Source organism: Streptomyces sp. HUAS MS02, from assembly GCF_055702265.1.
On record NZ_CM146747.1, the window covers coordinates 2850545 to 2908215 of the forward strand.

At 71.3% G+C, this 57671-nt stretch carries 37 protein-coding genes and 3 pseudogenes (1 of these 40 cut by a window edge); 26 read left to right on the forward strand and 14 right to left on the reverse strand.

What is annotated here, in order from left to right:
• Window positions 1–1271 precede the first annotated feature (1271 nt).
• The 11 genes from ACZ9QC_RS12000 (at window position 1272) to ACZ9QC_RS12050 (ending at window position 17208) form a co-directional block, all read left to right on the forward strand.
• Window positions 1272–1661 carry a hypothetical protein gene (locus tag ACZ9QC_RS12000; RefSeq protein ID WP_472920141.1) on the forward strand — a complete coding sequence of 130 codons (390 nt, stop codon included), beginning with the start codon at window positions 1272–1274 and terminating at the stop codon, window positions 1659–1661.
• Window positions 1662–1763: 102 nt separating this feature from the next.
• Window positions 1764–2189, forward strand: coding sequence for a phage tail protein (locus ACZ9QC_RS12005; protein ID WP_037695699.1), 426 nt, complete (start codon window positions 1764–1766; stop codon window positions 2187–2189).
• Window positions 2190–2205: 16 nt separating this feature from the next.
• On the forward strand, window positions 2206–2931 hold the full coding sequence (locus ACZ9QC_RS12010; protein WP_215449105.1) for a CIS tube protein: 726 nt from the start codon (window positions 2206–2208) through the stop codon (window positions 2929–2931).
• Window positions 2931–4835, forward strand: a complete 1905-nt coding sequence (locus ACZ9QC_RS12015) for a VgrG-related protein (protein WP_472920142.1) — start codon at window positions 2931–2933, stop codon at window positions 4833–4835. The genes ACZ9QC_RS12010 and ACZ9QC_RS12015 overlap by 1 nt, the downstream gene beginning before the upstream one ends.
• Before the next feature lie 163 nt (window positions 4836–4998).
• Window positions 4999–5460, forward strand: a complete 462-nt coding sequence (locus tag ACZ9QC_RS12020; RefSeq protein ID WP_472920143.1) for a GPW/gp25 family protein — start codon at window positions 4999–5001, stop codon at window positions 5458–5460.
• Window positions 5460–7418 carry a putative baseplate assembly protein gene (locus tag ACZ9QC_RS12025; protein ID WP_472920144.1) on the forward strand — a complete coding sequence of 653 codons (1959 nt, stop codon included), beginning with the start codon at window positions 5460–5462 and terminating at the stop codon, window positions 7416–7418. The genes ACZ9QC_RS12020 and ACZ9QC_RS12025 overlap by 1 nt, the downstream gene beginning before the upstream one ends.
• Before the next feature lie 148 nt (window positions 7419–7566).
• On the forward strand, window positions 7567–8124 hold the full coding sequence (locus tag ACZ9QC_RS12030) for a phage tail protein (protein WP_472920145.1): 558 nt from the start codon (window positions 7567–7569) through the stop codon (window positions 8122–8124).
• Window positions 8121–9698 (forward strand): NADase-type glycan-binding domain-containing protein, encoded by a 1578-nt coding sequence (locus tag ACZ9QC_RS12035; protein ID WP_472920146.1) that lies wholly within the window; start codon window positions 8121–8123, stop codon window positions 9696–9698. The genes ACZ9QC_RS12030 and ACZ9QC_RS12035 overlap by 4 nt, the downstream gene beginning before the upstream one ends.
• A 99-nt stretch (window positions 9699–9797) precedes the next feature.
• Window positions 9798–11987 carry an McrB family protein gene (locus ACZ9QC_RS12040; protein WP_472920147.1) on the forward strand — a complete coding sequence of 730 codons (2190 nt, stop codon included), beginning with the start codon at window positions 9798–9800 and terminating at the stop codon, window positions 11985–11987.
• Window positions 11984–13264, forward strand: coding sequence for an McrC family protein (locus ACZ9QC_RS12045; protein WP_472920148.1), 1281 nt, complete (start codon window positions 11984–11986; stop codon window positions 13262–13264). The genes ACZ9QC_RS12040 and ACZ9QC_RS12045 overlap by 4 nt, the downstream gene beginning before the upstream one ends.
• Before the next feature lie 56 nt (window positions 13265–13320).
• A complete protein-coding gene (locus ACZ9QC_RS12050) occupies window positions 13321–17208 on the forward strand; it encodes a P-loop NTPase fold protein (RefSeq protein ID WP_472920149.1) in 3888 nt (1295 codons plus the stop codon).
• A gap of 28 nt (window positions 17209–17236) precedes the next feature.
• On the opposite strand, the gene ACZ9QC_RS12055 is transcribed toward ACZ9QC_RS12050, so the two are convergent.
• Together ACZ9QC_RS12055 and ACZ9QC_RS12060 are read right to left on the reverse strand one after the other, a co-directional pair.
• Window positions 17237–17899 (reverse strand): NADPH-dependent F420 reductase, encoded by a 663-nt coding sequence (locus ACZ9QC_RS12055; protein ID WP_472920150.1) that lies wholly within the window; start codon window positions 17897–17899, stop codon window positions 17237–17239.
• Between the two features lie 188 nt (window positions 17900–18087).
• Window positions 18088–18300 (reverse strand): EF-hand domain-containing protein, encoded by a 213-nt coding sequence (locus ACZ9QC_RS12060; RefSeq protein WP_013000557.1) that lies wholly within the window; start codon window positions 18298–18300, stop codon window positions 18088–18090.
• A 249-nt stretch (window positions 18301–18549) separates the two neighbouring features.
• On the opposite strand from ACZ9QC_RS12060, the gene ACZ9QC_RS12065 reads away from it, so the two are divergent.
• Window positions 18550–19179, forward strand: a complete 630-nt coding sequence (locus ACZ9QC_RS12065) for a GNAT family N-acetyltransferase (RefSeq protein ID WP_472920151.1) — start codon at window positions 18550–18552, stop codon at window positions 19177–19179.
• Here the strand turns inward: ACZ9QC_RS12065 and ACZ9QC_RS12070 are convergent.
• The 6 genes and pseudogenes from ACZ9QC_RS12070 to ACZ9QC_RS12095 all read right to left on the reverse strand — a co-directional run.
• Window positions 19175–19393: pseudogene (locus ACZ9QC_RS12070) on the reverse strand (ADP-ribosyltransferase); the annotation flags it as partial. The gene ACZ9QC_RS12065 and the pseudogene ACZ9QC_RS12070 overlap by 5 nt on opposite strands.
• 84 nt (window positions 19394–19477) lie before the next feature.
• On the reverse strand, window positions 19478–20722 hold the full coding sequence (locus ACZ9QC_RS12075) for a YncE family protein (protein WP_472920152.1): 1245 nt from the start codon (window positions 20720–20722) through the stop codon (window positions 19478–19480).
• A gap of 138 nt (window positions 20723–20860) precedes the next feature.
• Window positions 20861–21364, reverse strand: coding sequence for an ATP-binding protein (locus tag ACZ9QC_RS12080; protein WP_472920153.1), 504 nt, complete (start codon window positions 21362–21364; stop codon window positions 20861–20863).
• A gap of 455 nt (window positions 21365–21819) precedes the next feature.
• On the reverse strand, window positions 21820–22587 hold the full coding sequence (locus ACZ9QC_RS12085) for an enoyl-CoA hydratase/isomerase family protein (protein ID WP_472920154.1): 768 nt from the start codon (window positions 22585–22587) through the stop codon (window positions 21820–21822).
• Window positions 22588–22693: 106 nt separating this feature from the next.
• A complete protein-coding gene (locus tag ACZ9QC_RS12090) occupies window positions 22694–23953 on the reverse strand; it encodes a L,D-transpeptidase (protein WP_472920155.1) in 1260 nt (419 codons plus the stop codon).
• Between the two features lie 192 nt (window positions 23954–24145).
• On the reverse strand, window positions 24146–25372 hold the full coding sequence (locus tag ACZ9QC_RS12095; RefSeq protein WP_472920156.1) for a L,D-transpeptidase: 1227 nt from the start codon (window positions 25370–25372) through the stop codon (window positions 24146–24148).
• Between the two features lie 149 nt (window positions 25373–25521).
• Between ACZ9QC_RS12095 and glgX the strand changes: the two genes are divergently transcribed.
• The gene (gene glgX, locus ACZ9QC_RS12100; RefSeq protein ID WP_472920157.1) at window positions 25522–27780 is read left to right on the forward strand and encodes a glycogen debranching protein GlgX; all 2259 of its coding nucleotides are present in this window, start codon (window positions 25522–25524) and stop codon (window positions 27778–27780) included.
• Between the two features lie 234 nt (window positions 27781–28014).
• Here the strand turns inward: glgX and ACZ9QC_RS12105 are convergent, their stop codons facing one another.
• The 4 genes from ACZ9QC_RS12105 to ACZ9QC_RS12120 form a co-directional block, all read right to left on the reverse strand.
• The gene (locus tag ACZ9QC_RS12105; protein WP_472921666.1) at window positions 28015–28587 is read right to left on the reverse strand and encodes a LuxR C-terminal-related transcriptional regulator; all 573 of its coding nucleotides are present in this window, start codon (window positions 28585–28587) and stop codon (window positions 28015–28017) included.
• Between the two features lie 118 nt (window positions 28588–28705).
• Complete coding sequence (locus ACZ9QC_RS12110) at window positions 28706–30058, reverse strand: sensor histidine kinase (RefSeq protein ID WP_472920158.1); 1353 nt, start codon at window positions 30056–30058, stop codon at window positions 28706–28708.
• A 29-nt stretch (window positions 30059–30087) separates the two neighbouring features.
• Window positions 30088–30837, reverse strand: coding sequence for an ABC transporter permease (locus ACZ9QC_RS12115; RefSeq protein ID WP_472920159.1), 750 nt, complete (start codon window positions 30835–30837; stop codon window positions 30088–30090).
• Window positions 30834–31829 (reverse strand): ABC transporter ATP-binding protein, encoded by a 996-nt coding sequence (locus ACZ9QC_RS12120; protein WP_472920160.1) that lies wholly within the window; start codon window positions 31827–31829, stop codon window positions 30834–30836. Before ACZ9QC_RS12120 ends, ACZ9QC_RS12115 begins: the two co-directional genes overlap by 4 nt.
• 227 nt (window positions 31830–32056) lie before the next feature.
• On the opposite strand from ACZ9QC_RS12120, the gene ACZ9QC_RS12125 reads away from it, so the two are divergent.
• The 13 genes and pseudogenes from ACZ9QC_RS12125 (at window position 32057) to ACZ9QC_RS12185 (ending at window position 51748) form a co-directional block, all read left to right on the forward strand.
• Window positions 32057–34048: an ABC transporter ATP-binding protein gene (locus ACZ9QC_RS12125; protein WP_472920161.1), complete on the forward strand. Its 1992-nt coding sequence runs from the start codon at window positions 32057–32059 to the stop codon at window positions 34046–34048.
• Window positions 34045–36117 (forward strand): ABC transporter ATP-binding protein, encoded by a 2073-nt coding sequence (locus ACZ9QC_RS12130; RefSeq protein ID WP_472920162.1) that lies wholly within the window; start codon window positions 34045–34047, stop codon window positions 36115–36117. The genes ACZ9QC_RS12125 and ACZ9QC_RS12130 overlap by 4 nt, the downstream gene beginning before the upstream one ends.
• Window positions 36118–36273: 156 nt before the next feature.
• Complete coding sequence (locus ACZ9QC_RS12135) at window positions 36274–38109, forward strand: ABC transporter ATP-binding protein (protein ID WP_472920163.1); 1836 nt, start codon at window positions 36274–36276, stop codon at window positions 38107–38109.
• 89 nt (window positions 38110–38198) lie between these two features.
• Window positions 38199–39935, forward strand: coding sequence for an ABC transporter ATP-binding protein (locus tag ACZ9QC_RS12140; RefSeq protein ID WP_472921667.1), 1737 nt, complete (start codon window positions 38199–38201; stop codon window positions 39933–39935).
• Window positions 39936–40488: 553 nt separating this feature from the next.
• The gene (locus ACZ9QC_RS12145) at window positions 40489–42555 is read left to right on the forward strand and encodes a M4 family metallopeptidase (RefSeq protein ID WP_472920164.1); all 2067 of its coding nucleotides are present in this window, start codon (window positions 40489–40491) and stop codon (window positions 42553–42555) included.
• A gap of 252 nt (window positions 42556–42807) precedes the next feature.
• Entirely contained in the window at window positions 42808–44478 is a 1671-nt protein-coding gene (locus ACZ9QC_RS12150; RefSeq protein WP_472920165.1) for a M4 family metallopeptidase, read from the forward strand.
• Between the two features lie 80 nt (window positions 44479–44558).
• On the forward strand, window positions 44559–45092 hold the full coding sequence (locus tag ACZ9QC_RS12155; protein ID WP_472920166.1) for a DUF1990 family protein: 534 nt from the start codon (window positions 44559–44561) through the stop codon (window positions 45090–45092).
• Window positions 45093–45172: 80 nt separating this feature from the next.
• Window positions 45173–46442 (forward strand): annotated as a pseudogene (locus tag ACZ9QC_RS12160) (AAA family ATPase); the annotation flags it as partial.
• A gap of 402 nt (window positions 46443–46844) precedes the next feature.
• Entirely contained in the window at window positions 46845–47828 is a 984-nt protein-coding gene (locus tag ACZ9QC_RS12165) for an FtsK/SpoIIIE domain-containing protein (protein ID WP_472920167.1), read from the forward strand.
• Between the two features lie 41 nt (window positions 47829–47869).
• Window positions 47870–48637, forward strand: a complete 768-nt coding sequence (locus tag ACZ9QC_RS12170) for a DUF2637 domain-containing protein (protein WP_472920168.1) — start codon at window positions 47870–47872, stop codon at window positions 48635–48637.
• A 150-nt stretch (window positions 48638–48787) separates the two neighbouring features.
• Window positions 48788–50220: pseudogene (locus ACZ9QC_RS12175) on the forward strand (replication initiator).
• On the forward strand, window positions 50217–50429 hold the full coding sequence (locus ACZ9QC_RS12180; protein WP_472920169.1) for a helix-turn-helix domain-containing protein: 213 nt from the start codon (window positions 50217–50219) through the stop codon (window positions 50427–50429). Before ACZ9QC_RS12175 ends, ACZ9QC_RS12180 begins: the two are co-directional and overlap by 4 nt.
• Window positions 50430–50440: 11 nt before the next feature.
• Entirely contained in the window at window positions 50441–51748 is a 1308-nt protein-coding gene (locus tag ACZ9QC_RS12185) for a tyrosine-type recombinase/integrase (protein ID WP_472920170.1), read from the forward strand.
• 110 nt (window positions 51749–51858) lie between these two features.
• Here ACZ9QC_RS12185 and ACZ9QC_RS12190 read toward each other — a convergent pair whose 3' ends face one another.
• Together ACZ9QC_RS12190 and ACZ9QC_RS12195 are read right to left on the reverse strand one after the other, a co-directional pair.
• Complete coding sequence (locus ACZ9QC_RS12190; RefSeq protein WP_472920171.1) at window positions 51859–52293, reverse strand: barstar family protein; 435 nt, start codon at window positions 52291–52293, stop codon at window positions 51859–51861.
• Window positions 52294–52318: 25 nt separating this feature from the next.
• On the reverse strand, window positions 52319–57671 hold the 3' portion of the coding sequence (locus ACZ9QC_RS12195; protein WP_472920172.1) for a polymorphic toxin-type HINT domain-containing protein. Its footprint extends 1595 nt past the window's final position; the window shows 5353 of its 6948 coding nt (coding positions 1596–6948); its start codon lies beyond the right edge, outside the window — the gene reads right to left on this strand; its stop codon occupies window positions 52319–52321.

A 57671-nucleotide genomic window follows, 5' to 3' on the forward strand; every position in this document is an offset into this window, starting at 1 on the left:
CCCGCAGCCCCGCCACCCGAGCCCCCGTCCCCGGCGCTCCGTCGGCCGACATCCAGCGCTCGGCGACCGCCCCCACCGGCACACCGGCCCCGCCCGGCCCCGAAACCCCTGCCAGCCGTACCAGCCCTGCCGGCCCTGCCAGTCCCCGTACGGCCCCCGGAGGGACGGGGCTCACCTCACGTCCCACCGCGACCAGCCCCGTCGACGTGCAGCGCGCGGCGGCCGGCGCCAGCCCCACGGCAGACGGTCACAGCGCGGCGGCACACCATCGCGGCGGCACGCCAACGAGCCCCGACAGCACGGCAGTCAACCCGAGCGGCACGTCCTCCGGGACCGCCGCCGCCCCGCCCACCCGCAGCGCGGCCGACACCACCCGGCGGACAGCGACCGACCCCCGTGCCACAGCGCCCACCGCCCAACCCACCGCCACGCCCACTCACCCCGTCCAGCGGAGCACCACCCCCAGCGCGCGGCGCGTAGGCCTCGGCACCCCCACCTCCGGCCCCGTGCCGCCCGCCGTGCCCACGCCCACACCCGCGCCCCAGGCGTCTCCGGCACCCCCCACATCCCGGGTATCCCCGGTATCCCCGGCACCCGCAACTCAGCCCACCTCCCCCGCCCCCGTCCCGAGCCCGACCCCCCGTCAGCGCCCCCTCCTCGGCGCCCCCCTCACCGCCCCTCCGGTCGACGCGAAGCCACTGGCCGGACGCCCGGCCCCCGGCGCCCCGAGCCCCGTCGCCCACCCCTCTCCCGTACAGCGAGCAACGGCACCTGCACCTGCACCTGCACCTGCACCTGCACCTGCGGCACCACACCGAGCAGGCCCCAGCCCCGCCCCGGCGGCCCCGCGCGTCCCCCTGACACCCACCGGCCCGGCCCAGGGCCGCCCCCAAGGGGCGCCGGGAACTGCGCGACCGGCCACCCACGGCCCGCAGTCGTCCCACAGCCCCCAGCCGACCCACACCCCGCCCCGGCGAACCCACGAACCAATCAGCACGCCGGCGGCCGCAGCCGAGCCGAAGGCCCAGCCCGTCCGCCCCCTCGCCCCCACCCGCGCCCTCACCTCGGCGCTCCCCACCCCCACCGCACCCCCGGCAGCGCAGCGTCAGGCCCCCCGGCCCGCCGTACCCCTGCGCCGCCCCACGACCACCGGCACCGGCCCCGCCGTACAACGCCTCGCCGGGGACAGGCCCGCACGCCCCGCCGTCCCCCTCGCCGTCGCCGCCCCCACGGCACCCCCGCAGAAGGCGACCCCGCCGCGCGCCCTCCCGGTGGTCCAACGCCAGGCCCTCACCCCGCCCGCACCCCCCACCACCCCACAGGCACCCACCGCACCGACCCCCGAACCGGCCCGCACCCCCGCGCCCCCGGCTCCCGCCGCGCCCGCGCCCGCCCCCACCGCGATCCAGCGAGCCCCCCAGACCCCCGTGGGCCCCACCCCCGCCACCACAACTCACCGCACGGCGTCGGCCAACCCCTCGTCCCCCTCCTCCACCTCCTCCACGGCGGACGCCGCACCCCCGTTCGACCCCCGCGCCCTCACCGACTTCCAGCTCGACGAACTGACCCACAAGCTCATCGGTCGCGTCACCCGCCTCGTCCGCACCGAACTCCGCATGGACCGCGAACGCATCGGCAAGCTCCGCGACCCCCGCCACTGACCCGGACCACCGACCCAGATCCCCCAGACCAGCGCCGCCCACTGCCCCCCGCCCACCGACCTGTACGACCCGGCGGCAGCCGCCCGCAGAAAGGCCCACCCGATGCCCCGCGATCTCGACCCGGGCTCCACCATCTTCTTCACCCTGACGATCGACGGCGAGAGCCTCGGTTACTTCAACGGGTGCGAGGGGCTGTCCTCGACGGTGGAGATCGAGCACCGCCAGGAGGGCGGGAACAACGGGTTCGTCTGGCAGTTCCCGTCGCGCGTGACGTTCTCGAACATCCGGCTGACGCGGCCGCTGACCCCGGACACGGCGAAGGTCGCGGCGTGGATCTCCTCCGTGGCGACGGGCGTGAAGCGCCCGACCGCCCAGATCGCGGCGCTGCGCGCGGACGGTTCGGAGGTGGCGCACTGGGGCCTGATCGACGTCCTGCCGGTGAGCTGGCAGGGGCCGTCCCTGGACCCGGCGAACCCGAGCGTGGCGACCGAGGTCCTGGAGATCACACACCACGGATTCACGGACTGAGGGGCGGGGACAGCACATGGCGAAGGGCAGCAAGGGCGGCGCGGGCAAGAGCCTGGTGCGGGCCACACTGGCCATCCACGAGCCGCCGGTCGGGACGAGCACCACACCCGGCGGTCTGATCAGGACGTTCAGCTTCGAGTTCAACCCGGCGGAGCTGACGCTGCGCCAGGGCGCCCAGTGGAAGACCACGATCAGCGCGGCCGTGCGCGACGGCGCGCTGCCGGAGTTCATGGGGCCCGAGGCCCGGCAGATGAACGTCGAGATCTTCCTCGACTCCTCCGCCAAGCCGAGCGGCACCACGGTGCTGAAAAAGGTCGAGTCGCTGCTGTCGTGCTGCGAGGTGACGTCCAAGAGCCTCGCCGCGAAGCAGCCGTCGCCGCCCTGGGTGGTGTTCCAGTGGGGGTCGTTCTCGACGGCCCGCTTCACGGCGTACGTCAGTTCGGTGGACGTCACGTACTCGCTGTTCGGAACGACCGGCGTGCCGATCCGGGCCACCTGCCGGCTGTCGCTGCACGAGATCCCCAGCACCACCAAGGGGCAGAACCCGACGTCGGGCGCGCTGACCGCGCGGAGTGTGCACCGGGTCGTCGCGGGCGACTCGCTGCAGTCGCTGGCGTGGCGGGAGTACGGCAACGCGTCCGCGTGGCGGGCGATCGCGGAGGCCAACGGCATCGACGATCCCACCCGGCTGCCCACCGGCATCGAACTCGTCCTGCCGGCCGCCGAGGAGGTCGGGTTCTGATGGTGAAGCCGTCCTTCTCCAACGTCATCCACGTCACGCTCGACGGGGCGAAACTGCCCACGGAGTACGCCGATCTGCTGGTCGGCGGCTGGGTCGACCTCGGGGCCGGGGTGCCGGGCGCGTTCCGGCTCACCTTCCGGGACCCGCACGGGCTGCTGCTGGGCAAACTGAACGTCAGGTTCGGCACCAAGGTCGTCATCGCGCCCGTCGCCGACGGGCAGGGCGCGGGCAACCCGCTGCTCACCGGCGAGGTCACCGGCATGGAGACCGACTACGACGGCACGGGCACCTTCACCGTCGTCCGCGGCTACGACCCGGGCCACCGGCTGATGCGGGTGCGCAGGGTGGCCGCGTACCGCAATCAGACGGCCTCCGACATCGCCCGCAAACTGGCCGGGCTGAACGGCATCCCGGTCGGGCAGGTGCAGGGCACCAGGACGGTCTACGACTTCATCTCGCAGTCCAACGTGACGGACTGGGACTTCCTCGCGCGGCTCGCCGACGAGAACGAGATGGTGATGTCGCTGGACTCGAAGGGGAAGTTCCAGTTCGTCAAGCCGAAGCCGGCGTCCGGCGCGCCCCCGACGAGCACCCCCGGCGAGAAGAGCCCGTTCGTGCTCCAGGCCGGGGTGGACATCCTGCGCTGCCGGGCCGCCGTCACGGCCGCCGACCAGGTCGGCAGGGTCGAGGCGCGCGGCTGGAACGTCACGACGAAGAAGAAGCTCACGGCGACCACCCCCGCGAACGACAACCCGGGGATCGCGATCGGCACCACCCCGCAGAAGGCGGCGGGCGCCTTCAAGGCCGCGAAACTGGTGGAGACGGACACGCCGTACGACCTCCAGACCGAGGTCACGCACGCGGCCGCCTCCCTCGCGGACGACATCACCTCCTCCTTCGCCGAGCTCGAGGTCACCGTGCGCGGCAACCCGCAGCTGCGGCCCGGGGTGCCGGTCACGCTCACCGAGGTGGGCGCCCCGTTCGAGGGCAAGTACACCTGCACCTCCGTGCGGCACTCCTTCGGCGACGGCAGCCACTACGAGACCTGGGTGACCGTCAGCGGACGGCAGTGGCGCTCCCTGTTCGGCCTGGCGTCGGGCGGCGGCACCTCCGCCGCGCCCCGGCTGCCCAGTGTGGCCAACGCCCTGGTCACCGACGTACAGGATCCGCTGAAGCAGGGCCGGGTGAAGCTGCAGTTCCCGTGGCTGGACGACACCTATGTCAGCGACTGGACGCGGACGGTGCAGATGGGCGGCAAGGGCGGCGGCGGGATCTTCCCGCTGGACGTCGGCGACGAGGTGCTGGTCGCCTTCGACCGGGGCGCGCTCGACCACCCGTTCGTGATCGGCGGCCTCTACAACGGCGTCGACAAGCCGACGCCCGTGAAGGACGTGTGGCTGCACGACCCGGTGAAGAAGAAGGCGATCCGGCACACCCTGTCGGACCGCGAGGGCAACCGCGTCGACCTGCTCAGCCAGCAGACCGGCCTGCGCAAGCAGGGCGTGCGGATCGCCAGCGGAAACGACAAGCTGATCATCAACCTGGACCGGACGAAGACCGAGATCACCGTGGACAGCAAGGGGGCCGTCAGCATCACGGGCGGCACCTCGGTGTCCGTGAAGGCGGGGACCGATCTCACGCTGAGCGCGCTGCGGTCGGTGACGATCCGCAGCGGCGGGCCCCTCAACCTCCAGGGCCAGGGCATGGTCGGCCTGAGGTCGCTGGGCGGCGCGGTCAACATCAACGCGGTCGGCGCCCTCTCCATGAACGCGGCGGGCGCCGCGACGATCAGCGCGGCCGGGACCGTGCAGATCAACGCGGTCGGGCAGGCGGCGCTGCGCGCGGCCAACGTCGACATCACCGGCATCGTCATGGTCAACAAGAAGCTGTACCCGATCCCGTGACGGCCCCCGTCAGGCCGCCACGTCCCGTCAGGCCGCCATGTCCCGTCGAGCCGCCGTGGCCCGCCAGGTCACCGTGGTCCGCCGCGCCGCCGCGTCCCGTGGCCGTGGTCGTCCGGCGGCCGCTCATGAGAACACGTTCGTCTGAAAGGAGGGTGGCCCGCTGATGGCCGAGCAGTTCGTCGGATCCGGCTGGGCGTTCCCGCTGCGTATCGGGCCCACCGGGGGCATCGCCCTGGTCAGCGGGGAGCGCGAGGTCGAGGAGGCCATCCGGCTGGTGCTGGCCACCGCGCCGGGCGAGCGGCCGATGCGCCCCGAGTTCGGCTGCGCCATCCACGACCTGGTGTTCGCGCCGGTCAACGAGGCCACCGCCGGCCGTATCCAGCACGAGGTGTACGCGAGCCTCGACCGCTGGGAGCCGCGGATCGAGGTGACCGACGTCGAGGTGACGGCGGGCGCCGACCAGGGCGTCCTCTTCATCGACGTCCGCTACTCGATCCGGGGCACCAACAACCCGCGCAGCCTGGTCTTCCCGTTCTACGTCATCCCCTCCCACGACGAGCCGGACCCGGCCTCCGAAGGCTCCGACCGTCCCGAACGTCCCGACCGTCCTGAAAGCGACCGCTGATGGCCCTGCCCTCCCCGAACCTCGACGACCGCCGCTTCCAGCAGTTCGTCGACGACGCCAAGCGCTACATCCAGCAGCGGGCCCCGGAGTGGACCGACCACAACGTCTCCGACCCCGGCGTCACCCTGGTGGAGACGGTCGCCCACATGGCGGACCAGATCGTCTACCGGCTCAACCGGGTGCCGGAGAAGAACCACCTGGCGTTCCTGGACCTGGTGGGCATCACCCTGTTCCCGCCCTCGGCCGCGCGCACGGACGTGACGTTCTGGCTGTCGGCGCCGCAGGAGGAGCCGGTGCCGCTGCCGGTGGGCACCGAGGTCGCGACCGTGCGCACCGAGAGCGAGGAGGCGGTGGTCTTCACCACCGAGCGCGAACTGGACGTCGTGCCCTGCGCGTTGCGGTATCTGGTGACCCAGCGCCCCGGTGAGCCGGTCGCCGACCGGACCTCCGACCTCGCCGAGGGCAAGGACCTGATGTGCTTCGCCGAGTCCCCGCGGCCCGGCGACTGCATGCTGTTCGGGCTGACGGCCGCCGTGCCGCACTGCGCGGTCGTGCTGGAACTGGACAGCGTGGTCGACGGTGTCGGCGTGGACCCCCGGCAGCCGCCGCTGGTCTGGGAGGCGTGGACCGAGGACGGCTGGACGGCGTGCGAGGTCGACCGCGACGGCACGGGCGGCCTGAACCGGCCGGGCGAGGTCGTCCTGCACCTGCCCGGCGGGCACACCCTGTCCCGCACCGGCGGCCAGGAGGCCGGCTGGCTGCGCTGCCGGGTCACCGAGCCCCTGCCCGGCCAGCCCTTCTACACCACCTCGCCGACCGTCCGGGCCGCCGAGGCCTTCACCATCGGCGGCACCACCACCGTCGTCCACGCCGAGACCGTGTACGACGAGGCGCTCGGCGAGTCCACCGGCCTGCCCGGCCAGCGGCTGCGCCTCGCGCACTTCCCCGTGGTCGGCGACACCCCGCCCGTGCTGCTGCAGACCGCCGAGCACGACGGCTGGACCGACTGGGACGTCGTCCCGTCCTTCGCCGCGTCCACCTCGTACGACCGCCACATCACCCTGGACTCCGCCACCGGCGAGATCGCCTTCGGCCCGGCGGTAAGGGAGCCCGACGGGAGCCTGCGCCAGTACGGGGCCGTCGCGCCCAAGGGGTCCGTCATCCGCGCCGTGCGCTACCGCACCGGCGGCGGCCGGGCAGGCAACGTGGCCCGGGGCGCCATCCGGGTGCTGCGCACCTCCGTGCCGTACGTCTCCGAGGTCGTCAACCGGGAGGCCGCTCGCGGCGGTGTCGACGCGGAGACCGTGGAGGAGGCGAAGGTCCGGGCGCCGATCACCCTGCGCGCCCAGGAACGCGCCGTGACCCTGCGCGACTACGAGGAACTCGCCCGCCGCGCGGCCCCCGAGACCGCCCGCATCACCTGCCTGGAGGGCGAGGAGGGCGACCACGGGGCGTACGCGGTACGGGTGTTGGTGGTCCCCCAGGCGGTGCCGGACCCGGGCGGCCGGCTCCGCTTCGAGCAACTCGTGCCCGGGGACGCCCTGTTGCGCCGTATCACCCGCCACCTGGACGAACGCCGGCTGATCGGGACGCGGTTGGCCGTCGGGCCGCCGTTCTACCAGGGCATCACGGTCGTCGCCACGCTGCACGCCTTCCGGGGCGTGGACACCGACCGCGTCCGCCGTCAGGCGCACGACGCGCTCTACCGCCACCTCGACCCGCTGACCGGCGGCGCCGACGGCCGGGGCTGGCCCTTCGGCCGCCCGGTCCAGTCCGGCGAGGTCTTCGCCGTCCTCCAGCGCGTCCCCGGCGTCGAACTGGTCGACGACGTCCAGCTCCACCCCGCCGACCCCCTGACCGGCAAACGAGGCGACCCCACCAACCGCATCGACCTCTCACCCCCGTCCCTGATCTTCTCCTTCGACCACCGGGTCCGCGTGATCGGGGACAAGCAGTGAGGGCGGCCTTTGACGGGACGCAGCCCCCAAAGGGGCGCGGGGCCGTTACCTATGCGGCTCCGCCGCGTGGGCGCGAGCAAGCACGACGGACCCGCGGCCGCCGACACACCGCGCTCCCCGAGCTCCTGGGCGCACCCGGAGGCCAAGAATGAGGGGCTCCATAGACGGCCTCGGCTCCTCCAGCCCCATCGGCACGATGCTCCCGGCCGTGTTCGCCGACGACGACCTCGCCCAACGCTTCATCGGCGGCCTCGACGAGGTCCTCGCCCCGATCCTCTCCGTACTCGACTGCCTGGACTCCTACTTCACGCCGTCGCTGGCCCCCGTGGACTTCACCCAGTGGCTCGCCGGCTGGGTCGGCGCCGAGACGGACGGCACGGAACCGGAGGACCGCCTGCGCGCCGCGGTGGCCGCCGCCGCGTACCTGCACCGGGTACGCGGCACCCGGCGCGGCCTGTCCGAGGCCGTGCGCCTGGTCTTCGGCGTGACCCCGGAGATCACCGAGAGCGGCGCCGCCACCTGGGACGCCCGTCCCCTCGGCCCGGTGCCGGGCGAACCCCGCCCGCGCCTGCACGTGGCCCTGCGCCTGCCCGACCCCACCCCGGCGGACGAACACCGGCTGGACAGCCTCGTCGCCGCCGCCCGCCCCGCCCACATGCCGTACACGGTCCAGGTGACCGCCGCCGAAAGGATCCCCGAGAGATGACCAGCCCGACCCCCGGCACCGGCCAGGCCCAGAGCTGCGCCGAGTGCGGAACCCGCGGGGAGCCCGGCCAGTCCTTCTGCGACGCCTGCGGCGCGGTACTCGGCTGGTCCGGCACCCCGGCCCGGTCCACGACGGGCGCCGCCAGGAGCGAGACCGCCGACCGCGCGGACTCCTCCGGCGCCCGGAGCGACACCCCGGCCGGCACGGACCCCGGACACACGACGAGCGACCCCGGTCCCGCCGCCCCGGCCCCGGCTCCCGCTCCCACTCCCGCCAACGCTGCCCCGGCCCCGGCCGGCGCTAGCTCCAGCTCCAGCCCCAACACCCCCGGCGGCGAGCCCGGTTGGGACGCCTTCGCCCACCCGGGCGCCGGAACCGGTACGGCCCGCACCGCGCACGACACGAACCGGGCGGGAGCCACCCCGGCCGCCGCCACCGGCGTCGCCGTCCCCGACACGGGCACGGCGCCCCGTACGGACGCACCCGCCACCGCCCACCCGGCGACCGCCCCGGCAGCGCCCGTCGCTCCGGAGGCCCACACCCAACCCCAGCCCCAGGCCCACCCCCAGTCCCCGGCAGCCCCCCACCCCGGCGACGAGGCCCCCACCACCCCCCTCCCGACGCACGCGTCCCCCGCACCCCCCGCCTCACCGGCCCCTGCCCCCGAACCCGCTCCCTCGGCCGCCGACCGAGCCCGGTCCCTCCTGGTCCCGGTGGCCGACCCCGAGCCCCGTGCGCCCGCGGAACCGGCCGTCGCCCCCGTGCTGCCGGGCCGCCCGGATGTGCAGCGTCCCCAGGTCCGTGCCCCGCAGCCGGAGTTCGGCACCGAGGGCGGTGTGCCCTGCCCGTGGTGCGGGACCCCGACCCGGCCGGACCGTCACTTCTGCGCGCGCTGCGCGATGCCGATGGCCGGCCGTGCGGAGGCACCGGCGCGGCTGCCGTGGTGGCGCCGGGTGCTCACGGGCCGCAACACGGAGACCCCGTGGGCGGGTGACCGCCCCCGGCTGCGCCGAGGCTTCGGCCAGATCCTCAGCTGGCTGGTCGGCGCCCTGGTCCTGACCCTGATCGTCACCCTCGCCTTCCAGGCCGACGACGCCTACCAGGCGACCCGCGACCACTTCGCCAAGCGCGCCTCGGTCGTCCCGGACAGCTTCAAGGCGTCCCGCTCCTTCCCCGGCCACAAACCGCAGCTGGCCTTCGACACGTACAGCAACACGTGGTGGGGGCCGGGTGTCACCCAGTCCGGTGAGGGCGAGTGGATCGAGGCCCGCTTCGAGGAGCCGACCCGTCTGCTCGACGTGGTGATCACCCCGGGGGTCTCCAAGAACGCGGACCAGCGCGCGGAGTCGGCCCGCCCGCACCGCATCGAGGCGAAGATCACCGCCGCCGACGGCTCGGTCTCCACCAAGACCCTCACCCTCGACCAGAGCGCCGGCGGCCAGCGCCGCAAGTTCCGCGTCGGCGACGCGGAGACCGTCCGGTTCACCATCCGCTCCGCCTACGGTGCCGACTCGGAGAAGCAGGTCGCGATAGCCGAGATCGAGTTCTTCGGCCGCGCCAACGGCAACAGCTAGCCCCGGCCCGCCGCATCCGGCCGTCCCTCGCCGTGACGAGTCGCCGAACGCCCTTCTAGGGTGGGCGTTCGGAACGTACGAGGGACGGGTGGGACTGTGGTGAGAAGGCCGTACCGCACCGAGGTCGTGGCGGTGATGCAGCGGATCTTCCAAAACGGGCTGCTCACCGGAGAGTCCGCGTTCACGCCGGAGCTGGCGGCCTGGGCCGGGCGGACCGCCTCCGATCTGCGCGCCCGCTTCGTCGACCGGCCCGACGAGTCGTCGGACACCTTCCTGACCAAGCTGAAGCGCCAGCTCGCCGGAGCCCCCGACGAGACGGTCGCCCTCGCGGCCGAGCTGCTCTTCCTGAACCTGGCACCGCTGGTACCGGAGCAGATCGGCCTCGCGAAGAAGCTCGAGATCCTGCGCGAGGTGCTGTCCTGGGCCCACCGTCCCATCGTCGTGCCGGAGGCCCTGGAGCCCGGTCTGAAGGGCTTCCTCAACGGCGGCCAGGGCTTCCTCAACTACCGGTGGGCACAGTTCCAGATCCTGGTCCTCCTGGTCGAGCGTCTGACCGAGCTGGACCGGGCGGCGCGGGCCGCGCTGCTGGACGACCCCTGGGAGTTCCGCGAGCTCTGCCTCGCCATCCAGGAGTCCGTCGGCCACAAGAAGGGCCGCGCCCAGATCCACGTACTTCTGCACGCGCTCTTCCCGGACACCTACCAGCCCATCGCCAGCGTCCACCACAAGCGCGAGATCGTCGAGGCGTTCGCGGACGAACTGAGCAGCCCCGCCGGTGACGACGACAGGGACCTGCTGGCCCTGAGCCGCATCCTCCAGGCACGGTCCGGCGAGCCCGTCGACTTCTACGACGAACCGTGGGTCGGCCGCTGGCGGCACGACACCGTCGAGCACGACCAGCGCGGCTGGCTGGTGCGGGGCTTCAACGTCGACGGACGCAACTTCGTACCGGACTGGCTGGAGCGGGGCTACTGCTCCGTGTCGTGGAAGGAACTCCCGGACATCCCGGCGGGCACGACCAAGCCGGAGATCCAACGGACCGTGCTGGAAGGACTCCCCGACGACAGCACCCAGTCGCGCGGACAGTCCGTGTACCAACTGCACGCCTTCCTCACGCTCATCCAGCCCGGCGACCTGGTGGCCACGGTCACCGCGGACGAGGTCCACGTCGGCACGGTCCGGGGCCCGGCGGTGTACGACACCTCGGCCGGCCTCGACAACGCCCGTCGGCTGCCGGTGAACTGGGCCACCGCCGAGCGGCCGCTGAAACGCGCTGAACTGCCCCAGACCGTGCAGAGCCGGCTGACCCGGCCGCCCACGGTGTACGACATCAGCAGTGTGGCCGCCGAACTCGCGGAACGCGCCGGTCTGGAGGCCAGCGTCGCCGAACCGCTGATCGAGGCCGATGTCACCAAGCCACTCGAACTACCGCCCGTGACCCCCGAGTTGGCCGAACAGCTGCTCATGCCCCTGCCCTGGCTGGCGGAGACCGCCCAGCAGCTCCAGGAGCAGCGCCAGCTCGTGTTCCACGGTCCGCCCGGCACCGGGAAGACCTATCTGGCCCGCGCCCTGGCCAAGCACCTGGCGGGCCCGGACCGGGTGGAGCTCGTCCAGTTCCACCCCTCCTACACCTACGAGGACTTCTTCGAGGGGTACCGCCCCGTACCCGGCGAGAACGCCGCGGGCGGCTCCGGCTCGGTGGTGTTCGACGTCGTCCCGGGCCCGTTCAAACTGCTGGCCGAACGAGCGAGGAAGGACCCGGCCAACCCGTACGTCCTGGTCATCGACGAGCTCAACCGGGCCAACCTGGCGAAGGTGTTCGGCGAGCTGTACTTCCTGCTGGAGTACCGCGAGGAGCCGGTCACCACCCAGTACAGGCCACACGAGCCGTTCCATCTGCCGGCCAATCTGTTCCTCATCGGCACGATGAACACGGCCGACCGTTCCATCGCGCTCATCGACGCGGCGATGCGCCGCCGCTTCGCCTTCCGCCGGCTCTCCCCCGAGCGGCAGCCGGTGCACGGCCTCCTCGACCGCTGGCTGCACCGCCACGGTCTGCCGGAGCTGCCCGCCCGCCTCCTGGACGAGCTCAACCGCCGCCTCGGCGACGCGGACCGCGCCATCGGCCCGTCGTATCTGATGAAGCCCGGCGCGACCCGCCCGGAGGGTCTCGATCTGATCTGGCGCACACAGATCCTGCCCCTGCTGGAGGACCAGTCGTACGGCACGGGGGTGGATGTCGAGGAGGAGTACGGCCTGGCCTCCCTGCGCGCGGCGCTGGGCTCATGACGCCCGCGCCCGGCGCGCGCCCCGGACGCCGCCCGCACGCGGCGCCACCGCTCCGGCTCACCGTCGACGAGACCGGCCCCGGCACCATACGGGAGCTGACGGCCGACCAGGTCGCGGGGCTGCTCTCCGTCCCCGGTGCCGTACGGCTGGCCCCGGCTCCCGGTGGTCGCTGGCGGGTGACCGGGAAGCAGAAGGTGGGCCTGGTCCGGCTGCGCACGCCGGCGGGAGACGCGATCGAACTGCTCCTGCGGCCCAAACTCCCCGTCCGGGACCTGCTGTTCCTGCTCTCCCACTCCCCCAGCGACCCCTGGCACGCCGAGCCCGAGCAGGTCACCGCCGCCACGGCGGACGAGCTGCTGCCCGCCCTCGCGGACCTCCTCGCCCGCACCACGCGCCGCACCCTGGAGGCCGGCGTCCTGCACGGCTATCGCACGGTCGAGGAGGACCTGCCGCTGATCAGGGGTCGTGTCCGGACGGCGGACCAGCTCCGCCGTGTGGGCCTGCCCCTCCCGGTGGCCGTCCGCTACGACGACCACACCCCGGACATCGCGGAGAACCGCGTCCTGCTGGCCGCCCTCCACCTGGCCGCCCGGCTGCCGGGCGTGCCCGTCCGCACCCACGTGGCCCTGCGCCACCACATCGACCACCTGCGCGGAGTCCGTCTCCTCCCCCCGGGCGCACCGCTGCCCGTCTGGACCCTGACCCGGCTGAACGCCCGCTACGCCCCGGTCCTCCGCCTCGCGGAACTGCTCCTCGGCCACCGCTCGGTCCAGCCGGAGGGCGGGCCCCCGGTCCCCACCGACGGCTTCCTGCTCGACATGCCGGCGGTCTTCGAACGGTTCCTGACCGTCACCGTCACGGCGGCCCTCACCCGCCACGGCGTGCGCTGCGCCGCCCAGGAGACCCACCACCGTCTGGACGAGGCCGCCCGCGTCCCGTTCCGCCCGGACCTGGTCCTCTACCGCGGCGGGCGGCCCGCCTCGGTGGCGGACGCGAAGTACACGGACGTCACCCCCACCGCCCCACCCACGTCCCACCTCTACCAACTGCTCGCCTACTGCACCGCCCTCGGCCTCCCCCACGGCCACCTGGTCTACGCGGCCACCCCCTCCGGCGCCGCCCCCGGCCCCACGCCCCACGTCGTCCGCCGGTCCGGCGTCACGGTCACCGCCCATGTCCTCGACCTCGCCGTGCCACCGCCCGAGCTCCTCACCGGCGTCAGGACCCTGGCCGAACGCATGGCGACCACGCCCACCACCGCCCCCACCCCCGGCTGACTCCCGGGAGTGGGCCGCAGGCGACTGGACGATCACCACGGACGAGAATGGCCGGCATGAGCGTGTGGGACGAAGAGCCGGACTGTGTACGGGAGTTCTACGGCAGGGTGGTCGAGCGAGCGCTCCGGCACGAGGACATCCAAGCCTATCTGTCCCTGAAACGACCGGAGATCGACGCCCCAGCGTTGCGCGCCGCCCTGCACACGGACGCGGTCGTGGACGCGACCCTGGACGGGGACGAGCTGTACGACAAGCTGTGGAGACGCGGGGAGCGTCTGGACCGGAGCCGCAGCGAATTCCGTACGGCGGCGGCCCGTTGCTCCCTGAGGGGGTTCGCCTTTCCGGGCGCGCTCCTCCTCGCCGCACTGCTGCACCGTCTGCTGTCCCGCACGGTGGGGATGGCCTGGTGGGGTGACGCGCTCGTGCTGGCCCTCGTCTCGTTCGCCGCGTTCGCGGAATTCCGTCGGCGGGCGGGCAGGGACAACTTCACGCGTCAGCTGTGGGCGGCGTACCTGTACGTCCGATGGTGCCTGCGGGCGGTAGGGACATATCCGTATCTGCGCCTGTGGAGTCGCTCCGGACTGAGCAGTCGCATGGTGCCGCATCTGAGGCGGGAGATCACCAACATCCTGGGCCCGGAACACGACAGTCTTCTGGTCACCCGGCACCACAGGGGTCTGCTGCACGCCCACGACCCCGGTTTTTGGGTGTCGGACCGGGCCGAGAGGTCGCTGCGTCACAAACTGGACCAGATGGACGGCGGGGCCATAGCACTCTGCGGCCCCCGGGGTGTGGGCAAGACGACGCTGTTGCGGAAGGCCTGCGAGGGCAGTCTCGAAGGCGCTTCGCCACGGCGCCACTTCCACGTGATCGTGCAGACTCCGGCCAGCTACCGTCCGGAGGAATTCCTGCTGAGTCTGTTCCAGCAGGTCTGCCGCGGCTTCCTCGATCACTTCGGCCACGGCGCCCACGAGCCCTTTCTGCTGCGCGTACGCCCCACCGGTCTCGGTCGGCGGCTCCTGCGGTGGAGTTCGCGACTGGTCAGGCTCGCCGCGGGACTGTTCCTGATCTCCCTGGGACTGGAGAACTGGGCGAGGGGCACCTATCGCTGGGCCGAGTCCGAGGGGCGGGCAGCGACCGTCCACTGGCTGGGCAGGATCCAGGACGCCTACCACTCCGCCTGGCAGGACCATCCGGAGGCGGCCCGCGCGGTCTTCGTCGTCCTGGGCGTGCTGATCATCGTCCGGGCCCTGCCGCGGCCGCTGTTCGCGAGCCCGGGACGGAAGCATCTGATCCGCGCCTGCCACAACCACCTGCACGCGCTGCGGCACCTGCAGTCGTCCGGCACGACCCACAACGCCGGGCTCACCGCCGCGAGCGCCCTCAGCCTCGGCCTGGCCCGCACCAGGGGTGCGTCGTCCCGCGCCCTGACCTATCCGGAACTCGTCATGGAGTTCCGTGAACTGCTCACCCAGATCAGCCTGTTCGTCCGCCAGGAAAACGATCACAAGGTCTTCATCGGCATCGACGAACTGGACCGACTCGGCTCTACGGAGCAGGCCCGGGCCTTCCTCGCCGAGATCAAGGCGATCTTCGCGATACCCGATGTGTACTTCCTGCTGTCGGTCTCGGAGGACGTCGGAGCGGCGTTCATCCGTCGGGGTCTACCGGTCCGGGACGTCACCGACAGCTCCCTGGAGGACATCCTCCACCTGGAGCCGCGCACCCTCGAAGAGGCGAAGGAACTGCTCCAGACGCGGGTCCCCGGGTTCACCGACCCCTTTGTCGCCCTCGTGCACGTCCTTTCCGGCGGCATCCCCCGCGACCTGATCCGCTTCACGCGGAAGGTCGTCGAGATTCGGCACCGTACGGACAGGACCGATCTTCGCAGCATCGCCGGAAGTCTGCTCCTCGAAGAGGTCACCGAGACCCTCTCCAGTTTCCGTGTCCTCCTGGGGGCCCAGCCCCACGACGCCGCGTGGGGCGTCCTCCTGCACGATCTGCACGGCTCGGTGGACCGACTGCGTCTCGTTCCCCCGGACGCGGACGTCCGCCGGACGCTCCACCGGGAACTGCACCGCCTGACGGCGGCGGACGCTCCGGCCGACGACGGACTGCGGACGCAGTGGACGGAACTCTCGGCGTACATGCTCTTCGCCATGACCGTCGTCGACGTGTTCGTCCCCCGCCGCTCGGACGACGAGACCGGGCCCAACCGGCTGCTGACCGACACCGAACGGTTGAAGCAACTCGGCGCCGCCCGCCTGGAGCTGGGCGTCTCGGCCGACAGCGCGCGGCTCGCCCTGCAACGGCTGCGGACCTCGTGGCAGCTCCATCGCGTCAGGCCCCACGGAACGGGCGCGGAGGGCCCGTCCGACCGGGCCGACCGCTTCCAGGCACTTCCTCCCGTGGACGGTGGGACATCGCCCTCCCAGCCAGCTCCCCCGTCCTTGAGCGGCCGGCAGTACCGCAGGCGGCAGGACGCGGAGAAGCTGCGCCGCACCGACATCCGTCGGCTGCTCGGCCATGAGGGGTTCGTCGTCGGCAGACTCGCACGGCGGTACGGGGACTTCCCCGGCCCGACTGCGGAGTCAGCGCCCGGCATCCCCCTGTGGAATGCCTCATCGATCTACACCTGGGCGGCGGAGACCCCGGCCTTCACTCACCGGGGAGCTCTGCTCCGCAGACCCCTGCCCGCCGATGTCCAGCCCGGTCGCTGGCACGGCAGCACCCAGACCCCCTACGGGCCGGCCATCGACTGGGCGACCGATCTCGGAATCATCCGTGTCGTGCACACGTCCACGAGGAGAGCCGCCTCGGCGGTGGCCGCCTCCCTGGCCAAGACACGGGACACCCACGGGATCGTCACCGTCTGCTCCCTGTACGGGGACCTCGGCCTCACCGGCCCCGCCCTCTGGGCCGCGGACACGGCGCACCCCTATATCGGGTACGAGGCGTTCTGGGGAGACGTCAGCACGCTGGCGGGACATCCACTTCCCTGGTGGCCCGCCCCCCTGCGGCTGCCCGAACTGGTCACCGCGTGGCGACCGGGCTCGGAGCCGGCATTCGTCCCCGTACCGGCGGAGGACGACGAGACGGCGCTGCGGCGAGCCGCCGGGAACACCTCGCTTCCCGCGGAGGCCCGTGCGGCGCTCGAAGACATGGCGAACGCCATGCGCAACCAACGGGTCAGCGGTGTCGAGGGGTCCGTCGGCATCTACGGCCGGAGCAGCGACACCGAGCGTACGGTCGTCGCCGCGCGCCCCGACGTCACCGGGCACCCCCTCCCCGAGTCAGAGGACCGAGCACTCCTCTCAGCAGGCTGGAAGGCCGTCGGCGACAGCTACGAGCCCGACGCGGTCACCGCTCTGGAGGCAGCCCGTGCCTACGATGCGGAGCAACTGCCGTACGGCGCCGTCATCGAGGTCGAACGGCCCGACGCGACGGTCGAGCGCTGGATCGAGCACCTGGTCGCATGCGACCCGACCGCGGCACACGTCGTGCTCGCCCGCGCGCGGAGCGGGGAAGCGGAGGCATTCTTCGTCGACCCCCTGACCGGCATGCCCGCCCTGCGTACCGGCGGCGACGCCTCCGAGCGGGGCAGGTGGCGCTTCCACGCCCCGCTGTCGTTGCCTGCGAACGGACAGCTGTCCTCCGTCGTCCTTCAGGACACCCTGTGGATCACGACCGACGAGGGACTCGTCCTGCCGGCGCCCTGCACCGCGAACGAACACTTCTGGTGGGGAGACGGCTGGGGCGATCTGCCCACCGAGGCCGCCTACGTGGTGTCCCTGCTCCTCGACGACCTGCGGGCCGTCCCGGACTTCGCCGAGCAGTGGTCGTCGGCCCCACGCGGCCTCGTCGCCCTCTTCAACGAGGAGCACTCCCCGGGCACCGAGGTCAGGCGGGCGACCCTGCTGCACGCCCGGCTGACCTCGGAGTGACGGGGCCGCGCGGTCCCGTGGAGCCGGACTAGCCGCGGAAGTCCGCCGTGCGTTCCGGGGACGCCTCGGTCAGGGCCTTGGCCACCGCTTCGGCTCCGGCCCGGAGGCCGTAGACGGGGGTGTCGGGCTGCTGGCGCCAGGAGTCGTCGAGGCCGCCCGCGTCGACGGTGTCGAAGCCGAGTTCGTCGATGAGGGAGCGGACCTTCTCCTTGGCCGCCTCGTCGTCGCCGGCGACGGGGAGGGCCATGCGGTCGGGGGCGCCGGCGGGAAGGGGGCGGTCGAGGATGTCCTGGGCGTAGGTGCCGTTGAAGGCCTTGATGACGGGGTGGCCCAGGTGCCGCTCGGTCCAGCGGCTCTCGGTGAGACCGTCGTCCTCGATGGCGTCGATCCTGCCGTCGCGCTGCCGGGGGTAGTAGTTGCCGGTGTCGATGACGGCGACACCGTCCGCCGCCTCGCCGAAGAGGCCGGACGGCAGGTCCGGGACCGCCTTCAGGGGGACCGTGACCACCACGACCTCGGCGCCGCGTGCCGCCTCGGCCACCGGCACCGGGGTCGCGCCGGTCTCCTCGGCCAGTGCGGTGAGGGTGTGCGGCCCTCGGGAGTTGGCGACGGAGACGTCGTGACCGAGGGCGGTGAGCCGTCGGGTGAGGTTGCCGCCGATGTTGCCCGCGCCGATGATGCCGATCTTCATGTCAGGCCGCCCTTGTGATCGTGGGGAGGGAGAGGTCCCGGGGTGGGGTCTCCCCCTGTTTTGCATGCATGCGCATGCATTACACGGTGCAACCCTGTCCCGCCCCGCTCCATTCCCTCCCCACCCCGGAACGACGAAGGGGCGCCGTCCGTCGCACACGACGGAGGGCACCCCTTCGGCCGCTCGGCTCACTTGTCCAGGTGGGCCCAGAACTCGTCGAACGACAGGAGCTTGTCGCCGTTGAGGTCGCGGGTGCGGATGATGACCTCCGCCACCGACTCGGTGACGTTCCAGTCGCCTTCCTGGGCCAGGGCGGTCTTGAACTCGGCGGCGGTGATGAACCCGTCACCGTCCGCGTCGATCCGCTGGAACTCCTTGCGCGCTGCCTCGATGTCCGCCACCGATCCGCCCCTTCTTGGTGCTCTGCCTCTTCCGGGCAGTCCTGCCGACAGTCCTACTGACGCAGGTCAGATTAACCGGACACCCGCGCACGCCGTACGGCGACCACCCAGGCTTCGCCCAGCGGCCGGGCGCCGGAGCCACGGGCGAGCTGCCCGATGGTGAGAAGCCCGGTGCCGTTCTCGATCACGTCTGCGAGTGTGGGGGTTTCCAGCGGGTGGAAGCTCAGGGGCAGGGCGGGGAGTACGAAGATGGAGAGTCTGCGGGACATTCTGGACGCGGCGGCCGAGGGAGTCTTCCCGCCGGCGGACGGCGGCACGACCGTCGTCCCCCAGGACACCCCTCGGGACGCGGGGGTCCTCTGTTTCACGGCGCATTCCGTCGTGTTCACGGACGAGGATCCGGAGTGGGTGCGCGAGACGCTGGCCTCGATGGAGTGCGACGCGCTGTCCGCAAGCATGAACCCCCGGTTCCTGGCGGCCCTCATGGAACGGACGGGCCGTACGGCCGAGACCATCGACGCGATGCTGGTCGCCCCGCCCCTGCCGGGCGAACCGCCGCTCCCGCTGCGCGAGATCCTGGACGCGAGCCACCCGCGCGTCCGGTACGCGCGCCGGCGCCGTGACGACGTGCGGGTGTGGACGGTGGACGGCGGCGTCCTGACGACGGGCCGGGGGATCGCCGGGCGGCTGGAGGTCTCGGTCGAGGTGGACGAGGGCGTACGGCAGCGGGGGCTCGGCCGGACGCTGGTGCGTGCCGCACGCCATCTCGTCGCCGAGCCGCTGTGGGCGCAGATCGCGCCGGGGAACGCCCGCAGCGTGCGGGCGTTCCAGTCGGCGGGCTATCGGCCGGTGGGCTCGGAGATCCTGCTCGGCGGGTGATGCGGGCGACGTCGACGCGGCGGTCGGCGGCGGGGTGCACCGGGTCCTCGAACCGGGGGCAGGCGGGAGCGGCGGCCCTCGCGGAGGGAGCGGCGGCCTTGGCGGGTTGCGAGGCGGGGCTCCGTGCCGGCGCGGTCGCGGCGCAGGTCGCGAGGACGGCGGAGAGGGACAGGACGACGGCGGCGGCCCGGCGCCGCGCACGAGAAGTGATCATGCCCGGCACGATCTCGGCTGCGCGGCGCCGGGCCGGGGACCGTCACGCGTATCGAGGCGTGTCAGCCCGCCCGGTTGTCATGTGTCACCGGAAGATGCCCGTGTGCCCGAGGGAGTAGCGGCCCGGCTGCGGGTAGACCGCGAGGCCGTGCGGGCCGCTGCCGACGGGGATGCGGGCGAGTTGTTCCCCGGTGCGGGTGTCGATGGCGTACACCTCGGAGTCGTAGCGGCCGGAGAGCCACAGGACCTTGCCGTCGGCGGAGACACCGCCCATGTCGGGGCTGCCGCCGTCGGGCAGGTGCCACTTCTTGGTCAGCTCGCCCTTGGTGAAGTCGAAGACCGAGACCGTGCCCTCGCCGCGGTTGGAGACGTACATCTCGCGGGAGTCGCGGCCGACATAGAGGCCGTGGGTGCCCTTGCCGGTGGGCAGCAGCTTCGGCTCCTCGAAGGTGTCGCCGTCCAGGACCCACATGCCGTGGGCCATCATGTCGGCGATGTAGAACCGCTTGCCGTCCGGTGAGATCTTGACGTCCTGCGGCATGGCCCCCTCGAACGGCAGTTTCCGCTGCCCGATCACCTTCATGCTCACGGTGTCGACCTTGAGCAACTCGCCGCTGAACTCGCAGGACACGATGAAGTAGGTGCCGTCGAGGGAGAAGTCGGCGTGGTTGACGCCGTAGCAGCTGACCGGCTCGGTCTTGATCCGCTTCATGGTGTGCGGGTCGCGGAAGACGAGTTCGCGGTCTAGGGAGGCCATGACGACGGCGTACTCGCCGTTGGGGGTGAAGTACAGGTTGTACGGGTCGTGCACCTCGACCGGCTTGCCCGCCTTGCCCGTCCTCGGGTCGATGGGGGTCAGGGTGTGGCCCCGGTTGTTGTTGACCCAGAGGGTCTTCAGGTCCCAGGACGGCACGACGTGCTGGGGCTGGCGGCCCACCGGGATGGTCTCGACGACCTTGTAGGTCTTCGGGTCGATGACGGTGACCGTGTCGGACTCGCTGTTGGGCACGTACACCCGGGACGGGAAGTCCTTGACCACCGGGGAGAGCCGGTTCGGGCGGTCGGCGGCGTAGACGTCCCGGGGGTCCAGCACGGGCGGCATGCCGCGCAGGCCCCGGACCGCCGTCCGCTGCTGCTTCTTCTTCCGCTCGGCGGCCTCGGCTTCGGTGGCGGCCCGGTCGGCCCGGACGCGCCGCTCCTGCTCGGTGGTCCCGGCCTCGGAACCGCACGCGGCGACGGCGGCGAGGACGGCGGCCGCGAGCAGGGCGCGCCGCACGAGGGGGTGCTGCTTCAGGGGGTGCTGCTTGAGGGGGGTGCGGGGGGTGGTCACGCGACCTTTATAAGGAGGTTCACCATGAATGCCGGCGATTCGGCCGATCGACGGAGGTGCGTGGCGGCTGCCGCCGGGTGCGCGGTTCGACGGAGGTGCGCGCGGTGACGGGCCGGCGGGCCCGTGCCCCTGACCTGTCTACCGGTCCGCGACTCTCATCTCGAACCAGGTCGTCTTGCCCCGCGGGAGCAGATCGACCCCCCAGCGGTCCGAGAGTTTGTCCACCAGGAACAGACCCCGGCCGCTGATGTCCGTCTCCTGGACCGGCATCAGACAGGGCAGCCCCCGTGAGGGGTCGCGGACCTCGACGCGGATCCAGCCGGGCCGGCGGCGCATACGGAGTCCGAAGACGCGGGCGCCGGTGTGCCGTACGGCGTTGCCCACGAGTTCGGAGACGAGTAAGACCGCGTCCTCGGTCATCTTCGGCGACAGCCGCCACTGGCGCAGGACGACGACCTGGGCGAGCCGCCGCGCGGCGGCCGCGGACTCGGGACGGGACGGGAGCGGAACCTCTCCCTCGGTGGGGTTGCCGAACAACTCCAGTGCCTGCTGCGCCCGTTCGTCCTCGATCGCAGGTGACCAACGCGCCGCGGTCGCACTCCCGTGCCGCCGCGGCTGTTCGATACCCTCCAGCCCCGCCATGACCCCATCATGGCCGCCCTGAGCCCTCTGCGGGGCCGTTCCACAGGAATACAACCCCCGGAACCAACCATTCCGGGAGTTTCGTTTGACATATGCCAGCGGCAGCAAGCTGTTCGCCAAAGCCTACCTGACCTGCGCGAACGGCCTGAACTTCGGTCAGCGTCGGGCCCCTTGGGCAGGAATCCCTTAAGGCTGCCTTAAGGCTGCGATAAACCGCCCCTTCGGGGGACGCGGGTAATACACCGCGTCAACTGCAAGTCGATCAGCGGAACTTGTACGGCGGATTTCAGGACGGGCCGACCGTCCGCGACGAGCCATACCGGCCACGCTCACGAGCCAGGCCGACCGTGCGCGCCGAGCCAGGCCGACCGTGCGCGCCGAGGCGTGACGGCCACGCTCGCGAGGCGCGACGCGCCGGTCTCGTTCAAGGCGTGGCCGTCGTGCTTCCCCGGCCCTCAGACGAACTTCGCCTTGCCCGGGCCCTCCTCCACGAAGCTCCGCATCCCGCGCTCGCGGTCCTCGGTGGCGAACAGCCCGGCGAACCAGTTCCGCTCGATGGCCAGTCCGGTCTCCAGGTCGGTCTCCAGGCCCGCGTCGATCGACTCCTTGGCGGCCCGCAGCGCGATCGCCGGCCCGCGCGCCAGCCGGGCGGCCCACTCGTGCGCGGCGGAGTACACCTCGTCGGCCGGGACGACCCGGTCCACCAGACCGAGCGTCAGGGCCTCCTCCGCCTTGACCATCCGGCCGGTGAAGATCAGATCCTTGGCCTTGGACGGGCCGACGAGCCGGGACAGCCGCTGGGTGCCGCCCGCGCCCGGGATCACCCCGAGCAGGATCTCCGGCTGGCCGAGCTTCGCGTTCTCCCCGGCGATCCGGTAGTCCGCGCAGAGCGCCAGCTCACAGCCGCCGCCCAGGGCGTACCCGGTGACGGCCGCGACGACCGGCTTGGGGATGCGGGCCACGGCGCTGAAGGAGTCCTGGAGGGCGCGGGACCGGGCGACCATCGCCGCATGGTCCATGGCCTGCATCTCCTTGATGTCCGCGCCCGCCGCGAACACCTTCTCTCCTCCGTAGAGGACGACGGCGCGGACGTCGTCCCGGTCCGCCGCCTCCTCCGCGACTTCCTTGAGGCGGTCCTGGGTCGCGATGTCCAGGGCGTTCATCGGGGGGCGGTCGAGGCGGACGGTGCCCACGCCTTCGGCGACTTCGAGATGGACGGTCATGAAGGCAGGTTAACGGCCACTAACGGCAACGGCCCCGGTGCCGTGCATCACACCGGGGCCGTACGTGCCTACTTCAGACCTGCTTCAGACGCTCAGGCGGTGACGCTCACGCCTTCCACTTGCTCCAGGACATGTTCCAGCCGTTGTAGCCGTTGTCCGGGTCGACGACGCGGTCGTTGGAGTTCTTGACGATCACCACGTCACCGACCATCGAGTTGTCGAAGAACCAGGCGCCCGGTGCCTTGCGGTCCCAGCCGCCGCGGGTGTCGCGCAGGCCGATGCAGCCGTGGCTGGCGTTGTAGTTGCCGAAGGCGCCGCCGCCCCAGTAGTTGCCGTGGATGAAGGTGCCGGAGGTGGTCAGCCGCATGGCGTCCGGCACGTCCTTGATGTCGTACTCGCCGCCGTAGCCGACGGTCTCGCCGTTCATCCGGGTCACGCGCAGGCGCTCGCTGATGACCATCTGGCCGTTCCAGGTCTCCATGCCGGGCTTGCCGGTGGTGACCGGGATGGTCTTGATGACCTTGCCGTCCCGCTCGACCTTCATGGTGAGCTTCTTGACGTCGACCGTGGAGACCTGGCTGCGGCCGATGGTGAAGGAGATCTTCTTGCTCTGCTCGCCGTAGACACCGTCGCGGCCCTCGACGCCGTCGAGGTTGAGGTCGACGGTGACCTTGGTGCCGGCCTTCCAGTACTTCTCCGGGCGGAAGTCGATACGGTCGTTGCCGAACCAGTGGCCCTCGACGTCGACGGGCGGCTCGGTCTTGATGGTGATGGCCTTCTCGACGTCCTCGGGGGCGGTGATGCCCCGGGTGAAGCGGACCGAGAACGGCATGCCGACGCCGACCTTCGAGCCGTCCTCGGGGGTGAAGATGCCGACGAAGGTGTTCTTCGGGGTCAGGGTGGTGAAGGACGAGTCCTCGGCCGCCTCACGCCCCTCGGAGTCCTTCGCGACGGCGTGCACCTTGTACTCGGTGGCCGAGTTGAGGTGGATGGACGGCGTCCAGCTGGAGCCGTCCTTCGCTATCTCGCCGGCGATCTTCTCGCCCTTGTCGTTCTCGACCGTGACCTCGGACAGCTTGCCCTTGGCGGCGGTCACCTTGAGCGCGCCGCTGGTCGCCACGGCGTCGGCGCCGTTCTTCGGGGCGATGGTGACGACCGCCTCCGAGGCCCCGGTGGCCGCCGCCTTGTCGGAGGCGCTCTTGTCGGAGCCCTTCCCCTTCTCGCCGCCGGAGCCGGGGTCCGAGCCCCCGCCTCCGCCGCACGCGGTGACGGCGAGCAGCATCAGGACCGGCAGCATGGCCAGGGCCCCCTTGCGCCGCCGCGTCCGCGCGCCAACCGACGCCCCCGATATCGGTCGCCCGTTCAACTCTCTGTTCTCCCCTCGCACGGCCTGAGCAGGCCCGCACCCCTACGCGCAGCGTGCGCGTACGCACGTACATTAACCAGATGATCGGAATGAATTGGTCTCGGTGAATGTCACCGTTCAGTCCCAACTTGGATGATCACGCGCGCCCCCCTGCCGGTGCCGAGCCGGGTGCCATGTCGCCGCTATGTCGGTCTACTTCACCGCGGCACCCGCTTTCCATTCCTTCCACCCCATGTTCCATCCTCCGAGGCCATTGTCGGGAGCGACCGTTTTGTCATCGCTGCCCACGACCTCGACGACGTCCCCGACGAGGCTGCGGTCGAAGAACCAGCCCGCGGGGGTGCCGGAATCGCCGCCCTTGACATCGCGCAGGCCCACACAGCCGTGACTGACGTTGGCCCGGCCGAAGGCGTCCGGGGCCCAGTAGTTTCCGTGCAGGAAGGTGCCGGAGGTGGTCAGGCGCATGGCGTGCGGAACGTCCGGGATGTCGTACTCGCTCTTGCCGTTCGCCTTCCGGAAGCCCACGGTGGCCCCGTTCATCCGGGTCACCTCCAGCATCTCGGTGACGACCATCTTCCCGTTGTACGTCGTGGTCTTGGGCGCCCCGGCGGTGATGGGGAGGGTGGCGAGCACACCGTCGCCGCGTTCCACGCGCATGGTGTGCCGGGCCGCGTCGACCACGCTGACCTGGTGGCGGCCGACGGTGAACGAGAGCGTCCTGTCCTGCTGGCCGTAGACGCCGGGAGCGCCCTCGACGTCCCGCAGGCGCAGGGCGACGGTGACCCTGGTGCCGGGCCTCCAGTACCGCTCGGGGCGGAAGTCGAGGCGGCCCCCGCCGAACCAGTGCGGGCGGACCTCGACAGCCGGCTCGGCGGTCACCTCGACGGCGCGTTCCACGGCCGCGCGGTCCTCGATCACCCGGTTGAACTCCAGTGAGACGATCATCCCGGTGCCGACGGTGGCCCGGTGCTCGGGTTTGACGTACGCGATGAAGCGCTCGTCGGGGACGTGCGTGGTGAAGGTGACGTGCCGTGCCGAGCGCCGGCCGTGGCCGTCGAGGGCGACGGCGTCGACGGTGTACCGGGCGGCCAACGCGAGCTTCCGTGAGCCGGTGGGGCGCCAGGTCAGTCCGTCGGCGGAGAGCCGTCCGGGGACGGGTGACTCCTGCGCGTCCTGGGACTTCACCACCTTGACGGACTCCAAGCGCCCGCTGGGCACCCGTACTTCGAAGCGCTGCTCCGGGCGCACGCCCTTGCTGCCGTCCTCCGGTGTGACCCGGATCGAGTCGTCGGGTGCCTTTGCGCTGGTGAGCGGCGGTCCGGCGGTGCATCCGGCGACCCCGGCGAGCAGTCCGGCCCAGGTGAGCGCGGCGGCCAGGGCGGCCCCGGCGCGGCGCGCGTGCGTCTGTGCGTGGTTCACGTGCGGCCCAACGACGGCGCACGCCCCCGGGAAACGTGAGTGCGAGGCGTGCTCTGGGCAGAACCCTTGGGAGGACGACGCGATGGGGAGCGGTGACGGGACATCTCGCTCCCCTTCTCCGTCGCCCACCGAGCCGCGGGAGGCCTGAGGTGTCGAGCGCAGCCGAGCAGGACGAAGTACAGGGGACGCGGGGGGTGCCGGCCGCCCGTCCGGCCCCCGCGCTGAACGGCGACCGGCGTGAGGGGGCCGCCGCGCCGGAGCACAGGCCCGTGTGGCCGGGGGCGTCGACACCGCTGGGGGCGCGGTTCCGGGTGGGCCCCGACGGGGTCGCCGGCACCAACTTCGCGCTGTGGGCGGGCGGGGCGGAGTCCGTCGAGCTGTGTCTGTTCTCGGCGACGGGCGAGGAGACCCGGCTGAGGCTGACCGAGCTCACCCATGAGATCTGGCACGGCTTCGTACCGGGCGTCCTGCCGGGGCAGCGGTACGGCTATCGCGTGCACGGCCGCTGGGACCCGTGGACCGGCGCCCGCTGGAACCCCGCGAAGCTCCTCCTGGACCCGTACGCGCGGGCCGTGGACGGCGAGTTCACCCTCCCGCCGGAGGTGTACGCGCACGTCCGGGACTGGCCCGAGCAGCATGTCGCCGACACGGTGCGCGACGAGAGGGACTCGGCACCGCACGTCCCGAAGGGCGTCGTCGTCCATGACGACGACGACTGGGCCGACGACCGCCGCCCGAAGACACCGTGGGCGGACTCGGTCATCTACGAGCTGCACGTCCGCGGCTTCACCATGACCCACCCCGGCATCCCGGAGGAACTGCGCGGCACGTACGCCGGTCTCGCGCACCCCGCCGCGATCGAGCACCTGGTGAAGCTGGGGGTGACGGCGGTGGAGCTGCTGCCCGTGCACCAGTTCGCCCACGAGGACCATCTGCTGCGCCGGGGCATGCGCAACTACTGGGGCTACAACTCGATCGGCTACTTCGCCCCGCACGCGGCGTACGCCTCGTCGGGCACGACCGGGCAGCAGGTCGGCGAGTTCAAGCGGATGGTGCGGGCGCTGCACGCCGCCGGGATCGAGGTCGTCCTCGACGTGGTCTACAACCACACCGCCGAGGCCGACGAACGCGGCCCGAGCCTGTCGCTGCGCGGCATCGACAACCGGGGCTACTACCGCCTGCAGCACGACGCGCGCCGCTACGCGGACTACTCGGGGTGCGGCAACACCCTGCACGTGGTGCAGCCGCACGTGCTCCGTCTGATCACCGACTCCCTGCGCTACTGGGTGACGGAGATGGGCGTCGACGGCTTCCGCTTCGACCTCGCCGCCGCGCTCGCCCGCTCGATGCACGACGTCGACATGCTCTCCCCCTTCCTCGCGGTCATCGCCCAGGACCCGGTGCTGCGCCGGGTGAAGCTGATCGCCGAGCCGTGGGACGTGGGTTCGGGCGGCTACCAGGTCGGCGCCTTCCCGCCCCTGTGGACGGAGTGGAACGACCGGTACCGGGGCGCGGTCCGGGACTTCTGGCGGGGCGCGCTGCCGGACGTACGCGACCTCGGCTACCGGCTGTCGGGCTCCAGCGACCTGTACGCCTGGGGCGGCCGGCGGCCCTACGCCTCCGTCAACTTCGTCACCGCGCACGACGGTTTCACCCTGCGCGACCTGGTGTCGTACGAGCGCAAGCACAACGAGGCGAACGGGGAGGGCAACCGGGACGGCTCGGACGACAACCGGTCCTGGAACTGCGGCGCCGAGGGCGAGACGGACGACGAACGCGTACGGGCGCTGCGGCGGCGCCAGTTGCGCAACCTCCTGACCACCCTGCTGCTCTCCACGGGTGTGCCGATGCTGGTCGCCGGCGACGAACTGGGCCGCACGCAGGGGGGCAACAACAACGCCTACTGCCAGGACAACGAGATCAGCTGGATCGACTGGAGCCTGCTGGAGGACCCCGCCTGGAAGGCCCTCTTCGACCTCACGTCCCGGCTGATCGCGCTGCGCCACGCGCACCCGGTCCTGCGCCGCCGCGCCTTCTTCTCCGGCCGGGCGCACTCGGCGGACGGGCTGCGCGACCTCGCCTGGTTCACCGCCCGCGGCACGGAGATGACCGAACGGGACTGGTACGCGCCGGCCTCGACGCTGGGCATGTATCTCTCGGGCCGGGACATCCCGGGCCGCGACGCGCGGGGGGCGCCCGTCCTGGACGACAGCTTCCTCACGGTCCTGCACGCCGGCGACCGCCCGGTGAGCTTCGTACTGCCGGGAACCCCCTGGGCCAGGCGCTACGAGGTGGTCGTCGACACCTCCCGGGAGGAACAGGTGGAGGGACCGGGGGTGCTGCACCGGGCGGGGGAGACGGTGACGGTACCGGCGCGGTGTGTACTGCTGCTGCGGGTGGCCGACTGACGACTCTCCCCCCGCGTCAAGGATTCGGGGCTCCGCCCCGGACCCCGTTCGCGCAGTTCCCCGCGCCCCCATCAGGGGCGCGGGGAACTGCGCGAGAAGTCCCACCGGCCCGCGGACGACCGACAAGCGAGCGGGGTCGAAGGGGCGACAGCCCCTGCGATGGGACGGGTAGGGGCGGCGGGGGCGAGGAAGAGCGCATCGGGCCAGGTCAGGGTGTCGGCTGCCGTACCCCGGCTAGCCGAGGATGCCGCGTTCGTACGCCTCCGCCACCGCCGCCGCCCGGTCCTTCACGCCCAGTTTGGCGTAGAGGTGGGTGAGGTGGGTCTTGACCGTGGCCTCGCTGATGAAGAGTTCGCGGGCGATCTCGCGGTTGGCGGTGCCCCGGGCGACGAGGGTGAGGACCTCGCGCTCGCGGGCGGACAGGGGCTCGTGGACGGGGGTGCGCGGGGTGCGGACCGCCGCCACCAGGCGGGAGGCGACGGCCGGGGAGAGGACGGTGCGGCCCTCGGCGGCCGCGCGGACCGCCGTGAACAACTCCTCGCGCGGCGCGTCCTTGAGGAGGTAGCCCGTCGCGCCCGCCTCGATCGCCGGGAGGGTGTCGGAGTCGGTGTCGTACGTGGTGAGGACGAGGACCTTCGCGCGGGCGGCCCGGCGAGTCAGCTCACGGATGGCGTCCACGCCTCCCCCGCCCGGCATGCGCAGGTCCATCAGGACCACGTCGGGGTCGAGCGCGGCGACGAGTTCCACCGCCTCGACGCCGCCCGACGCCTCGCCGAGGACGGCGAAGCCGGGCGCGGACTCGAACATGCCGCGCAGACCGTCCCGTACGACGGGATGGTCGTCGACGATCAGCAGGGAGATGGGGCTCTCCGGATGCGGATCAGGATGCGGAAGGGGGTGCGGGTGCGGATGCGGGTGCGCCTCGTCAGTCATGGCGGACCAACGGTACGCGAGCCGACAGGGCCGTGCCCTGGCCCGGCTCGGACTCGACGGTGAGGGTGCCGGCGATGCGCTCGGCGCGGATCCGCATGCCGTCGAGTCCGAAGCCGCCCGTGCCGGTGCGCTCGGAGACGGCGAGGGGGTCGAACCCCCGGCCGTCGTCGCGGATGTCGAGGATGACCTCGTCGCCGAGGAAGGAGAGGGTGACGCCGACGCGGCCGGCGTGGGCGTGCCGGGCCGCGTTCGACAGGGCTTCCTGGGTGATGCGCAGAAGCGTCGCCGAGACCTCGTCGTGCAGCTGCTCCACCCCGCCGGTGACGGTGAACTCGGCGCGTGTGCCAGTCCGTTCGCCCCATTCCGCGACCGTCTTCTTCAGCGCCTCGGGCAGCCCGTCGTGCTCCAGGGCGACCGGCGCGAGATTGTGCACCGAGCGGCGGGCCTCGCCGAGGCTGTGGCGGGCCAGGTCCGAGGCGCGGGCGAGGTGGGTGCGGGCGACGGCGAGGTCGGAGGTGCTCGTTACGACCTGGAGCTGGGCGATGATGCCGATCAGCCCCTGGGCGATGGTGTCGTGGATCTCGGCGGCCAGCCGCCGGCGTTCGTCGGCGACCCCGGCCTCCCGTGCCTGCACGAGGAGTTGGGCGTGCAGCGCGGCGTTCTCGTCGAGGGCCTGCTGGAGGGCGGCGTTGGTGCGTTCGAGCTCGGCGATGGTCGCGGTGCGCTCGCGGCCCCGCTGCTCCTCCTGCTCGGTGAGATGGGCGATCACCATCTGCAGGCCGGAGTTGGCGGCCAGCAGGGCGGCGAAGGCGGTCCAGCGGACCGCCCCGTCCGGCGGCAGCCCGCCGGACTGCGCACCCGCCACGGTGACCGCGGCGGCGAACAGCCCGAGCCGTCGCCATCGGCCCGGCAGCAGTTCGTCCGCGTCCATGTAGCCGGTGGCGGCGTAGAACGCGAAGAACGGGTTGATCCAGGTCAGGGCGAAGGCGATGGCCCAGCGGACGACGTAGTAGCCGGTCCCCGCCGGGGACGGGGTCCGGCCGCGGTGACCGGCCGCGCGGGGGCCCGACGGGCCGGGGCCGGTCAAGCCAGGGCCGGTCACGCTGGGGCCGGTCGGGTCGGGGCCGGTCGGTCGGTGTCCGCGGCGGGTGAGGTGCCACCACAACTGGAGCGCGACGGCGGCGACGACCAGGGCCCCGGCGACGTACCACTCGGCGGCATCCGCCATCAGGCCGGTGGCGCCGGCGAGGACGGCGAGGACAACGCTCACGCCGAGCAGGCTGTAGGGCCCCCAGGTGTGGAACTGGTCCCAGCGCCGCTCGATCATCCGGTCCGCCGCGGTCATCTCCCCAGTCTGCACGGCCGGTCCCCCGCCTACTCCCATCGGAACCAGCGTGCGGCGGCGGCCGTGAGCAGCACCGTCCACGCCACCAGGACACCGAGGTGGTCCCAGCCGGGCCAGGCGCCCGCCGCCGCCTCGTTCAGCGCCTGCGCGGCCGCGCCGAACGGGGTGAGGCCGACGGACCGGGCCAGGACGTCCGGCATGGTCTGCACCGGCATCCACACGCCCGCGCAGAACATCGCCGGGAAGAAGACGGCGGAGCCGATCGCCGCCGAGATCTTCGTGGTGCGGGACAGCGCGCAGATCACGGCGCCGAGGGCGAGGGCGACCAGGACGGCCAGGACGAGGGCCACCGCGTAGCCGAAGGGCTGCTCGGGCAGCCGTACGTCGAAGGCGAGCCGGCCGACCGCCAGGGCGAGCAGCGCCGACACCAGGGAGGCACCTCCGTACAGGACCATCTGTGCGGAGAGCAGGGCGGCGGGGCGCACCGGGGTCGTGGACATCCGGCGCAGGACGCCGCGTTCGCGGTAGCCGGTGAGGATCTGGGGCATCGCCTGGATCCCGCCGACGATCAGACCGAGCAGCACGCTCACGGGGACGTAGCCGTCGACCGGGCGCAGCCCGCCGAAGTCCGGGTCGGCCTCGCGGAAGGAGGGGATCGAGCCGAGGACCGCCAGCAGGACGGTCGGGAAGCCCAGGATCCAGAAGAGGCTGCCGGGTTCCCGGCGGAAGAGCCGGATCTCGCTCTTCAGTACGGCGGTGTCGACGAGTGCGGTGCTCATGCCGCCGCTCCCTTCCTCGGCTCGGTCCGGTGCGTGCCCTCGGTCCGGTGCGTGCCCTCGGTGTCGCGCGGGCGCGTCGTCTCGTCGGTGAGGTCGAGGAATGCCTCGTCCAACGTGGCTTCGGTGACCCGGAGTTGGTGGGCGGTGGTGTGGGTACGGGCGAGGAGGGTGAGGACGGCGTTCACGGTCTCGTCGGTGCCGGAGAGGGTGACCCGGCCGTCCTTGTGCTCGACCGCCGCGAGCGCGGGCAGCGCGTTCAGGTCACGGTCGTCCAGCGGGGCGGAGGGCGTGAAGCTGATGACCGTGGCGCCCGCCGAGCGCCGGATGAGCCCGGCCGGGGTGTCCAGGGCGGCGACGCGGCCCTGGTCGATCACGGCGATCCGGTCGCACAACCGCTGGGCCTCCTCCATGAAGTGGGTCACGAGCAGCACGGTCACCCCGCCCGCGCGGATGTCCTCGATCAGCTGCCAGGTGTCCCGGCGGGCGCGCGGATCGAGGCCGGTGGTCAGCTCGTCCAGGACGACGATCCGGGGATCGCCGACGAGGGCGAGCGCGATGAACAGCCGCTGCTTCTGGCCGCCGGAGAGCTTGGCGAAGCGGGTGCCGAGCCTGGCCGTGAGGCCGAGGCGTTCGGCGAGCGGCCGCCAGTCCAGCGGGGCCGGGTAGAAGGCGGAGTACAGCTCCAGTGCCTCGCGCACGGTGAGTTTGGGCTGCAGCTCGCTCTCCTGGAGTTGCGCGCCGAGCACCAGACGGGTGGCCCGGTGCTCGGCGACCGGGTCGAGGCCGGCGACCCGGACCCGGCCCGCGTCGGGCACGCGCAGGCCCTCGACACATTCGACGGTGGTGGTCTTGCCGGCGCCGTTCGGGCCGAGGATCCCGAAGATCTCGCCCTCCTCGACGGTGAAGGAGACCCCGTCGACGACGGCGCGGCCGCCGTAGGTCTTGCGGAGGTCGGTGACCTCAATAACGGGTGTGGACGACTTGTGTGGCATGTGTCGAGAATCCCGGCGGGACGCGGGCGGGCACATCGGCCATCGCGCTCGAACGGGCATCAGCCGATCGGTCGATGCGCCGGTACGACCCCTGTGAGCTGCCCGTACGCCTCCGTGGCCGGGCGGGTCGCGGGACGGTCGTCGGATCGTCGTAGGACTCACGACCGATCGAGGTCCGGCCAAAACTCGGTGGGCGTTGTCAGTGGCGATCCGTAGGCTCGCTGCTGATGCCCACGACACGTGCCACCGCAGAGGAACCCGACCGGACCGAGGAACCAGGGGCGGCCTCCCGGCATGCGGACGCCGAGCCCGCGCACGCCGAACCCGCGCACGCCGGGCCGGCCGAGCCCGGGCCCGCGGAACCCGAGTGGGCCGAGCCGCCCGCGAAGGCCCCGGGACGCTCCGCCGTACGTACGCTGCTGCGGCTGTGGCCGTATGTGCGGCCCGTACGGGTGCGGTTGTCCGTCGCCGCGGTGGTCGCGATCGTCGCCTCCCTCGTGGGCCTGTTCATCCCGCTCGTCCTGAAGTGGATGGTGGACGGCCCGATCGCCGACCGGGACCCGGCGGGCGTGTGGCTCAGCGCTCTGTACCTGCTGCTGCTCGGGCTCGCCGAGGCACTGCTGTTCGGCCTGCGGCGCTGGCTCGTGGCGCGGCCCCTCGCGGGGGTCGAGGCGTCGATGCGCGCGGATCTCTACCGCCATCTGCAGCGCCTCCCGGTCGCCTTCCACGACCGCTGGGCCTCCGGTCAGCTCCTCTCGCGCGGGACGACCGATCTGATGCTGCTGCGGATGTTCCTCGCCTTCCCGCTGACGTTCCTGCTGGTCAACGCGGTGACCATCGTGGTCGGCGTGATCATCATGCTCGCCCAGGACTGGACCCTGGGGCTCGTCATCCTCGGGCCCGTGGTGCCGGTGATCGTGACCTGCGTCGTCTTCGAGAGGAAGTACAACGCCGTCGCGCGCCTCGCTCAGGACCAGGTCGGCGACCTGACGACGGTCGTCGAGGAGAGCGTCCTCGGGATCCGCATCATCAAGGGGTTCGGGCGGCACCGCAGCCAGGCGCGCGCGTTCCGCGAGCTCTCCCGGACCCTGCGCGGCACGGAACTGCGCAAGGCCCGCCTGCTGTCGGTGATCTGGGGCGTCATCATCACGCTCCCCGAGATCGCGATCGGCGCGGCCCTCGTCCTCGGCGTCGTCCAGGTCGCCGACGGCGTGCTGTCGGCGGGCACCCTGGTCGCCTTCCTGTCCACCGCGCTCGCGCTGCGCTGGCCCGTCGACTCCATCGGCTTCCTGCTGGCGATGAGCCAGGAGGCGGCGACGGCGACGGAGCGGTACTTCGAGGTGATGGACGAGGAGCCGGAGTCCGGCGACCCCAAGGGGGCCGGCGACCCGCCGTTCCTGGCCCCGGCCGGGGCCAGGAACGGCGGGAAGTGGGACGGCGGGGACGGGGACGGCGGGGGCAGGAAGGGCGAGGACGGCGGGCTCCGGTTCCACGGCGTCACCTTCCGCTACCCCGACGCCGCTCCCGGCAGCGCCCCCACTCTCGACCGCATCGACCTGCACATCCGGCCGGGCGAGTCGATGGCGCTGGTCGGCGCCACCGGCTCCGGCAAGACCACCCTCACCGCCCTCGTCCCCCGCCTGCACGAGGTCACCTCCGGCCGCATCACCCTGGACGGCGAGGACATCGCCACGATGCCGAGGGACGCGCTGCGCGGCCTGGTCGCCGTGGCCTTCGAGGAACCCACCCTGTTCTCCGCCACCGTCGGCGAGAACGTGCTGATGGGCGCCCCGCCGGACGCGGGCGGGACCGAGCTGGACCGCGCCCTGGCCATCGCCCAGGCGGAGTTCGCGCACGCGCTCCCGCAGGGCACCGCCACCCAGGTGGGCGAGCAGGGCCTCAGCCTCTCCGGCGGCCAGCGGCAGCGCCTGGCGCTCGCGCGGGCGGTGGTCGGCAGACCCCGCTTCCTCGTCCTCGACGACCCGCTGTCGGCGCTGGACGTGCACACGGAGGCCGCGGTGGAGGCCGCGCTGCGCCGGGTGCTCGCGGAGACGACCGCGCTGATCGTGGCGCACCGCCCGTCGACCGTGCTCCTCGCCGACCGGGTCGCCCTGCTCTCCGGCGGCCGGGTCACGGCCGTGGGCACCCACCAGGAACTGCTGCGCACGAACACCGAGTACGCCCATCTGATGTCCGGCACCGAGGAGGACGAGCGATGACGGCGCCCCTGACCACCGCGCCGAACAAGGAACCGAACGAGGAGCCGGACGACGTGTCGACCGGGGATCCGAACGGTGATCCGAGCGCGGTGTCGAGCGGAGAGCCGCGCGCAGTGTCGAGCGGAGAGCCGGGCGGAGAGTCGAGCAGCGCGGCGAACGAGGGTCCGGCGGGGCGTTCGGGCACGGTGACGTCCCTGGAGAAGTCACCCGACGGCGACCTGTCCGCCCCTCCCGAGGGCGCGGCCCCCACCCACCGGGCCCCCACCCCCGCCCCCGCCGAAGACCCGTTCGACCACGACGACCTCCCCACTCCCCCGGGCGCCACCCTCGCCCTGCTGCGCTCCCTGCTCGCGCCGATGCGGGCCCGGGTGATCGTGGCGAGCGTGCTGCTCCTGCTCCAGCAGGCCGCGGTGCAGGCGGGCCCGCTGCTGGTGGCGTACGCCATCGACAGTGCCGTACCGGCGCTGCGGGACGGCCGGCACGGGCCGCTGATCGCGGTGGCGGCCGGATATCTGGCGTGCGCGCTGGCGGCCGGCGGACTGCAGTACCTGTTCATCGGGGCGTCCGCGCGGGTGAACCAGGACGTGCTGCTGGATCTGCGCGGCCGGATCTTCCGGCACGCGCAGGCACTGAGCATCGACTTCCACGAGCGGTACACCTCGGGCCGGCTGATCTCCCGGTCCACCACGGACGTGGAGTCGCTGCGCGAACTGCTCAACGAGGGGCTCCAGGAACTCATCGGGGTGATCCTCGCCTTCTTCTACATCTCGGCGATGCTGCTCTGGCTGGACCTGGGCCTCGGCGCGGCGGCGCTGGCGTCGTTCGTGCCGCTGTACGGGTTCGTGCGGATGTACCAGCGGCGTGCGGCGAGCGTCTACACGGCCCGGTCCAGCGCGATCGCCGCGGTGATCGTGAAGTTCGCGGAGACGATGAACGGGATCCGTCCGGTGCGGGCGTTCCGCCGGGAGGCCGCGAACGACGCCGAGTTCAACGCGCTGAACCGGCACCACGAGCGCAAGAACGGCGACGCGATCCTGGAGATGGCCCGCTATGTGGTCTGCTCCCGGGTGGTCGCCAACATCACGGTCGCGGCGATCGTGCTGTGGAGCGCGTACCGGGTGGCGTCGGACACGCTGGCGCTGGGTGTGCTGGCGGCCGCGGTGCTGTATCTGCGGCGGCTGTACGACCCGATCGACCGGCTCGGCATGTTCCTCAACTCGTACCAGTCGGCCGCGGCCTCGCTGGAGAAGATCGCCGGGCTGCTGGCCCAGGCCCCGTCGGTCCCGGAGCCCGCCGAGCCGAAGGAGCTTCCGGTGACGGATCGTGAACTCCCCGGCCGCGAGGTCGTGTTCGACGACGTCCGGTTCGCGTACCGCACCGGCGGCGAGGTCCTGCCCCGCTTCGACCTCACCCTCGAGGCGGGCAGCACGGTGGCGGTGGTCGGCTCCACCGGCGCCGGGAAGTCGACCCTCGCCAAGCTGGTGGCCCGCTTCTACGACCCCTCGTCCGGGCGGGTCCTGCTGGACGGTGTCGATCTGCGCGACCTCTCGGTGCCCGAGCTGCGGCGCGGGGTGATCATGGTGACGCAGGAGTCGTTCCTGTTCTCCGGCACGGTCGCCGAGAACATCGCCATCGGCCGCCCCGACGCGGGCCGCGAGGAGATCGAGCGCGCCGCGAAGGCCATCGGCGCGCACGACTTCATCACCGCGCTGCCCGACGGCTACGACACCGACGTACGCAAGCGGGGTGGCCGTATCTCGGCCGGTCAGCGTCAACTCGTGGCATTCGCACGGGCGTTGCTGGCCGACCCGGCCGTCCTCATCCTGGACGAGGCGACCAGTTCGCTCGACATCCCCGGCGAACGGGCGGTCCAGCGCGCGATGGCGACGGTGCTGCGCGGGCGTACGGCCGTGGTGATCGCGCACCGTCTCTCCACGGTCGAGATCGCCGACCGGGTCCTGGTGATGGAACACGGCCGGGTCGTGGAGGACGGCACCCCGGCGGACCTGATCGCGGGCACGGGCCGCTTCGCGGACCTGCACCGGGCCTGGCGGGACAGCCTGGCGTAGCCGCGCCCTTGATGAAGGGCGCAGCCCTTCTCTCGAGGGCGCGGGGAACTGCGCGAGAAGCCCCACCGGACCCGCACCCGAATACGCACCCACTCACCCACTCACTCACCCACTCACCCACTCACCCACTCAAGCGCACACAGAAACCGGGGGCCGATGATCAACGCGTACGAGGACCCCGGCACCCCCGACCGCCGGGGCGGCGCCCGCTACCTGTGGTGGCTGGTCAAGCAGCAGGCCGGCCGCTCCGCCCTCGGCTCCCTCATCTCGTGTGCGTGGATGGTCCTGCTGGCGGCCACCCCGTACCTGCTCTCCCGCGCGATCGACGAGGGACTGGAACCCGGCGACCACCGGGCCCTGGTCGGCTGGACCGCCGCCCTGTTCGGCGTCGGCGCCTTCAACGCCTGGCTGAGCGTCATGCGCCACCGCACGATGACCCGGGTCCGGATGGACGCCAACTTCCGCACGGTGAAGGTGGTGATGGCGCACGCCGTCCGGCTGGGAGCGGCGCTGCCCGGTCGCGCGGGCGCCGGGGAGGTCGTCACGATCGGCGTGGGGGACGTCCAGACGATCGCCGGGTCCCTGACGGTCATCGGGCCGGGGGTCGGCGCACTCGCCGCCTACCTGGTGGTCGCCGGACTGCTCGTGTCGGTCTCTCTCCCCATCGCGGCGGTCGTGCTGCTCGGGATGCCGCTGATCGCGGTGATCGTGGGGCCGTTGATGCGGCGGCTGCAGGGCACGGAGACCGAGTACCGCGAGCGACGGGGCGTGCTGACCGCGCGGATCGCCGACCTCGCGGGCGGGTTGCGGGTCCTCAACGGGCTGGGCGGCAAGGGGCTGGTCGCCGACGCGTTCCACCGGGACTCGCAGCGGCTGCGGGCGCAGGGGTACCGGGTGGGGGCGGTGACCAGCTGGATGCAGGCGCTCGGGGTGGGGCTGCCGACGCTGTTCCTCGCGGTGGTGACCTGGCTCGCGGCCCGGCTGGCCGCGCAGGGGGCCATCACCGTGGGCGAGTTGGTGTCGGTGTACGGGTACGTCACCGTGCTGGTGCGGCCCGTGTCGTACTTCGTCGACTGGGGCTACGAGGTCAGCCGCGGGGTGGTGGCCGCGCGGCGCGTCATCCGGTTCCTGAACCTGGAGCCGCTGCCGGACCACGGCACCACGGACGCCCCCGCCGAGCCGTCGACGCTGCACGACCCCGCGTCGGGGGTGCGGGTGCCGCCCGGTCGGCTGGTCGCGCTGGCCGCCGACCGGCCCGCCGACGCGGCGGCCGTGGTGGACCGGCTCGGACGGTACGCGCCGACCGCGGTGACCTGGGGCGGCATCCCGCTGGACGCGATCCCGTTGGCGCAGGTCCGGGCACGGATCCTGGTCGCCGACCACGAGGCAGACCTGTTCGCGGGCCGGCTGCGCGATCTGCTCGGCGGGCACGGGGACGTCGACGACGAGACGGCCGGGCGGGCGCTGCGGGCGGCGGTGGCCGAGGACATCGTGCAGGGCCTCGCGGACGGCCTCGACTCGGCGATCGACGCCCAGGGCCGCAATCTCTCCGGCGGTCAGCGGCAGCGGGTACGGCTCGCGCGGGCGCTGGTGGCCGACCCCGAGGTGCTGCTCGCCGTGGAGCCGACCTCGGCGCTGGACGCGCACACCGAGGCCCGGGTGGCCGGACGGCTGCGGGCCGCCCGCGCGGGCCGTACGACTGTCGTCACCACCACGTCGCCCCTCGTCCTCGACCACGCCGACACCGTCCTCCACCTCGTCGACGGGAAAGTCTCGGCCACCGGCACCCACCACGAACTCCTCGCCGCCGAACAGGGTTACCGGAACCTGGTGGCACGGGACACGGGAGAGGCGGAGGGGGCGCGCGGCGGGGAGGACGCGGGCGGCGAGGAGCACAGCGGCGGAACGGACCGCACGGACAGGACGGACCGCTCGGGCGGGGCTGGGCTCACGGACGGCGCGGGGCGCACGGACGCGGAGGTCGTACGGTGACGACAGCGAGGACGGCGAAAACGGCGGCAGTCCCGGCAACGACCGCGGAAGCAGCGGAAGTTGCATCGGACCCCCACCCCACCGGGCGGCTGCCCGTCGCCGACGCGCGGGCCGTGCGGCGGGCGACCGTGCGGCTGGTGCGGGCGGACGGGCGGGCCTTCCTGGCCGTGCTGGGGCTGAACGGGGCGGCTGCCGCCACGGGGCTGGCCGGGCCGTGGCTGGTGGGGCGGATCATCGACGAGGTGCGCGGCGGGGCCGGCGTCGGGGTCGTGGACCGGCTCGCGGCGGCGATCCTGCTGTGCGCGGTGGCGCAGTTGCTGCTGGCGCGCTGGGCCCGGTACGTGGGGCACCGGTTCGGGGAGCGGACGCTGGCGCGGGTGCGTGAGGAGTTCGTGGACCGGACCCTGGCGCTGCCGGCGTCGGTCGTGGAGCGGGCGGGGACCGGCGATCTGACGGCGCGCGGCACGGCCGATGTGGACGCGGTGGGCAAGACCCTGCGTGACGTGGGCCCCGAGTTGCTGATCAGCTCGGTGCAGGCGCTGTTCCTGATCGGCGCGGTGTTCGCGCTGAACCCGCTGCTCGGAGTGTGCGCGCTGGTCGGGCTGAGCGGCATCGGGGTGGTGCTGCGCTGGTATCTGCGCCGGGCGCGCGCTGGCTATCTCGCGGAGGGCGCGGCCGGTTCGGAGGTGGCGGAGATCGTCGCGGCGACCGCGTCGGGGGCCCGTACGATCGAGGCGCTGCGGCTGGAGCGCCGGCGGATCACGGCAAGCCGGGACGCGCTGGAGGAGTCCCGGCGCCGCCGCTTCCACACCCTGTTCCTGCGCACGGTGTTCTTTCCCGGGGTCGAGGTCTCGTACTTCGTGCCCCAGGTCCTCGTGCTCCTCCTCGGCGGTGTGCTGCTCGCGCGCGGCGCGGTCACGCTGGGCGTGGTGGTGTCGGCGGCCCTGTATCTGCAGCAGCTGAGCGGCCCGCTCGACGAGATCCTGATGCGGGTGGAGCTGCTGCAGAGCAGCGGCGCCTCGTTCGCCCGGGTGGAGGGGCTGGCCGGGGCCCCGCGCACCGGCTCCGCGGTCGCCCCGGAGCCCGTGGACGACCGTATCGACGTACGGGGTGTCCGGTACGCGTACGAGCGGGGCGGCGAGGTGCTGCGCGGTGTGGACCTGACGGTCCGCCCGGGAGAGCGGCTCGCGGTGGTGGGCCCGTCCGGCGCCGGGAAGACGACGCTGAGCCGCCTGCTGGCCGGCGTCGACGCGCCGACCGCCGGGACCGTGACGGTGGGCGGGGTGCCCGTCGTTGACCTCGACCCCGAACGGCTGCGCCGCCAGGTGGTCCTGGTCACCCAGGAGCACCATGTCTTCCTGGGTACGGTCCGGGACAACCTCCTCATCGCCGAACCGGCGGCCACGGACGAGGAGTTGTGGGCGGCGCTGTCGGCGGTGGGCGCGGACGGCTGGGTCCGTGACCTCCCCGCCGGGCTGGACACCCGCCTCGGTGAGGGCGGGCGCCGCACGGACGGCCCCCAGGCGCAGCAACTGGCCCTAGCCCGGGTGGTCCTGGCCGACCCGCACACCCTCATCCTCGACGAGGCCACGGCCCTCCTCGACCCCACCACCGCCCGCCACGCCGAACGCGCCCTCGCCGCGGTCCTGCACGGCCGCACGGTCATCGCCATCGCCCACCGCCTCCACACCGCCCACGACGCGGACCGCGTGGCGGTGATGGAGGACGGCCGCCTCACCGAACTCGGCACCCACGACGACCTGGTGACGGCGGACGGCGCGTACGCGGCACTGTGGCGGCGGTGGCACGGGGAGGAGGCCGCCTGACGGGGGGCGGGGTCCCGCGGTCCGACGAACGTGCACGTCACCTGTGCGACGATTGCCGAACAGCCTTACGACGATGGGAAGAACGCCTCCCGTGATGCCGCCGATGTGTGTCGTCTGCCCTCGCAGGCCGCACGACGACAAGTGAACGGATCAGGTAGGGCGTCTCCTTGGGTCCTTGGGTCCTTGGGCGCCTCCGCCCTCCGCGCTCGGCCCTCCGCCCTCCGCGCTCGGCCCTCCGCCCTCCGCGCTCGGCCCCCCACCCTCCACCCTCGGCCCCGCCAGGTGAACGCCCCGTTTATCGAACATGATCAACCGGGCAACGGACGATTTCCGGCCAAGTTATTGACGCGCCCCTGACAGGAAGCGCAATCTCCTGCCACTCTGCCCACAACCGCGGCACAGCAACCTCACAGGCAGCGCTCTCACGTGCCGCGCGGCACCCCCCACGCATGTGGTTATCGCGTTCGTCAGTGCACATCTTGTTCTGCCCGGACGGCCACCAGTCGTCCGGTCTCCCCTGGCCGTGCGAACCGCGGCCACGCAGAAGGAGTCAGTGTTGAGACGCCAGTCCCACAGACGCACCTCCCACACCGGTAACACCTTCGGCCGCACCGCCCGCCGGCGCACGGCCGCCGGCGCGCTCGTCGCCGTCACCGCCCTGTTGGCCGCGGCCGTCCAGTCGGGCGCCGCCACCGCCGCCCCGGAGAAGGCACCGTCGGCTGCGAGCAAGGCCACCGGCGCGGCCTCGGTCAAGCTCACCCCCGCCCAGCGGGCCGAGCTGATACGCGAGGCCACCGCGACGAGGGCGGAGACGGCCGAGGAGCTGAACCTCGGCGCCAAGGAGAAGCTCGTCGTCCGTGACGTGGTCAAGGACCGCGACGGCACCGTGCACACCCGCTACGAGCGGACCTACGACGGCCTCCCGGTCCTCGGCGGCGACCTGGTCGTCGAGACCTCGAAGGCGGGCGCGACCGAGGGCATCGTCAAGGCCACCAAGGCGAAGATCGCCGTCCCGTCGCTGACCCCGACCGTCAGCAAGGGCAAGGCCGAGAAGCAGGCCCTCGGCGCCGCGAAGGCGGAGGACGCCAAGAGCCCGGACATCAACCGCGCGCCCCGCAAGGTCGTCTGGGCCGCGAGCGGCAAGCCGGTCCTCGCCTACGAGACGGTCGTCGGCGGCTTCCAGCACGACGGCACCCCGCAGGAACTGCACGTCATCACGGACGCCACCAGCGGCGCCAAGCTGTACGAGTGGGAAGCGGTCGAGACCGGCACCGGCAACACCGTCTACAGCGGCCAGGTGACCCTCGGCACCACCCAGTCCGGTTCGACGTACAACCTCACCGACGGCGCGCGCGGCAACCACCGCACGAACAACCTCAACCGGGGTACGTCCGGCACCGGGACCCTGTTCTCAGGCCCCGACGACGTGTGGGGCAACGGCGCCCCGTCGAACCTGGAGTCGGCCGCCGCCGACGCCCACTACGGCGCGGCGCTGACCTGGGACTATTACAAGAACGTGCACGGCCGCAGCGGCATCCGCGGTGACGGCGTCGGCGCCTACTCGCGCGTGCACTACGGCAACAACTACGTCAACGCGTTCTGGCAGGACTCCTGCTTCTGCATGACGTACGGCGACGGCTCCGGCAACGCCAACCCGCTCACCTCGATCGACGTGGCCGCGCACGAGATGACCCACGGCCTCACGTCCAACACGGCCGGCCTGAACTACAGCGGCGAGTCCGGCGGTCTGAACGAGGCCACCTCGGACATCTTCGGCGCGACGGTCGAGTTCTTCGCGGCGAACACCTCCGACGTCGGTGACTACCTCATCGGCGAGGAGATCAACATCAACGGCGACGGCACGCCGCTGCGTTACATGGACCGGCCGAGCAAGGACGGCTCGTCCAGGGACGCCTGGTACTCCGGCATCGGCTCGATCGACGTGCACTACTCCTCGGGCCCCGCGAACCACTTCTTCTACCTGCTCTCCGAGGGCAGCGGCGCCAAGACCATCAACGGCGTCAGCTACAACTCGCCCACCTCGGACAACCTGCCGGTGACCGGCATCGGCCGGGACAAGGCGGAGAAGATCTGGTTCCGCGCGCTGACCACCAAGTTCACCTCGACCACCAACTACGCGGGCGCCCGCACCGGCACCCTGGCGGCGGCCGGTGAGCTGTACGGCACCACGTCCGCCGAGTACACGGCCGTGGCCAACGCCTGGGCGGGCGTGAACGTGGGCACCCGACCCGGCGGTGGCGGGGGCGGCGGTACGTCGTTCGAGAGCACGACCGACGTATCGATTCCGGACAACGGGGCGGCGGTCACCTCGCCGATCACGGTGTCCGGCCGGACCGGAAACGCACCCTCGAACCTCGCGGTCGCCGTGGACATCGTCCACACCTACATCGGTGACCTCCAGGTCCAGCTGGTCGCCCCCGACGGCACGGCGTACACGCTGAAGGCGTACGGCACCGGCGGCAGCTCGGACAACATCAACACCACGTACACCGTGAACGCGTCCTCCGAAGTCGCCAACGGCGTATGGCAGTTGAGGGTCCAGGACAACGCGGCCCGGGACACCGGGTACATCAACAGCTGGAAGCTGACCTTCCCGTAGGACACCAGCGCGTACCCGCGCGTGCAGACGCGCACGCAGCAGCGCACACGCGCTTCCCGTTCCCGACAGGCGTCGCCCCGGTGGGTCACTTCCCGCCGGGGCGGCGCCCGTTCATGTTTCCGCAACATTCACCGGACAGTTGACTTTCGGCCAACATCATCACCCCCTCCTGACATGGACACGACTCAAGTGTCACTCTTCCTCCACCCGCCGCACCAGCACCCCTGCACTTCCCCCACATAAGGAGCTCGTGTGACTCCCCGACGTCCTCTCTACGCGCGTCACAAGCGCACCACGCTCGCCATCGCGACCGCCGTCGCCGCCGGCGCGCTGCTCACCACCGGACTGACCTCCGGTGCCACCGCCCAGCCCGCGCCCGTCGCGTACAAGGCCCGGCCGGCCGGGGCCCCGGTCCTGCTGACCCCCGCCGCGCGCACCGCCCTGATCAAGGAGGCGGACGCGGCCACGACCGAGACCGCCGACGAGATAGGCCTCGGCGCCAAGGAGGAACTGGTCGTCCGTGACGTCCTCAAGGACGCGGACGGCACGGTCCACACGCGCTACGAGCGCACCTACGGCGGCCTCCCGGTCCTCGGCGGCGACCTGGTCGTCCACGAGTCCAAGGCCGGCGACATCAAGAGCGTCACCAAGGCGACCACCGCCACCGTCAAGGTCCCCGACCTGACCGCGGCCGTCACCAAGGCCACCGCCGAGAAGCAGGCGCTGAAGGCCGCCAAGGCCGAGGGCTCCACCAAGACGGCGGCCGACAAGGCCCCGCGCAAGGTCGTCTGGGCCGCGAGTGGCAAGCCCGCCCTCGCCTACGAGACGGTCGTCGGCGGCTTCCAGCACGACGGCACCCCGCAGGAGCTGCACGTCGTCACCGACGCGGAGACCGGCAAGAAGCTGTACGAGTGGGAGGCGATCCAGACCGGCAGCGGCAACAGCCAGTACAACGGCCAGGTCACCATCGGCACCTCGCTGTCCGGCTCGACGTACCAGCTCAACGACGCCTCGCGCGGTGCGCACAAGACGTACAACAAGGCGCGTGCCACGTCCTCCTCGGCCGGCACTCTCTTCACCGACGCGGACGACGTCTGGGGCACCGGCACCGTCACCAGCTCCTCCACCGACCAGAACGCCGCCGTGGACGCCCACTACGGCGCCCAGGTCACCTGGGACTTCTACAAGAACGTCCTCGGCCGCAACGGCATCAGGAACAACGGCGTCGCCGCGTACTCCCGGGTCCACTACGGCAACGCGTACGTCAACGCCTTCTGGTCCGACAGCTGCTTCTGCATGACGTACGGCGACGGCGCGGGCAACACCAAGCCGCTCACCTCGCTGGACGTGGCCGGCCACGAGATGACCCACGGCCTGACGTCCAACACCGCCGGCCTGAACTACAGCGGCGAGTCCGGCGGCCTGAACGAGGCCACCTCGGACATCCTCGGCACGGCGGTCGAGTTCTACGCCGCCAACGCCAAGGACCCGGGCGACTACCTGATCGGCGAGAAGGTCGACATCCGCGGCAACGGCACCCCGCTGCGCTACATGGACCAGCCGAGCAAGGACGGCTCGTCGGCCAACTACTGGTCGTCGTCGCTCGGCAGCCTGGACGTCCACTACTCCTCGGGCCCGGCGAACCACTTCTTCTACCTCCTGTCCGAGGGCAGCGGCGCGAAGACGATCAACGGGGTCTCGTACAACTCCCCCACCTCCAACGGCGCCACGATCACGGGCATCGGCCGGGACAAGGCCGTCCAGATCTGGTACAAGGCGCTGACGACGTACATGACGTCGACCACGAACTACAAGGGCGCCCGCACGGCGACCCTGAACGCTGCGTCCTCGCTCTACGGCGCGAGCAGCGCGGAGTACGCCGCGGTGAACGCGACGTGGGCGGCGGTCAACGTCACGGCGTGACATCACGGCCTGGTTCCCAGGCCGCTCGGGGCGGTACCCGGAGAGAAGGCGACTCCGGGTGCCGCCCTAGTCTGTGCGCCATGCCCGAAACCACCGGCCCGCTCCCCGAGGGCCCCTTCACCTACGAGGCCGTCGGCGCGACCCGCGAGGGTCACTGCCCGCCGGACTTCAACCCCCTCCACGTCCGCTCCCGCATAGGCGAGGGCACGGACGTGTTCGAGCGGGCCGCGCACGCCGTCAGCACCTGGGAGATGCACCGCGCGCTGGGCGTCGGCATACGCGCCTCCGCCCCCGAGGCGGCCCCAGGCGTGGACGTGACGGTCACCCTCGGCGGCGTGATCAAGGCCCCCTGCCGCGTGGTCTGGACGGTCGACGAACCCCGCCGCAAGGGCTGGGCCTACGGCACGCTCCCGGGCCACCCGGAATGCGGCGAGGAGTCCTTCGTGGTGGACCGCACGGGCGACGGCACGGTCTGGCTCACGGTCACGGCCTTCAGCCGAGGAGCGAAGTGGTACGCCCGCGCGGGCGGGGCGGCCACGCGGGGATTGCAGCATGCGTACGCACGACGGTGCGGGGTGGTGTTGCGGAGGTTGTGCGATCACCCGAAGGAGTGAGTCCTGTCGAAGTCGATGCCGACAGATTCCGTCTACCTAGACTTAGACGGACTCGACGGTATCGACCACGGAAGTGCCCCATGGGACGACGTACGACTCAGCATCCACCGGTCCCGGACAATCCCCAAGACGTGGTCGACCGCGAACGGGAGTGGGCACTACTGACCGACTTCATCGGCGACCCCTCACCGGCCATGCGACTCGGCATCGTGTCCGGGCGACGAGGCCACGGCAAGTCGTACCTTCTCCAGGCACTGTCGGAATCGCTCGACGGCCTCTACGTCACCGCCATCCGAGAGGAAGGCCGCCTTCCGGCGCTGCAGCGCTTAAGCGACGTGATCGCCTCGCACGCCGGACTGCACTCCGGCGCTCTGAGCCTGCCGGACTGACCGGCAGTGCTCAACAGCGCGATCAACGTCGCGGCGCGTCGTTCGAAAGTGCCGCTCCTGATCATCGACGAGTTGCCGTACCTGCTGCAGCACTCACCTGAACTACCGGGATTCCTCCAGCAGTTGTACGACGGCCATCAGCGCGGTGAGGGTATCGGTGCCCGTGTCCTCCTGTGCGGATCAGCCATGAGCGTCATGCACGAGCTGCTCTCGGGCACGAAGCCCCTACGCGGACGCGCGGTCGTCGACCTTCGCCTGGGCGCTTTCGACTACCGGGCCAGCCGCCGCTTCTGGCAGATCGAGGACTTGCCCACCGCACTCCGCGTCCACGCCGTGCTCGGCGGCGCCCCTGGTTACCAGCCCATCGCAGGGAACCCGACACCGAACGACGGTTTCGACTCCTGGGTGTCCCGTACGCTTCTGGACCCCGGCCGAGCGGTCTACTCACGCATGGAGACCGAGTACCTGCTTCGTGAGGACCCTCGCATCACCCAGCACACCCTCTATTACGACATCCTCTCGGCCATCGCCGAGGGCGCGACCACGCCCACCACGATCGGCGCCGCCCTCGGCCGCCCCTAACGCGATCGCGCACCCGCTGGACGTCCTGGAGTCCACGAGCTACATCCACCGGGAACAGGACATCCTTCGCCCCCGCCACCCGGTCATCACCCTGGTGGATCCCGTGATCCGCTTCAACCAGCTGATCACACTCCCCCAGGCATCAGCCGTGGAGCAGGGTTTCGCGGAGGAGGCATGGAAGGCATCCACTCCCACCTTCAACTCCAAGATCCTGGGCCCCCACTTCGAAGAACTCGCCCGCACCTGGACCCGCCGCTACGCCCACACGGTCCTCCCGGGCGGCCTCCCGGGCCCGGTCTGCACCACGGAGGTCCCCGACCCTTCGGCCCGCACCAAACACGAGGTCGACGTCATCGCCCTCGCCCTCGGCGAACGCCCCTTGCTGGTCGTGGCCGTGCTGGCGGGCGTCTGGCTGTGCTGGGGCGTCGGGCGCTACGTGCGGGCCGACCGGGGCACGCGGGTCAGCATGCGGCAGGCCGTGCGGGTGCGCTGGGGGTGGGTGCGGCTGGCGCGGATGGCCGGACTGACGGTCACCGACAAGACGCCGGGTCTGCTCGCGCAGCTCACGGCCCAGAGGGATAGTCCCGCCCCCGCGCCCCGGGTGCTGACTCCCAGGATCAAGGTGAAGCCGGACCGGTTCGGCGTGATCGTCCGGGCCCGAACCTTGCCGCAGGTCGGGCTGGAGGAATACCAGAAGGCGGCACGCTTCCTGGCCGACGCCTAGCGGTGCACGCGGGTCTCCGTCCTGCCGGACGGCCCCGGCAAGGTGGTGATCCGTGGCGTGCGCTCCGACCCATTGACCACGCCGACCAAGCACCGGCCCACCGGCCGCCCTCCGGAGGACGTGGCGCGCTGGGAACTGGGCGTGGACGAGTACGCCGCACCCGTGTGCGTGTCCCTGGCCAACGTGCCCGGGGTGACGGTGGCCGGCACACCCGGCGCGGGCAAGACCTCGGGGATCAACAAGTTCGTCTGTGACCTCGCGCCGTCGGCGGCCGTGCAGTTCGTGGGCTTCGACGGGAAGGTGTCGCGAGCCTCGGAGGGCGACTACGCGGACCTGGTCAAGCGGATGTTCGCGTTCTGCGGAGACGACCTGGACGAAGCCAACGCGCTGTTCAAGCGGCTGGTGGAGCTGCGTCGGCGGCGGTCGTCGGTGATCCGTGACGTGCTGGGCGTGAAGAACATGTGGCACGTCGGCCCCTCGCGGCTGTGGCCGCTCACGGTGGTGCTCATCGATGAGGCGCACACGTTCTTCCGCGAGTACAAGGGCAGCGACGCCGAGACGAAACGTTTGGCCGCGCTGACGGCGGAGAACGCCCGGCTGGTGGAGGACCTGGTCAAGAAGGGCCGCAGCGTCGGCATCCTGACCATCCTGATCAGCCAGAAGACCACCGGGGATGCCATCCCGACCTTCATCCGCGATGTGTGCCCAGTCGGGCTGTCGTTCGCGCAGAAGACGGCGGAAGCCGCGGTGGCCGCACTCGGTGACGACATCCGCAACTGGCCCGATGCCGGCCCGGTGACGTTGCAGGACCCCGCCTATGTCGGGGTCGCGGTGATGGCGATGCAGGGACGCCCCGGCTTCACCCGCATCCGCACCCCGTACGTCTCCGACGCCGACGCCGCCCGTATCGCGGAAGCCACCTCCCACCTGACCGCCGACCCCGCACTGTGCCTGGACGCTCTTCTCGACACCACCGGCCACACGGACTCCGGCGACGACGAAGGACCGGACGGCCCGGCCGTCTCCCTGGCCAAGCCCTGAACACCCCTGACCCGCACGTCCTGAGAGAGGAGGTTCCCCGCATGGCGGAGGAACGGTTCACCCGGCGCACCGTGACCGTTGTCATGGCGGTCATCTCGGCCCTGGCCTTCGTCTTCTCCTTCGGCAACGTCTGGGCGCTGGCCCTGCGGCTCGGCGTCCCTCGCCCGATCGCGCCGCTGATCGCCCCCATGGTGGACCTGTCCGTCGTCGGGCTCCTGGTCGCGCTGCGGTTCCTGGCCCTGAGCGGCGTCCGCAAGGCGGAGTTGAAGGCCGGCACCCGGCTGCTGCACTTGTGCGGGCTGCTCACTCTCGCGCTGAACACCGCCGAGCCCCTGCTGACCGGACGCTACGGCCGGGCCTGCCTGGATACCGTCGCCCCGCTCCTGCTCCTGGGCTGGGGCCATGTCGGCCCCGCCTTCCTCGCCCACTTCCATACCGCCGCACACCTGGAGACCGCCACCACAGCTACCCCAGCCCCCGCGCCCATCGCTGAGCCGATGCCCACCTCGGCGCCCGCTCGCGAGACGGCGGCCCCGGCCCCTGAGCCGGTCCTCGCCACGACGCCTACGCCGCTTCCGGCCGAAGTGCCTACCGTGATCGAGGTCCCCGACTCCGCCCCCGCCCCGGCCGTCGCCAAGGCGCCTGCCACCGGCTCCCGCCCGGCCCTGCCCGCCGCACTGCTGAGTGCGGCCCGGCGCATCGCAGACACCCACCACGCCGAGCACGGAGCGCCGGTCACCGCCGCCCAGCTCGCGACCCGCATGGGCGTCGCCCTGCCGGTGGCCATCGCCGCCCTCGCTCAGCTCTGAGCCACTCCGGCCACCGGCCGGATCACCCCTCCCTGAAATCCACGCCCACCCAACGGGCCTGGTTCGTCATGCCCCGAGCAGCCCAACACGCCTACAGCCATGGCTGGTTGCTGCTCGGGGCCCCACCCCGACAGAAGGGACACGCCCCGAATGGTCACCCTGGACCTGCGCCACGTGGCAAGCCCCGCCGTGCGGGACCTGCTCCACCTCGTCAACCAGCCCGACTTCGACGGTGCGCAGCAGCAGATCGAACGCCTCGGCGGCTGCACCGAACCCGTCCGCCTGACCGGCCACACCGCCACCGTCGACACCACGACCGGCGAGCTCCTGCGCTCCTACACCTCCTCCGACGAACCCACCGGCAGCCTGCTCACCTCGTGCGGGAACCGCCGCGCCTCACGCTGCCCGGCCTGCTCCCGCCTCTACGCCGCCGACACCTACCACCTCATCCGCGCCGGCCTGTCCGGCGGCAAGACCGTGCCCGACACCGTCCGCACCCACCCCCGTATCTTCGTCACCCTCACCCCGCCGTCCTTCGGCTCCGTCCACAACCGCCTCACCACCCCCGGCGGCGGCATCCGTCCCTGCCGCTGCCGCAAGCTCCACGAACTTAACGACCCCCTGCTCGGGACGCCGCTGAACCCGGCGACATACGACTACGCGGGCGCGGTCCTCTTCAACGCCCACGCCGGAACCTTGTGGGCCCGCTTCACCACCTACCTGCGCCGCGAGCTCGCCGCCCGGCTCGGCATGACCCAGAAAGCCGCCCACGCGGTCCTGCGGGTCTCCTTCGCCAAGGTCGCCGAGTACCAGCAGCGCGGTCTGGTCCACTTCCACGCCGTCATCCGCCTCGACGGCCCGGACGGCACCAGTCAGCCCCCGCCGCCGTACGCCACCGACGCCGTACGCGCCGCCGCCGCGCGGGTCCGCGTCAGGGTCGAGTCGGACGCGGTCGGGGAACGCGAACTCGGCTGGGGTGAACAGCTCGACGTACGCGAGATCGCCGCCTTCGGCACTGACGTCGAATTCACCGATCAGGGCGTGGCCGCCTACGTGGCGAAGTACGCCACCAAGTCCGCCGACGCCTCCGGCACCCTCGACCGCGCCCTGTTCTGCCGCCCCTGCCAGGGACGCGGCGCCACCCTCCTGCCCCACGGCACCCGCTCCCCTGCACCGCCTGCGACGGAACCGGACAGGCCCGGCCCCTGCCCCGCCTCGCCGTCGCACGCCATGTGCGGCAGATGATCCGCACCTGCTGGGAACTCGGCAGGCTGCCCGAGTTCACCGACCTGAAGCTCTGGAAGTGGGCGCACATGCTCGGCTTCCGGGGCCACTTCTCCACCAAGTCCCGCCGCTACTCCACCACCTTGGGCGCGCTGCGCGCAGCCCGCCGCGCCTGGCGCACTGAACAGGCCCGCACCCACGCCGGCCTGCCCGAGCCGGACCCGGACACCACCCTCGTCGTCGGCCACTGGGCCTACCAGGGCTCGGGCTACAGCCCCGGCGGCGCGCTCCTCGCAGCCGCCGTCTGGCACCGCCGGGAACTGGAACACCGGTTCATCGCCGAAGGAGGCTGCGGATGAACGCACAGGAACCCGCCCCACCCCGGCGGGGACTCAGCACGCCGGAAGAGTTGCTGACGGTCCCCCAGGTCATGGCCCGCCTCCAGCTCGGCCGCTCCGCCGTCTACGACCTGCTCCGCACCGGGCAGCTCGCCTCGATCACCCTCGGCCGCGCCCGCCGCATCCCCGCCCGCTCCCTCGCCGACTTCATCCGCGCCCGCCTCGAATAGGAAGCTGCCTGATGGCCACGCCTCGCGACACCCCCGCCTCCCGCCGCACCCGAGCCAACGGCGACGGAACCGTCTACCAGCGCAAGGACAGCCGCTGGGAAGCCGCCGGATACGTCCTCGCCCCCGGCAACACCCGCCGCCGCGTCCGCGTCTACGGCACTACCCGCAAGGAAGCCCTGGCCAAGCTCACCGAGAAGATCGCCGCCAGCAACCGCGGCCTCCCCGTGCCCTCCGCACAGGGCAGCGTCGGCGCGTACCTGACGTACTGGCTGGAGAACGTCGCCCTCCACCACCTGCGCGAAACCACCCACACCCGCTACACCGCCTGCGTCCACCAGTACCTCGTCCCCGGCCTGGGCATGAAGAAGCTGGCCAAACTCACCGCCAAGGATGTCCGCACCTGGCTCAACCAGCTCCGCACCACCTGCCAGTGCTGCACGCGCGGCATCGACGCCCGGCGCGACCAGCCCCGCTGCTGCGACATCGGCCAGTGCTGCCACAAGCTGCTCTCCCCGCTGACGCTCACCTACCTCCACTCCATCCTCAAGTCCGCCCTGGAGCACGCCGTCCGCGAGGAAGAGATCTCGCGCAACGTCGCCCGCAACGTCCGCACCGGCACCCCACGCCCCCGCCGCTTCGAACCCCTCACCGCCGACGAAGCCCGCCAATTCCTCGCGGCCACGCGCGGACACCGGCTGCACGCCCTGTTCGAACTCGCCCTCCACACCGGACTCCGCAAGGGCGAACTCCTCGGCCTGCGCTGGGAAGACCTCGACCTCGACGCCGGCACCGCCGCCATCCGCCGAACCCTCCAGCGCACCGCCGCAGGCGGGCTCACCACGCTCCCCACCAAGACGCGCGCCTCCGAACGCCGCATCGCCCTTCCCGCCCGCTGCGTCCACTCGCTGAAGCTTCACCGCGAACAGCAGCAGCGAGAGCGGGAGGCCGCAGACACCTCGTGGCAGCCCAGCGAGCACGTGTTCACCACTACGCGGGGCGGACCGATCGACCCGACCAACCTCACCCGCGCCTTCAACACGCTCCTCCGCAAGTCCGGCCTCCGCCGCATCCGCTTCCACGACCTCCGCCACTCGACCGCCACCCTGCTCCTGGAACAGGGCGTCGAACTCATCGTGATCAAGGAACTCCTCGGCCACGCCCACATCGGCGTCACCGCCACCGTCTACGCCCACGTCCGACTCCGCCTCCAACGCGACGCCATCGACACCCTCAGCACCGCCCTCGACGGCCCGACGACCGCCAAGACCGAGAGGACCGACGGCGACGAACCGCCACCTTGCGCCGCTGGCGTCCGCTGACGTTGCCGTCAACTACTGCCGTCAGACACCGCACAGGCCCCACCGGAAGGTTCCGGTGGGGCCTGTAGTTCGCTATCGCTCACAACGCGATCACGGGCAGAGAGCCAACCTCACTCCCCCTCTGGGCACCAAGACCCCCAGTAGAAGAATTCCAGCTGCCATTCACCGCCGCCCTCAGACTCGATCGTTTCTGTCGCATTCTGAAGATGCCACGACGTGTTGACGAACAGGCGCAAATCCCGACATGCAAGAACATCCGAGTTCAGAAGCCCCACGATCAATCGGCGCGGCTTCTCCTGGAACTCGGCAGACAGCAAGTCGAAGAATCCATCCCAGCCACCACGAAAGTAGCCCGGGAAGTCAAGCTCTCGCCCAACAGCTAGAGAGGCGTCACGCTCGGATTGAAAGCGTGAGGCATCGACGCATCGGACCTCGAATCCCTGACCCTCTACGCGACGCCTGACCTCGTCTCGGCCCGCCTCTGGAAGCAGATAGGGCGGGGCAGACAGCCCTGGGATGACGCTAGAGATCGGTCGCCACTGCACGTTTCCTCAACCTTTCGCCAACTCCTCATCGAAGCCGGATGAAATTGTCGTAGTGATTGGAGGTGTAGTACACCTCACCCTTCCGCCCGAATACGAGACGCTCCGCCCCTCGATTTCCCGTCCCTCTGCCGGAAGGCCAAACATCGCTCTCGGTGTAGTAGCCGAGCGGCCTATCTGGGAGCTGCCCATTGCCATTTCCGTACTCTCCGGCAGGTCGACCTCTCCGACCGCCCTGGTGTGTCATGGCAGGCGGTCGCCCGTTCATATCGTAGAAGTCAACGACCTCTTGGATTCGACTCTGGGTTGCGGCCTTGCTCTGGCCGAAAATCCCATCCTTGAGCGGGGCGCCGAAGCGGCAGTTGCTGTTGTGAACGAGTACCGGCGTGGCCCCCGCCAGCACATAGTACGTGTGCAGGTCATCGACGGTGAGGTTGTAGGTGGTCGCGTGCCTCGTGTAGGCCCGGTTACCGCTGACGATGACCATGTCGCCGCCGCCGGTGAGCAAGGTCATGCCCGGTTCGAGCTCGCTTGCTTCAATCCAGGCGCGCTGAGACGGTGACCAGAACGGGTGCTCGTGGGTCGCCGTCAGCTTCTCGATACCGTCCTTGGTGGCTATGGACAGCTCGTTGAAGTACTTGTCGTCCTCTGTGACGATGAGGCGGGTCACCTCACGCGGCCCCGTTTCACCGGTCTCAGGGTCGGTAGCCTGAACCTCATCGCCGAGTTCGACGTCCTCGATGTCTTTTGTGCTGCCATCCGCCATCAGGACGTCCGTCCCGGCCAGGAAACACCTGCAGCGAGAACCTGCTCCTAGTTTCCCATTTCCGCGAGTTCCTGGCGCCTCGGCCTGCGCTGCCACGCCAGAAAGGAACCCCGCGGACTGATTCCTGAACACAATCATAATTTCCTGCGGGCAACTCTTCATTGCCCGGCAGACATTGAGCGCCCAGTACCCGAGTTGTTGCTGGGCACCCTCATTCTCAAGGTCATTCAGGTAGCTCGGAAGTTGACCGTTGGTGTACCGCACCCCATCCAGATACTGATGGAATTTATCGGTGAACTCTTCTCGCCCCTCCCAGCCTGTCGGTACGGATACACCAGGGTGGACGACTGTTTGACCTCTGGAGTTTCCAGTGCTATCCGTGCTCGCGGTTCCGCCGCTCTTGCTGTAGTCGACCGCCTCGTTGGGCCGCCCGTTTCCCTTTGAGCCGTCAGGGCGCGTCGGGCAAGCAGGATCGTTCGGGCCACCGCACTTCAGGCCGAGGCCGGTCGGGTCGGAGAAGGTGATCGGGTTGTTGATGCTGTACGTGTAGCCGTTGAGGGTCTGGTGCTTGTCGAGTTCCAGCAACGGGTCCACGCTGATGAACTGGCCCGTCTTCGGGTCGTACTCACGCGCCCCGATGTGGGTCAGTCCCGTGCCCGCGTCCGCCGGCTTGCCCAAGAAGCTCTTGTCGTCCGGCCAAACCGTGACCGGTTTCGGGTCACGCGACGCGCCGAACGGTGACGTGTACCTCTTCGTGACCGCGTACGTCGTCGCGTCCAGCGTGATGCTGGACGTGCCGTGGTGGTCAGAGGCCAGGAAGCTCAGCTTCGTACCCGCCGTGCCCGCGGTCGCCGTACGCACCGCGATCGTCTGGCCGTTGGCAGTGTAGTAGCGCGTGCCGGAGAGGGTCTTCGTCATGCCCTTGGCCGTCAGGCGGACCTCCGTGCCGCCCAGGTACAGGATCGTGTCGCCGTCGCCCTTGGCGCGGCGGATCAGCAACTCCCCGTCGGCGTCGTAGAGATAGCTCGTCTCCGCCGTGCCCTCGGTGGTTTTGGCGAGCTTGCCCTCACCGTTCCATAGGAGGGACTGCTTGGACTTGGGACCAGGACGGGACGTCGTGTTGCCGCTCACGTCGTAGTCGTAGACGGCCGCCTTGGCGCCCGTCGTGTTGTCCAGGGTGTGCGGCTTCTTATCGCCGGCCGTGCTGGTGTCGTCGTACGTGTACGTCGTCGTGCTGTCGCCCGTGCCGGTGTGCTGGGTCTCGGTCTTACGCTGGCCGGCCGCGGTGTACGTGTACGACGTCCAGTACGGAGCCGCGCCGTCGATGTTCGACGTCGTACGGCCCGAAGCGGCGCAGTCGGCCGTCTTCGGGGTCCAGGACTCCGTCAGGCGGCGGTGGCCGTCGTACGTGAAGCACTGGTAGTCGGGCTCGGCCGTTCCGCCCAGCGTCGACGCGTCGAAGATCGACGTGACGTTGCCTGCGTCGTCCTGGGTGAACTTCAGCTCCTGCGGCATGTAGCCGTGCACGTCGTCGGTGACGTAGGAGCGGGTCAGGCGGCGTGTGCCGGACTCGTAGTCCCAGTTCAGGTAGGCCTTCTTCGCCGAGGCCGTGCCGTCCTTGCCCAAGGTGAGCTGACGCAGGTCGCCTTGTGGAGAGAACACCGCGCCCTGTAGATAACCGGTCGTCCCCGTCGACTCGATCTGCTGGCCGATTGCGTTGTACTCGTAGCCGACCGACTCCGCCGGCAGACCACCCGCCGCCGGATGGGACGACAGACTGATCGTCCCGTCCAAGCGGTAACCCGTCGCGAAGGACAAGGTCTTAGGTACGCCCGCCACCACCAGGTCGTCGTTCTCAGGGAGCAGGAGCTGGCTCTCCTTGACCTGGTACAGAGGGTCGTACGACGTGATCTTCTTCGTGTACGCCTTGCCGGGCGCGACCGAACCGCCGTCGTAGCGGACCGCCGTGTCCAGCTGCCCCTTGGCCAGCGTGTCGAAGGTCCAGGCAGCGAGCTTGTTCGCATCCGTCTTCGTGCCCTGCCAGAGGCCCGTCTTCCGGTTCAGCTCGTCGTAGCCGTAGAGGAGCTTCTTGCTCTCCTCTTCTACGTTGAAGGACGACTCGACCCGGTCGAGGCTGTCGTAGACCGACTTCGCCGTGCCCTTGTCGGGGTCGGTCGCGGTGACCTGGCGGCCGAACAGGTCGTAGGTGTACGACCACACCGTCTTGTCCGGACCGGTGATGGACTTCTGCTGGCCCGCGTCCGTGTACGTGTAGGTGGTCGTCGTGTAGTCCGTGCCCGTCGGGTTCGGGCCCGCGTACTCGCGGCGCTCGGTCATCTGGCCGAGGGTGTTGGTGATCACGGCGGTGGCCTGGCCGCCGGGCGGGGCGGACGTGGTGACCGTGTCGCCGGTGTACGTCGACTCCGTCGTCCAGCGGGTCACGCCGTGCGTCTTCGTGACGGTCTTCGTGGCACGACCGGCACCGTCGTACGTCGTGTCGGTCTGGATCGGGGCCTGGCTTCCCTCCGTCTGCACCGGAGTGCCGGACGGGGCGGAGGTGTTGTCCCAGATGTCGCCCTGCGCGCTGATCGCCAGCCCACGGCTGTCGTAGCGGATGAGCGAGACCAGGCGTCCGCCGACTGGGGTCGGGGTCTGGACCTGCCGGGTGCGCAGCAGGTTGTCGTAGAACTCGTACGTGGTGTTGTAGCCCGATCCGTCACCCTTCATCGCGCCGGTCGACACCCACGACAGGCCCGAGTTGGTGATGTTGTAGGCGTAGACGTAGTTCGGCTTCTGGCTGACGACCTTGAGGCGGTTGGGCAACCAGACGCTGGTGACACGGCCGAGGCTGTCGTACTCGGACTCGGTGATCTTGTTGTTAGCGTCGGTCACCTTGAGCGGCGCTCCGGTCGCGAACGACACGGCGGTCGTGGCCTTGTGACCCTTGATGTTCGTGACACTGCTGGAAGTCAGCGGGCCGGCGTCCGTCGGGACATAGGCCGTGTCCGTGACCAGTGCGTTGTTGGTGTCCTTGATCAGGCGCGGACGGCCGAGCGCGTCGTACGTCGTGGTTGCCATCTTCTGCCAGGCCGGGGTGTCGTCGCTGCCGTAGGACTTGGCGCGGCCTGCCCAGACCGCCTCGCCCTTCGTGGGCTTCTGCGATGCCGACCAGGCCGTGGCCGTGGCGTCGTCGTAGACAGTGGCCGTGTCGGAGATGACGTCGCCGGGGCGGCTGCTGTCAGCCGGGAGGTCGAGGGCCGAGTCCGTCGTGGCGCACGTCTTGGCAACCGTCCGGTTGCGGGAGACCAAAGAGTTGATGCCGTTGTCGGCGTTGCGGGCGTACCAGGTGCGGGTGCACTTCTCGTCGCCGGTGACGGCCGCGTCGCCCTCGTCCTCGGTCGTGCTGACCATGCCGAAGTCGTCGTAGGTGTACGAGATCCGATGCGCTCGGTTGACGGCGGTGCCGGTGGTCGTCACCCGGGTGCGGTCCGTCTTGCTGGCGACCCGCACCATGTACGCCTCGGTGTCGGCGTAGGACTTGTGCTGGGTGGCTGTCTTCTCCGACCAGATGCTGTTGATGGTTCCGGAGACCTCGGCGGAACCGTTGTAGGTCACACTCTCCCGGACGAAGCCGGCGTACTGATCACGGTCCGTGGCCGCGCCGGCGAGGATGCCGGTCACCGACGCCGACTTGCGGTTGTCCGGGTGTGGTGTCCGGCCGTCCGTGCCGAGGACCCGGTCACCGTTCATGCCCTGCATGTAGACGGTGACCGTCTTCAGCTGAGCGGTGTCGCTGGTACCCGTCAGGTGCGTGACACGCTGGAAGCCGCGCCAGAGCGACCAGGTGCGCTCCTTCGCCGGGACGAAGGGGTCCTCGTTGTAGTGCCAGGCGGGCGTCGAGTACTGGTAGGTGTGCTGGACCGCCTCCGTGCCGCCGTCCGGGGCCGAGGTGAGCACGGAGGTGACCGGGTACTTCTGGAACCAGTCGAGGATCGGCGTCTGCTCCCCGTTGGGCGACCAGTACACCGGGTAGCAGCGCTTGGTGTTCTCGTCGACCTTGGGCATGGTCTGCCCGTGGACGCAGTCGGCCTCCATGTACGACACGATCGTCACCGCGCCCGCCTCGGACGTGATCGTCTTCAGCCGCGGCTTGTCGAAGGAGAGGATGTTGTCGCTCTGTCCGTCGACGCGGTTGGGGAGCAGGGTGTGCTCGAAGGTCACCGGGGGCAGGGCGAGGTCGGTGCCGCGCTTGCCGGTGTGCTTGATCTCCTTCAACCAGAGGGACTGGTCGGCGGAGTCCCCTGTGTCGCCCGGGTCGGGGTAGCTGTGCTGGAGCGCCCAGTTGTCGACGGCCGCGTACGCGGGGGTCGCCGCCGCCGCGTTCCAGGCGTACGTGGTGAGGCCGGTCAGCCGCTTGCGGGTGAAGAAGGAGGGTCCGGTGTTGCCGGTGCACTTGTCGTCGCTCTTGCAGACGGCGTCGAAAGGTACGTCGGGCCAGTTGTCCCGCGTGTCCTCGGTCAGCGAGTCACAGCCGGTGCCGGAGGCGACGCAGCGCTCGGCGTAGTCAAGGACGACCTTGTTCGAGGCCGCGGGGGTGGCCGAGAAAAGGGCGCCC

What these genes read in the sequence shown, in the direction of transcription:
- ACZ9QC_RS12010 (WP_215449105.1), top strand. Translation starts at nt 2,206, where the DNA reads ATGGCGAAGGGCAGCAAGGGCGGCGCGGGCAAGAGCCTGGTGCGGGCC.
- ACZ9QC_RS12110 (WP_472920158.1), bottom strand. Translation starts at nt 30,058, where the DNA reads ATGACCGCGGCGGACCGGATGATCGAGCGGCGCTGGGACCAGTTCCAC.
- ACZ9QC_RS12065 (WP_472920151.1), top strand. Translation starts at nt 18,550, where the DNA reads ATGGAGAGTCTGCGGGACATTCTGGACGCGGCGGCCGAGGGAGTCTTC.
- ACZ9QC_RS12025 (WP_472920144.1), top strand. Translation starts at nt 5,460, where the DNA reads ATGGCCCTGCCCTCCCCGAACCTCGACGACCGCCGCTTCCAGCAGTTC.
- ACZ9QC_RS12020 (WP_472920143.1), top strand. Translation starts at nt 4,999, where the DNA reads ATGGCCGAGCAGTTCGTCGGATCCGGCTGGGCGTTCCCGCTGCGTATC.
- ACZ9QC_RS12005 (WP_037695699.1), top strand. Translation starts at nt 1,764, where the DNA reads ATGCCCCGCGATCTCGACCCGGGCTCCACCATCTTCTTCACCCTGACG.
- ACZ9QC_RS12135 (WP_472920163.1), top strand. Translation starts at nt 36,274, where the DNA reads ATGATCAACGCGTACGAGGACCCCGGCACCCCCGACCGCCGGGGCGGC.
- ACZ9QC_RS12050 (WP_472920149.1), top strand. Translation starts at nt 13,321, where the DNA reads ATGAGCGTGTGGGACGAAGAGCCGGACTGTGTACGGGAGTTCTACGGC.
- ACZ9QC_RS12015 (WP_472920142.1), top strand. Translation starts at nt 2,931, where the DNA reads ATGGTGAAGCCGTCCTTCTCCAACGTCATCCACGTCACGCTCGACGGG.
- ACZ9QC_RS12045 (WP_472920148.1), top strand. Translation starts at nt 11,984, where the DNA reads ATGACGCCCGCGCCCGGCGCGCGCCCCGGACGCCGCCCGCACGCGGCG.
- ACZ9QC_RS12130 (WP_472920162.1), top strand. Translation starts at nt 34,045, where the DNA reads ATGACGGCGCCCCTGACCACCGCGCCGAACAAGGAACCGAACGAGGAG.
- ACZ9QC_RS12185 (WP_472920170.1), top strand. Translation starts at nt 50,441, where the DNA reads ATGGCCACGCCTCGCGACACCCCCGCCTCCCGCCGCACCCGAGCCAAC.
- ACZ9QC_RS12180 (WP_472920169.1), top strand. Translation starts at nt 50,217, where the DNA reads ATGAACGCACAGGAACCCGCCCCACCCCGGCGGGGACTCAGCACGCCG.
- ACZ9QC_RS12115 (WP_472920159.1), bottom strand. Translation starts at nt 30,837, where the DNA reads ATGAGCACCGCACTCGTCGACACCGCCGTACTGAAGAGCGAGATCCGG.
- ACZ9QC_RS12120 (WP_472920160.1), bottom strand. Translation starts at nt 31,829, where the DNA reads ATGCCACACAAGTCGTCCACACCCGTTATTGAGGTCACCGACCTCCGC.
- ACZ9QC_RS12125 (WP_472920161.1), top strand. Translation starts at nt 32,057, where the DNA reads ATGCCCACGACACGTGCCACCGCAGAGGAACCCGACCGGACCGAGGAA.
- ACZ9QC_RS12105 (WP_472921666.1), bottom strand. Translation starts at nt 28,587, where the DNA reads ATGTTCGAGTCCGCGCCCGGCTTCGCCGTCCTCGGCGAGGCGTCGGGC.
- ACZ9QC_RS12155 (WP_472920166.1), top strand. Translation starts at nt 44,559, where the DNA reads ATGCCCGAAACCACCGGCCCGCTCCCCGAGGGCCCCTTCACCTACGAG.
- ACZ9QC_RS12030 (WP_472920145.1), top strand. Translation starts at nt 7,567, where the DNA reads ATGAGGGGCTCCATAGACGGCCTCGGCTCCTCCAGCCCCATCGGCACG.
- ACZ9QC_RS12055 (WP_472920150.1), bottom strand. Translation starts at nt 17,899, where the DNA reads ATGAAGATCGGCATCATCGGCGCGGGCAACATCGGCGGCAACCTCACC.
- ACZ9QC_RS12085 (WP_472920154.1), bottom strand. Translation starts at nt 22,587, where the DNA reads ATGACCGTCCATCTCGAAGTCGCCGAAGGCGTGGGCACCGTCCGCCTC.
- ACZ9QC_RS12170 (WP_472920168.1), top strand. Translation starts at nt 47,870, where the DNA reads ATGGCGGAGGAACGGTTCACCCGGCGCACCGTGACCGTTGTCATGGCG.
- ACZ9QC_RS12035 (WP_472920146.1), top strand. Translation starts at nt 8,121, where the DNA reads ATGACCAGCCCGACCCCCGGCACCGGCCAGGCCCAGAGCTGCGCCGAG.
- ACZ9QC_RS12080 (WP_472920153.1), bottom strand. Translation starts at nt 21,364, where the DNA reads ATGGCGGGGCTGGAGGGTATCGAACAGCCGCGGCGGCACGGGAGTGCG.